Origin of the sequence: Georgenia wangjunii (assembly GCF_036421975.1) — a bacterium.
Lineage (GTDB): Bacteria > Actinomycetota > Actinomycetes > Actinomycetales > Actinomycetaceae > Georgenia_A > Georgenia_A wangjunii.
In genome coordinates, this window is sequence record NZ_JAZGON010000002.1 from 392394 (window position 1) to 449293 (window position 56900).

Below are 56900 nucleotides of genomic sequence, written 5' to 3' on the forward strand. Positions count from 1 at the left end.
GCCGCTCCGACGCCACCATCCGCTCGGCCGCACCCATCGACGCCGACTCCGCCCTCGAGGCGGCGGCGTCGATGCTCACCGAGGAGGACGAGGTGCGCTGGGTCGACGGCGCCGTCGTCGCGCGGCGTACCCGGCGCCTCGGCGCGATCGAGCTCGCCTCCGAGCGCCTCGCCGACCCGCCACGTGAGCTCGTCCTCGCCGCCGTCCGCGACGGGTTGGCCCGCGACGGCCTCGCGGCGCTGCCGTGGTCGGCGGCCGCTCTCGCCCTGCGGCGGCGGCTCGCGTTCCTCCACTCCGCGCTCGGTGCGCCATGGCCCGACGTGTCCGACGACGCGCTCCTCGCCGGCCTCGACACGTGGCTCGGCCCCGACCTCCTCCGCGTCCGGCGCGCACGGGACCTCCAGCGGGTCGACGTCGTCGCCGCCCTGCGCCGGCTGCTGCCCTGGCCCGAGGCCGGGCGGCTGGACGCCCTCGCCCCGGAGCGGGTGCAGGTCCCGAGCGGCTCCCACGTGCGCGTCGACTACGACGGCGACCAGCCGGTCCTCGCGGTGCGCCTGCAGGAGACCTTCGGCTGGCGCCGGACGCCGGCACTGGCCGACGGCCGCGTGCCGCTCCTGCTCCACCTCCTCTCGCCCGCGCGCCGGCCGGTCGCCGTGACGGCGGACCTCGAGTCGTTCTGGCGGACCGCCTACCCGCAGGTCCGCGGCGAGCTCCGTGGCCGATACCCCAAGCACTCCTGGCCGGATGACCCGCTCAGCGCCCCGCCCACCCGCGGCGTGCGGCGGTAGGACGGGGAGTGATCCGGACGACCGGGATCCGGGCGCCGACGTCGTCCGGCACGGGGGAGTCCGGCGAGACCGCCTCGATCCCGAGGCTCCGGGCGAGCGCACGCGCGGTGCGCGGGTGCCGGAGGCGGTAGTCCTCGAGCACGGCCCGGCCGGCGTCGGGATCGAGGACCCGCGCGAGTGCGCCGGTGCTGCCCCAGCCGGACCAGAGGCGCACGCGCGGGTCCGCCTCGATGTTGCGCAGCCACTGCGCGGACCAGCCGTACCCGGAGGGCACGTACACCTCGTCGCCGTCGCGCTCGATGACCTCGAGCACCACCTGCCGGACCCGCCCGCTCGTGCGGCCACGGTGCTCGACCATGACGAGGCGCGGGCCGAGCAGACCCCCGAGGCCCAGCCGGTAGAACCAGATCGGTGCGCGGGCGAGGCGGCGCGGGATCCGCCGGACGGGGCGACCGCCGGCAGGCGAGCCCGTCTGGCGAGGTCCGGGCTTGACCGCCCCGCGGCCACCCTCCGGCCGATCCCCGCCCGGCTCCGCCGCCTTCCAGCCCGCCGCCGTCATGTGCGCGTCAGCCCCGGTCACATCGCCCGGGCGACGCTGCGCCGCAGCGCCCAGGAGCCGAGCCCGAGCAGGACGGCTGCCATGGCGGCGAGCACGCCGAGCTGGGGCAGGATGTCGACGAGCGAGGCGTCGTGGCGCTGAATCTCTCCGAATGCCTCGTACGCCCACGCGTGAGGCGTCACGTGCGCGACGGCCCGCATCGTGTCCCCGAAGAACTCGAGCGGCATCATGCACCCGCCGAGGGCCGCGAGGGTGAGGCCAAGGCCGACGCCGACGCCGTTCGCGGCGCCGTCGTTGTCGAGCACCGAGCCGATGAGCATCGCGGCGCCCGCGGCGACGACGCTGAACGTCAGGAGGACGAGCCCGGAGAGCCAGATGTTGCCCCAGCTCACACCGAAGAACAGCGCGGTCGCGCCCATGATGTAGACGCCCTGGAACGCGGCGATGACGAACCGTCCGAGCGCCTGGCCGCCGAGAGCATGGGTGGACGAGACCGGCGCGGCGAGCGTCCGGCTGAGGACCCCGAGCCGGCGGCCCTGGATGAGGGTCGCGGACCCCGCGGCCGAGGCGAGGAAGACGAAGAGGAGCGTCTGGCCGGACGCCCCGAGGTCGAACTGCCCGAGCCCGGAGAACTCCTGCGCGATCTCGCTCGTGTTGACCACCTCGAGACGTGGGGGCTCGAGCTCCTCCCGGACAGCGGCGAGGGCGGCGGTTGCCTCGTCCTCGCCCGCGCCGGCCGCGGTGAGCGCCGCGAGCTGACCCTGCTCCGCCGAGACCGAGGCGGCGGCCGCCCGCACCCGCTGGAGCGTGAGCTGCGCGCCCTGCTGCGCCCCGGCGATGACCTCGATCTCGACGTCGCGCCCGTCTGCGAAGGCCTCGGCGGCGGCCGGTGGGATGACGATGCCGACGCCGGTCCGGCCACGGGCGACCTGCGTGCGCATGGCGTCGGCGTCCGCGAGGCTCACGGCCACGTCGTCGTCCTCGAGCGCGGAGACGACGGCGGTGCGCAGCTCGCTCTGCCCGCCGGTGATCGTCACCGTGCCCTGCGTGCCGGAGGAGCCGAACTGCGCGCCGAGGACGAGGACGAGCAGGAGCGGGAAGATGAAGACGAAGAAGATGTTCGACCGGTCGCGCAGGAAGCGCCGCAGCTCGACGGCGGCGATCGCCAGGACGGCCCTCACAGCTCGGCCCCCCGGTCCGGCAGGAGCCGCGAGAGGCCGAGGCAGACGACGGCGAAGCCGAGCATGATGGCGACCGGGACGCCGATCTCGCCCACCCCCGCACCCCCCGACGTCATGCCCAGGCCGCGGGTGAACGCCGCGATGGGGTTGAGGTCGAGCAGCGTCCCGAGCGCGCCGGTCGCGGAGATCTGGAAGAACGCACCGCCCGCCATGCCGAGGACGACGGCGATGATCGACTGGAGGATCCCCGCCTGCTCGGCCGTCCGGGTGAGGCTGGCGATGATGAACATGAGCGACGTCGCTGCGGCCACCGCGCAGAGGACGAGCACCCCGACCGCGAGGGGCGAGCCGAACGAGACGTCGAAGAACTGTGATCCCACCGTGAGGAGCACGGCCGTGGCGACGACCCCGAGGATGTAGCTGACGAGCCCCTTCGCCGCGACGATGAGCCACGGGCTCATCGGCATCGACCGGAGCCGGGCGAGCGTGCCCTGCTCGCGCTCGGCGACGAGGCCGAGCACCCCGAACCCGACGGTGAAGAGGAGGAAGAGGCCGGCCTGCCCCGCCACGAGTGAACCCTGCATGCTCAGCTGCTCGCTCGCCGTCTCGCCCTCGACGAGGGTCATCGCCGGGCCCGCCGTCGCCGCCTGCTCGGCGAGCGCGCCGAGGGCCTCGGGGGAGAGGCCGAGCTCGGCCCCGGCGCCCGCCGCCTCGGCGCCGGCGGCGTACTGGTCGAGGACCGCCGTCATGACGGAGAGGACGATGCCGGCCTCGAGTCCGCCGTCGTCGTTCTCCCGCACGTCGACGACTGGCCCCTCGCCGGCCATGACGGCGCGGGTGAACCCGTCGGGGACGACGACGGCGAGCGCGGCACCGCCGTCGTCGACGCGGGCGACCGCCTCCTCGGGGCTGACCTCCTCGACGGTGACGTCGAGCCCGTCGATCTCGCCGAGCACCCCGACGAGGGTGGCGCCGAGGGCGTCGTCCGCCGGCGCCGCAGCGGCGACGGTGATCGGCTCGAGCTCGACGTCGCTCGAGGCCCCGATCGTGAGGTTGAAGACGTACATGAGCGCGAGCGGGACGACGAGCGCGAAGATGATGACCGACTTGTCCCGCACCCGCTGGCGCAGGTCGGAGAGCACCATGGTCCACAGGGGTCTCATCGTCAGTCCCGCAGGGCCTTGCCGGTGAGGTGGAGGAACACCGACTCGAGGTCGGGGCGGGTGATCTCGACGTCGTCGAGCACCATGCCGCTCGTCGTGGCGGCGCTGACGACCGTCGCGACCGCGGCGGGGGCGTCACGGACGGTGAGGGTGAGCGTGCGACGCTCGGCGACGACCTGCTCGACCGCCCGGATCTCGCGCAGCGCCGCGGCCGCGGCCGCCGTGTCGCCGGAGCCCGCGAGGCGGATCGTGTCGACACCGCCGGTGAGGGTGATGAGCTCGCCGCGGGTCCCTTCCGCCTGGATCACGCCGGAGTCGATGATGGCGATCCGGTCGCAGAGGCGCTCGGCCTCCTCCATGTAGTGGGTCGTGTAGAGCACCGCCATGCCCTCGACCGAGAGCGCCTCGACGGACTCGAGGATCGCGTTGCGGGACTGCGGGTCCACACCGACGGTCGGCTCGTCGAGGATGAGGAGCGTCGGTTGGTGGAGCAGGCCGATGCCGATGTTGAGCCGGCGCTTCATACCGCCGGAGTACTCCTTCGTCGCGTCCTTGGCCCGGTCGGTCAGCGCGATGAGCTCGAGCACCTCGTCGATGCGCCGCGCGAGCTCCTTGCCCCGCATGCCCTGGAGGCGCCCGAAGAACGTGAGGTTCTCCCGCGCCGTCAGCTCGGGGTAGAGCGCGAGGTCCTGCGGGACGAGGCCGATCTCCCGCTTGACGCCCACGTGGCTCGGGCCGACCGGCTGACCGGCCACGGTGATGGACCCGGCGTCGGCCTTGATGAGCCCCGCGACCATGGAGATCGTCGTCGTCTTGCCCGCCCCGTTCGGCCCGAGCAGCCCGTAAGTCTCGCCGTGGGCGATGCGGAAGGACACGCCGTCGACGGCGGTGAGGTCGCCGTAGCGGCGGGCGAGGCCCTCGACGACGAGGACGTCACTGGCGCGTGGCTCGCTGCGGGGTGGGCTCGAAGCGGTGGTGGTCATCGTCCGTTCCTCGTCGCCGGTTGCATTGATCATGTTTCCACACGGTTGCAGCGGTGGGAAGGGACATGGAGGTCGCGGCCTGCTCAGGCGTCCACCGGCATCTCCATGTAGAGGATCTCCCACACGTGGCCGTCGGGATCGGTGACGCTGCGGCCGTACATCGGCCCCTCCTCTTGGAGCTCGCGGTACTCAGCGCCGCCATGGGCGAGCGCGGCGGTGACGAACCCGTCGACCTCGGCCCGCGTCTCGGCCGAGAGGCAGTTGATGACCTGGGCGCCGGCGCGGGCGTCGGCGATGGGCACGGTGACGAAGTCGGCGAAGCGCTCGTGGTCGAGCAGCATGACGAAGATCGTCTCGGAGACGACGACGCACGCGCAGTGGTCGTCGGAGAACATGTCGTTGATCCCGAAGCCGAGGCCGGTGTAGAAGCGCCGCGACGCGGCGAGGTCGTGCACCGGGAGGTTGATGAAGATCATGCGGTCCATGGCGGTTCCTCTCGCGGACGCGGCCGCCATGGTGACGCGCGACGCGACCACGACGACGGGGCCGGCACGGCCCCACACTCCTGCCGACCCACGTCGGGCCCGGAACTCATCGCCGGTGGGCCGATGAGTTCCCAGAGCGAGGCCGGTCCAGTCACACAGGCCGTCCTTCGTGGCGGCCAGGACGCCGCCCGGCGCCCGACGGGCCGCCCGGCCCGTGCCTCGCGAGTGCACCGCACCGGTGCGCCGACAACGACAGGAGACTGCCATGCCCACCATCCAGCCCTGGCTCTGGTTCGACACCGAGGCCGAGGAGGCGGTCGCGTTCTACGTGTCCGTCTTCCCGCGCTCCTGCGTGCTGCGCACCGACCGCTACGGCCCTGACGTCCCGGGGCGCGGTGGCCAGGTCATGTCGATCCTCTTCAGCCTCGACGGCCAGACGTTCGGCGCCATCAACGGCAGCGCGGACTTCCCGTTCACGCAGGCGGTCTCGTTCCTCATCGACTGCGGCGACCAGGACGAGGTCGACCACTACTGGTCCCGCCTGACCGAGGGTGGCAAGGAGGTCCAGTGCGGGTGGCTCATCGACAGGTACGGACTGTCCTGGCAGGTGGTCCCGCGCCGCCTCGACGAGCTCCTCGCCGACCCGGACCCCGCACGCGCGGCGCGGGCTATGGCGGCGATGATGTCGATGGTCAAGCTCGACATCGCAGCGCTCGAGGCGGCGGCGGACGGTGCGACCGACCCGGCGGGGGTCTAGTCACGGGGTCGGTCGCGTTCTACCGTCGGCGCATGACCACCCTTGGTGAGCACCGCGCCCCCACGTCGGCGGCCCCGCACGCGACGGTCACCGGTGGCGGGTCGGCCGCTGCGCCGCCCGTCGACCGCGCGGCGGGCGTCACGCTGCCGGCCGTCGACGGCGCGGGCGTCGGGGCCGACGCGCTCCGGACCGGCCGCGAGGACGTGGCGGCCCTCCTCGAGCCCCTGCGCCGCGAGATCCTTGCCCACTGCTACCGGATGACCGGCTCCGTGCACGACGCCGAGGACCTCGTCCAGGAGACGTACCTGCGCGCCTGGCGCTCGTTCCACGGCTTCGAGAACCGCTCGTCCCTGCGCACGTGGGTGTTCCGCATCGCGACGAACGCGTGCCTCACCCACCTCGAGGGCCGCCGTCGTCGTCCGCTCCCGACGGGCCTCGGCGCCCCGGCGGACGACCCCGCCCACCAGCCGCTGCCGGACCACTCGGTCACGTGGGTCGAGCCCCTGCCCGACTCCCTCGTCTGGGGCGGCGCCCCGGCCGACCCGGCGGCCCAGACCATCACGCGCGACAGCGTGCGCCTCGCGTTCATCGCCGCGCTGCAGCACCTCACCGCGCAGCAGCGGGCGGTCCTGCTCCTGCGTGACGTGCTCGCGTGGCGGGCCAGCGAGGTGGCCGAGGCGCTCGACCTCACCGTCGCCGGCGTCAACTCCACCCTGCAGCGCGCTCGTGCCCATGTCGCGACGATCGACGCCGACGCGCCGCCCGAGCTGCCCGACGGCGACCGGCGCCGGCGGCTCCTCGACGCCTACGTGGCCGCCTTCCAGGCGTACGACGTCTCGGCGATCGTCGAGCTCGTCGCCGCGGACGTCACGTGGGAGATGCCCCCGTTCCCGGGCTGGTACCAGGGCGCCGACGACGTCGGCCGGCTCATCTCCACGTGGTGCCCGGCGACCGCCGCGGGGGACATGCGGATGGTCCCGACGTCGGCCAACGGGCTCACGTGCTTCGCTCTCTACATGCGCGAGGCCGACGGCGTCCACCGCGCCTTCCAGGTCCAGCAGGTCACCGTCACCCGCGACGGCGTCTCGCACGTGACGGCGTGGTTCTCCCCGGAGCTCTTCGCGACGTTCGGCCTGCCGCCGGAGCTGCCCGCGTGACGTCGGACGCCGGGCGGTCCCGCGGCTGACGGCCAATGGTGAGCGCGCCCTCGTCTGCGGGCGCTCGTCGCCGGTCCGCTGCGCCGACGGTCCCGGACCGCCGGTTCCCAGGGAACGCCCAGCCAGCCGTGCCACCGTTCCCTGTCCGGTTAATAGAATGCGCCAAGAATAACAATGCAATGCACGTGATATCATCTATTGTTTGCACGACACACAAAAGGGGACGCTTGATGAGGAACAAGATCGTGGCCAGCGCCGCGCTCGCCATGGCACTGTTCGGCGTCACCGCGTGCAGCGGCGGCTCGGACGACGACAGCACCGCGGAGCCGACCGCGACGAGCGCGTCCACCGCGACCGAGAGTGCGAGCCCCGGTGCCGCGCCCGAGGCGCTCGAGCCGGACCTCGAGAGCATCCCGGACGTCGTCGCCGTCGTGAACGGCGAGGAGATCACCAGGGACGAGTTCATCGAGGTCTATGAGTCGCAGTTCGGCCAGATGGCGGCGCAGGCGCAGATGGCCGGACAGCCCGTGGACGAGCCCGCGCTCAAGCAGCAGACGGCGGAGCGGCTCGTCGAGACCGAGCTCCTCCTCCAGGAGGCGGCCAACCGTGGTCTGGACACCTCCGACGAGGAGCGCAGCGCGACGCTGGACGAGATCGCGCTCAGCAGCGGCATGGAGGGTGGCGACGCCTTCGTCGCCGCGATGGTTGAGCAGGGCATGACCGAGGAAGAGGTCATGGAGCAGGTCGACATCCAGGTCCGGATCGAGAAGCTCATCGCCGACGAGGCGGGCGACACGACGCCCACCGACGAGGAGGTCCAGGCCGCCTACGACGCCGTGGTCGCCCAGCAGGAGGCGGCCGGCGCCGCGTCCGGCGAGACGGCCCCGGCGGTCCCCCCGCTCGACGAGGTCCGTCCGCAGGTCGAGGACCAGGTGCGTTCGGAGAAGGAGAGCACCGCCGTGGCGGCCCTGCTCGAGGGCCTGCGCGAGAGCGGCGACATCACCATCAACCTCACCTGAGAGACACGCACCCCTGAGGCCCCTCGCTCCTGAGGCCCCCACCGCCTGAGGAACCTGCCCTGGTTCGGCCTGGGCCACGCACGGGCCCCGTCGGCACCAGCCGCCGGGGCCCGCCGGGTCTGCGGACCTCCTCCCGCGTGATCGCCCAGGAGCCGCGCGCGGCGATGCGGCCCACCGCGTAGCCTCACCGACGTGGACCCCGTCTCGGCACTGACGCGCGTCGCGTTCCTCCTCGAACGCACCCTCGCCGAGCCGCACCGCGTCAAGGCTTTCCGCAGGGCGGCCGAGCGGCTCGCGTCGCTGCCCCCGGACGAGCTCGAGGAGCGCATTGCGGCTCGGACGCTCACGCAGCTCCCGGACGTCGGGCCGAAGACGGCCGCCGTGGCCCTCGAGGCGGCGAGCGGCGCGGTCCCCGCGTACCTCGCCGACCTCGAGGCGCGTGCCACCGGCCCGCTCGTCGCGGGCGGGGAGAAGGTCCGGGGCTGGCTGCGCGGGGACCTTCACACCCACTCCGACTGGTCCGACGGCGGCAGCCCGATCGACGAGATGGCGCGGGCGGCCGTCGCCGCCGGGCACGACTACCTCGCCCTCACCGACCACTCGCCGCGGCTCACGGTCGCGCGCGGGCTCAGCCCGGAGCGCCTGCGCGAGCAGCTCGACATCGTCGCCCGCCTCAACTCCGAGCTCGCACCGTTCCGGATCCTCACCGGGATCGAGGTCGACATCCTCGACGCCGGGGGCCTCGACCAGGAGCCGGAGCTGCTCGCCGAGCTCGACGTCGTCGTCGCCAGCGTCCACTCGAAGCTGCGGATGGACGCCGCCTCGATGACCCGGCGCATGGTCAACGCCATCGCCAACCCGCACGTCGACGTGCTCGGGCACTGCACGGGCCGGCTCATCACCGGTGGGCGCGGGACGCGACCGGAGTCGCAGTTCGACGCCGAGATCGTCTTCGAGGCGTGCCGGCGGTTCGACGTCGCCGTCGAGATCAACTCCCGGCCCGAGCGCCGGGACCCGCCGACGCGCCTGCTCCAGCTCGCCGACGAGACCGGGTGCCGCTTCGCCATCGACACCGACGCGCACGCACCCGGCCAGCTCGACTTCCTCGACTACGGGTGCGCCCGCGCCGAGGAGCAGGGGCTGACGCAGGACCGGATCGTCAACGCGATGGAGGTCGACGAGCTCCTGGCCTGGACCAGGCGCTGACCGCGCGGCGACCGGGCTCCTCGCCGGGGCTTGGCGCCGTCGGGGGCGGTCCGACGGTCCCGGTGGACGCCCGCCCCTGTCCCGCGGGCCGGTCAGACGGCCGTTTCGTACCAGCGCAGGACGCGCAGCGCGCGCAGCGTGTTCCACCGGCTCGGCTCGCCCTCGGGGGCGTCGACGGCGAAGTGGACGTCGCCGGGCCACGTGACGCCGGCGGGCCAGCGGCCGTCGTCGCCGCGCTTGGCGAGGACGAGCCCGACCGCGTCAGCCGTGCGCGGGTCCGGCGTCCCGCCGGCCTCGCGGAAGTACTCGAGCGCGCGGAGCACGTCGTAGAACCAGTACGGGGGGAAGGAGATGTTCCGGTGCCGGGGGAGTGCTGCCTCACCCGTCGTCAGGCGCCGGTAGAGGTGACGTGCGAGGAGGTACTCCTCGCCGCGCCGGCGCGCCTGTGCCAGCGCCGGCGTCACGTCGCCGCCCGCCCGCTCGTGCTCGAGCAGGCCCTCGAGGACGCACAGCGTCGTGTCGAACGAGGACCGGTCCGACTCCGGCGCCGCGCAGTTCCAGCCGCCGTCGGTGAGCTGCTCGGCGAGGAGGCGTTCGACGATCTCGTCGCTGCCCGCGCCGAGCTGGCCGAAGTAGGCGCCCAGCGCGAGGACGCCGCCGTTGATGCACGGCTCGACCTCGCCGTGGAAGAAGGGCCGGTCGTCCCAGTAGTGCCACGTCACTCCGTCTCGCACCCGCTCGACCGCCGACACGGCCTGCGGCGAGCGGGGGTCGAGGCCGAGCCGGCGCAGGAGGTGCAGGGTCCACGTGACGCTCCTGCGGTCGTGGTCCTCGCCGTACTCGTCGCCGCCCCAGTAGCCGCGGTCGTCCTGGAGGGCGAGCAACCGCGCTCCCCAGCCCTCGGTCGCGACGCGGGCACGCTCTGCCGCGACCTCCTCGGCCGGCGCGTCGAGCAGGTCACGCATGACCTGCCAGCGGATCGACGGGTCGGCGTCCAGCAGCCACGCGGTGACGTCCATCGCCGCATCATGGCGCGGTCCGGCCGAGCGGTAAAGGGGCGACGGCGGCGGCTCGCGTGCCGCCGTCCCGCCACGGACCTGCCGCCGGCGCGTCGGACGCGGCATGCTGGGCACGTGACCACCGACGGCCCGCTCCTCCTCCTCGACTCCGCCTCGTTGTACTTCCGGGCGTTTCATGCGCTGCCCGAGAGCATGACCGCGCCCGACGGCACCCCCGTCAACGCCGTGCGCGGGTTCCTCGACGCCATCGCCCGGCTCGTCACCCGGTGGAGCCCGTCCCGCGTCGTCGCGTGCTGGGACGAGGACTGGCGCCCTGCGTTCCGGGTGGCAGCGCTGCCCTCGTACAAGGAGCACCGCGTGGCCGCGGACGGCGGCGAGGAGGTCCCGCCGGCCCTCACGGCCCAGGTCCCGGTCATCATCGAGGCGCTCGAGGCGATGGGGATCGCGCGCGTCGGCGCCGCCGGCTACGAGGCCGACGACGTCATCGGCACCCTCGTCGCGCGCGAGCTGGCCGCCCCGGCGGAGCAGCGGGCCGCGGAGGTCCTCGTCGTCACCGGGGACCGTGACCTCTTCCAGCTCGTCGACGACGAGGGCGGGATCTCGGTCCTCTACCCCGTGCGCGGGGCGAAGGACCTCCAGCGCATCGACCAGGCGTGGCTGCACGAGAAGTATGGCGTCGCTACCGGCGCGGCGTACGCGGACATGGCCACCCTGCGCGGCGACCCGAGCGACGGCCTGCCCGGCGTCGCCGGCATCGGGGAGAAGACCGCCGCCGCCCTCCTCGCCAAGCACGGCGACCTCGCGGGCGTCATCGCCGCGGCGCAGTCCGTGAGCGGCGGCCTCACCCCCGCCCAGCGCACCCGCATCCGCGAGGCGCACGCCTACCTCGCCGTCGCGCCCGACGTCGTGCGCGTCGCGCCGGACGCACCCGTCGCCGACGTCACCGGCGAGCTCCCGGCCACGCCCGCCGACCCCGACGCCGTCGCCCGCCTCGCGGAGCGGTGGAACCTCTCGTCCTCCTTCGCGCGGCTCGTGACGGCCTGCGCGGACGCGGCGGGATGACCGACCTCGCCGACGTCGCGGGCGACCTGTACGCCCTCGACCTCGGGGAGTTCGTCGCGGAGCGCGACCGGCGCGCGGCGCAGGCGCGGGCCGACGGCGACCGCGCGCTCGCGACGGCGGTCAAGGCCTTGCGCAAGCCCTCGATCGGCGCGTGGGCGGCGAACCTGCTCGTGCGCGAGCGCCCGGGCGTCCTCGACGAGCTGGCCGAGACGGGCGCGGCGCTGCGGGCGGCGCAGCGCGAGCTCGACCGGCCCCGGCTGCGTGAGCTCGACCGGGAGCGCCGGCGGGTGCTGCGGGGCGCGGTCACGGAGGGGGAGGCGCTCGGCGCGGACCGCGGCCAGGCGGTCGGCGCGGCCGCGGCCGGTGACCTCGAGAGCATCCTCCGTGCGGCCATGACCGACCCTCGCGCCGAGGCCGCCCTGCGCACCGGCCTGCTCACCGGCGCCATGGAGGTGACCGGCCTCGGGACCGTCGACCTCGACGGCGTCCTCGCCGTCCCGGGCGTGGTCCCGGACGCACCCGCGGACGACGACGAGGCGGCGCCCCGCCGCCGGGCGAGCGGGGGTGCTGGGGGGCCGCCCACGGGCGGAGGCAGGCGCACCGGGAAGGGCGGCACCGGGAGCGGGCTCGGGGTAGGGCGCGATGGCGATGCGGACGCGTCGGAGGACGACGACGAATCCGCGTCCCGCCGTCGTCCGCACGCCGCGAAGGCGAAAGGACGGGCGGCCGCGGCGAGCCGCACGAACGACAAGGCCGGCGACGGCGCGGCCCCGGCGCCATCCCCGCGCCCGACGGCGACGGAGGAGAAGCGGCACCGGCGCGCCGTCGAGCGGGCAGAGGCGGCGCTCGAGCGCGCCGCGGGACGGGCGGCGAAGGCCGCAGCGGCGTCCGCCTCCGCCGGTGAGCGAGCCCGGGAGGTGCAGGCCCGGATCCTCCAGCTCGAGTCCGAGCTCGACGAGCTGCGGCGCGGCATCGCCGAGCGAGAGCACGCCCTCGAGCGGGCGACGGACGCGCTCGAGACCGAGGAGAAGAGACGCGACCGCGCGGCGCGGAAGGCGTCGGAGGCGCAAGATGCCGTCGACGACGCCCGGGCCCAGCTCGACCGGGCGCGCGGCACAGGCGCCTCGTAGGCCCCGGCGATCGCGGGTGGGCGGTCTCGGAGGGGGAAACCGGCTCGCAACGGCGGTGCCTGAGCCACCATGATGGGCAGGCACGGTCGCGACGGCCGTCGCGGTGCGGGACCAAGGTGCGGGAGAGGTGCATGGACAGGCAGCAGGAGTACGTCCTCAGGGCCATCGAAGAGCGGGACATCCGTTTCATCCGTCTGTGGTTCACCGACGTCCTGGGCGTGCTCAAGTCCGTGGCGATCGCCCCGGCCGAGCTCGAGGGCGCCTTCGCCGAGGGCATCGGCTTCGACGGCAGCTCGATCGGCGGCCTGGCCCGGGTCTATGAGTCGGACATGCTCGCCAAGCCGGACCCTTCGACGTTCCAGGTGCTGCCGTGGCGCGGCGACCAGCACGGCGTCGCCCGCATGTTCTGCGACATCCTCACCCCCGACGGTGAGCCGGCGCGCACCGATCCGCGCAACGTCCTCAAGCGGACCCTCGCGAGGGCCGCCGAGGCGGGCTTCACGTTCTACACCCACCCCGAGATCGAGTTCTACCTCTTCGAGCAGCGCGCCAGCAGCGGCGCCCCGCTCGTCCCGGTCGACACCGCCGGCTACTTCGACCACGTCGCGCGCGGGTCGGCCCACGACTTCCGGCGGGCCACGATCACGACGCTCGAGTCCATGGGCATTTCGGTGGAGTACTCCCACCACGAGGCGGGGCCGGGCCAGAACGAGATCGACCTGCGCTACGCCGACGCGCTGTCCACCGCGGACAACGTCATGACGTTCCGGACGGTGGTCAAGGAGGTGGCGCTCCAGCAGGGCATCATGGCGACGTTCATGCCCAAGCCGATGATCGACGCCCCCGGCTCCGGCATGCACACCCACCTCTCGCTCTTCGAGGGCGATGCCAACGCCTTCCACGACCCGTCGGGCAAGTACCAGCTGTCCGGCACGGCGCGGGCGTTCATGGCCGGTCTGCTGCGGCACTCGGCGGAGATCACCGCGGTGACGAACCAGCACGTCAACTCCTACAAGCGCCTGTGGGGCGGGGGAGAGGCACCCAGCTACGTGTGCTGGGGCCACAACAACCGCTCCGCGCTCGTGCGGGTGCCGATGCACAAGCCGGAGAAGGGCCAGTCCGCACGCGCGGAGTACCGGGGTCTCGACTCCTCGGCGAACCCCTACCTCGCGTACGCCGTCCTCCTCGCCGCCGGCCTCAAGGGCATCGAGGAGGGGTACGAGCTGCCCGAGGAGGCGGAGGACAACGTCTGGGAGCTCTCCGGCGCCGAGCGTCGGGCGCTCGGGATCCAGGCGTTGCCGGGCAGCCTCCAGCACGCCGTCGAGCTCATGGAGGGGTCCGAGCTGGTCGCCGAGACCCTCGGGGAGGACGTCTTCGACTTCTTCGTGCGCAACAAGCACCAGGAGTGGACCGAGTACCGCGCGCAGGTCACGCCCTACGAGCTGCGCCAGCTGTCGCCCGGGTCCTGAGGCACCGGGGCATGCGGCCATCCTCGCGCGGCTCGCAGCTCGTGCGGCTCGGGTTCACCGACGCCGCACGGGCGCAGTCGCTGCTCGACGACGCCGTGCTCGCCGACCACGTCGCGCGCGCGGAGGAGGCAGGCGCGTCCCTGCCCGAGGCCCTCGCCGTGACGGCGGACCCTGACCTCGCGCTGCTAGCGCTCGTCCGGCTCGCGGAGGCGTGCGGCGCCGGCGGGGCGCCGCCGCTCGACCTCGGCGGGATCCTTGCCGAGGACGGCGGGCACCGCCGGCGGCTCCTCGCCGTCCTCGGGGCCTCGAGCGCACTGGGGGACATGCTCGTCTCCCGGCCGGGGGACGTCGCGCTCCTCGCCGACCGCCCGGGCGAGGTGCCCGTCCTCGACCTCCTTCCTGCGGACGAGCGGGAGCGCGCGCTCCGCGCCGTCGGGGCGGATCCCGCGGCCGAACTCCCCGTGGCGACCATCGGCGGCGCCGCCGGGGTCAGTGCCATGCGCCGGCTCTACCGCCAGCGTCTGCTCGAGGTGGCCGCGGCGGACCTCACGAGCCCCGACCCGCTCGGCGACCTGCCGAAGGTCGCCGCCGCCCTGGCGGACCTCGCCGGCGCCGCGCTCGATGCCGCCCTCGCCGTCGCGCGGGCCGACGTCGGCGAGCGCGCCGAGCAGGTCCGCCTCGCCGTCCTCGGGATGGGCAAGACCGGTGGCCGCGAGCTCAACTACGTCTCCGACGTCGACGTCATCTACGTCGTCGCCCCCGCCCGGGAGGGCCTGGACGAGCACGAGGTCACCGCCGTCGGCACGAAGCTGGCGGCCTCGCTCGCCCGAGCGTGCGCGGGCGCGGGCGGAGAGCCGCCCCTGTGGCCGGTCGACGCGAACCTGCGCCCCGAGGGCAAGGACGGCCCGCTCGTGCGCACGCTCGCCTCGCACCTCGCGTACTACGAGCGGTGGGCGAGCACGTGGGAGTTCCAGGCGCTGCTCAAGGCGCGGCCCGTCGCCGGGGACGTCGCGCTCGGCACCGCCTACGTCGAGGCGGTCGCGCCGCTCGTGTGGTCCGCCGCCGAGCGCGAGAACTTCGTCGAGGACTCGCAGGCGATGCGCCGGCGCGTCGAGGACCACATCCCCGCCGCGGAGGCCGAGCGCCAGCTCAAGCTGGGCCGCGGGGGTCTGCGCGACGTCGAGTTCACCGTCCAGCTCATCCAGCTCGTCCACGGGCGCACGGACGAGACCATCCGGTCCGCGACGACCCTCGCCGCCCTCGCGGCGCTCGCTGAGACCGGCTACGTGGGCCGCGGCCCGGCGGTCAAGATGGACGAGAGCTACCGCTTCCTCCGGGTCCTCGAGCACCGGATCCAGCTCTACCGGCTGCGCCGCACCCACCTCGTGCCCACGGACGAGGCGGACCTGCGCCGGCTCGGACGCTCCATCGGCGTCGGGGACGTCCGCGACGGGGAGTCCCTCGAGAAGCGCTGGCGTGCCGTGCGCCGGGAGGTCCGCGCGCTGCACGAGGAGATCTTCTACCGTCCGCTCCTGCCGCAGGCCGCGCGCCTCGCGCCGGAGGACCTCGCGCTCGGGCCGGAGGCGGCCCGGGCGCGCCTCACCGCCAGCGGCTACCGGGACCCCGACGGCGCCGTGCGGCACATCGCGGCGCTGACCGCAGGGATCTCCCGCACTGCCTCGATCCAGCGCCAGCTGCTGCCCGTCATGCTCGGCTGGTTCGCCGAGGGCCCCGATCCCGACGGCGCCCTCCTCGCCTTCCGCAAGCTGTCCGAGGCCATGGGCCGCAACCCCTGGTACCTGGGGCTGCTGCGTGACTCCGGCGCCGCCGCGCCCCGCCTCGCGCGGCTCCTGTCCCGCAGCCGGTTCCTCGCCGAGGGGTTCGAGAGCCTGCCCGACGCCGTCGCCTGGCTGGGCGACGACGGCGACCTCCTCCCGCGCAGCCGCGAGAGCCTCGAGGCGGAGATGCGCGCGGTCCTCGCACGCCGGACGGATCCCGCCGAGTCGGCCGCCGCCGTGCGCTACCTGCGGCGCCGGGAGATGACGCGGGCCGGCATCGGGGACGTCCTCGACGGCATCCGCGGCGGACGGGACGCCTCCGTCCTCACCCCCGTCGCGGAGATCGCCCTCGAGGCGGCGGTGCGGGTGGCGACGGCCGAGTCCCTCGAGACCCACGGGCTGGACGAGCCCCTGTCCCGGTTCCTCGTCGTGGCGATGGGACGGCTCGGCGGCGCGGAGATGAGCTACGCCTCCGATGCCGACGTCCTCTTCGTCCACGAGCCGCGCGAGGGCGTGGACGAGGCACGCGCCCAGCAGGTCGCCCTCGGCGTCGCGGGCCGCGTGCGTGCCCTCCTGGGCGACCCGGGGCGGGAGCCGGCGTTCCCCGTCGACTCCGCGCTACGGCCCGAGGGGCGTAGCGGCCCGATCATCCGGTCCTTCGGCTCCTACGCCGAGTACTACCAGCGCTGGGCCGAGCCGTGGGAGCGCCAGGCACTGCTGCGCGCCCGCCCCGTGGCCGGGGACACCGAGCTCGGGGACCGGTTCGTCGCGCTCATCGACCCGGTGCGCTACGCCGACGGGGGGCTCGCCCCCGGGGAGATGCGCGACCTGCGCCGGATCAAGGCGCGGGTGGAGTCCGAGCGGATGCCGCGCGGCGTGCCGCCGACCCGGCACCTCAAGCTCGGCCGCGGCGGCCTGAGCGACGTCGAGTGGACCGCCCAGTGGCTCCAGCTCCAGCACGGGCACGCCGTGCCGGGCCTGCGCACGCCGTCGACCCTCGCCGCCCTCCACGCGGCGAGCGACGCCGGCCTCGTCGAGCGCGCCGACGCCGAGCTCCTCGCGGACGCCTGGACCCTCGCCTCGCGCATCCGCAGCGCCATCGCGCTCTTCACGGGCCGGCTGACCGGCGCCAAGGTCGACGTCCTGCCGCACGAGCGGCTCGAGCTCGCCGGGGTCTCCCGGGTGCTCGGGTACGGGCCGGGCGAGGGCCCGGAGCTCGAGGAGGACTACCTCCGCGCCGCCCGCCGGGCGCGCGCCGTCGTCGAGCGGGTCTTCTTCGACTGACCTCCGCCCCGCTCGCGTCCCTGCTCTCGTGATCATGCAGAGATGCCGCGCGACTGAGCGCGGTGCCTCCACCGTCGGCCGCCCGCGAATCCACGCCCGCCCGACCCGTCCGCCCGGTTCCTCCTTCCACCGTCGTGATCATGCGGAGTGCCGCCGGCACTTGTGCATGATCACGAGCAAGGGAGAGGTGGGCGTGTGCGCGTGAGGACGGCGACGGGGGCGTGCCGGGGGAGGTGGCCGGGGAAGGGGGCCGGGAATGTGCCGACGGCGGGCCCCGGTGAAGGGACCCGCCGTCGTCGTCGTGCTGTGCGTGCCGGGCTCAGGCCCGGGACGGATCAGATGTCGTAGTAGAGCTCGAACTCGTGGGGGTGCGGGCGCAGGCGCAGCGGGTCGACCTCGTGCGCACGCTTGTAGTCGATCCACGTCTCGATGAGGTCGGGCGTGAAGACGCCGCCCTCGGTGAGGTAGTCGTGGTCCGCCTCGAGCGCGTCGAGCACGCCGGTGAGGGAGTCCGGGACCTGCTGGATCTTCGCGTGCTCCTCCGGCGGGAGCTCGTAGAGGTCCTTGTCGACCGGCTCCGGGGGCTCGATGCGGTTCTTGATGCCGTCGAGGCCGGCCATGAGCATCGCGGAGAACGCGAGGTAGGGGTTCGCCGACGGGTCCGGCACGCGGAACTCGACGCGCTTGGCCTTGGGGGAGGCGCCGGTCACGGGGATGCGGATGCACGCGGAGCGGTTGCGGGCCGAGTAGACGAGGTTGACGGGCGCCTCGTAGCCGGGCACGAGCCGGTGGAACGAGTTGACCGACGGGTTCGTGAAGGCGAGCAGTGAGGGCGCGTGCTTGAGGAGGCCGCCGATGTACCAGCGGGCCATGTCCGACAGGCCGCCGTAGCCGCGCTCGTCGAAGAACAGCGGCTTGCCGTCCTTCCACAGGCTCTGGTGCGAGTGCATGCCCGAGCCGTTGTCACCGAAGATCGGCTTCGGCATGAAGGTGGCGGACTTGTTCGCCTCCCACGCGACGTTCTTGATGACGTACTTGAACTTCATGAGGTCGTCGCCCGAGGCGAGGAGCGTGGAGAACCGGTAGTTGATCTCCTGCTGACCGGCGGTGCCCACCTCGTGGTGCGCGCGCTCGACCTCGAGGCCCACCTCCTGCAGCACCGAGACCATCTCGTCGCGCAGGTCGGCGAACTGGTCGTTGGGGGAGACGGGGAAGTAGCCGCCCTTGTACTGGGTCTTGTACCCGAGGTTCCCGCCCTCCTCCACGCGGCCGGTGTTCCACGCGGCCTCGGCGGAGTCGATGTGGTAGAAGCTCGAGTGCTGGTTCGTCGAGAAGCGCACGTCGTCGAAGAGGTAGAACTCGGCCTCTGCGCCGAAGTAGACCGTGTCCGCGATGCCGGTGCTGCGCAGGTACGCCTCGGCCTTGGCCGCGATGTTGCGCGGGTCGCGGGAGTACGCCTCGTCGGTGAACGGGTCGACGATGGAGAAGTTGACGACGAGCGTCTTCTGCTTGCGGAACGGGTCGACGAACGCGCTCGAGACGTCCGGCACGAGCTTCATGTCCGACTCGTGGATCGCCTGGAAGCCGCGGATGGACGAGCCGTCGAACATCAGCCCGTCGGTGAAGGCGTCCTCGTTGAACGCCTCGACCGGGATGTTGAAGTGCTGCATCTTCCCGGGCAGGTCACAGAACCGGACGTCGACGAACTTGACGCCCTGCTCCTTGGTGAAGGCGATGGCCTCCTCGGCACTGGTGAACATCCGCAGCTCCTCATGGTTATCTGGTCAGCAGGTGGGCGACCGCGCACCCTGCCTGGCACGCCCCGACGTTAGCGACGCGGGGTTTCGCAGGTGTCACTCCAATGTGTCCGGCATGTTACGCAGTGACGGGCCGTCCGTGGCCGGCACGTAAACTCGCCGGGTGAACGAACGAGGGTTGCAGACCGCAGGACTGGGCCGGCGGATCCTCGCCCTCCTCGTCGACTGGGCCATCGCCTCAGCGATCTCGGCCGGCTTCTTCGACTTCCACGAGCTGGCGACCCTCGGCGTGTTCGCCCTCATGACGTGGATCCTCATCTCGCTCACGGGCGCGACGATCGGGCACACAGTGCTCGGGCTCGTCGTCCGTGGGCTCGGCGGGCGCCCGGGACCGGGACGGGCGGCGATCCGCACCGTCGCGCTCTGCCTCGTCATCCCGGCCGTCGTGTGGGGCACCGACGGCCGCGGCCTGCACGACGTCTGGGCCGGCACGGTCATCACCCGCCGCTGACGTCGCAGGTGTCCGACGGCGGTCGGCGCAGGTGTCCGACGGCGGTCGCTGGGCTGCCGCCCTCCGTCAGACCGCACCTTTCTGGGCCGCGACCCCTGCTGGGAGGTGCGGTCTCACCCTCGAAGGTGCGGTCTCACGCGTGCGGCGTCGGCCCAGCGGTCGCGAGCGTGCTCCGGACCCGCTCTGTGCGCGCGTGCCGGCGCCGGCTCAGCCCTGGTCGGCGCAGCCCGTCGCTGGCCGGGCGCCGGCTCAGCGGCCGCGCATGCCCTTGCGGTCGGGACGGGCGCGCATAGGGTCGACGCCCTTGGGAATGGGCATCCGCGTCTGGCTCAGCGCCCGCAGACGCTTGGACACCTCGGCGACCTCGGCCTTCGTCAGCGTGTTCTTGAGCTTCTGGACCTTCTTGGTGATCTTGGCGAGCGGGATCTGACCCTCGTCGTCGCCCACCTGGAGCAGGTGGATCGTCACGTTGGGGACGACGCGCGCGACCTTGCGGCGCTCCGTGTCCAGCAGGCGCTTCGCGCGGTGGCTCGGGCCCTCGCTGATGAGGACGACACCGGGGCGGCCGACGGCGCGGAAGACGAGGTCCTGGGTGCGGGGGTCGATCGCGACAGGCTGCTCCTCGAGGTTCCAGCCGCGCCGGATGGTGCCGAGGGCGGAACCGGTGGCGCCGGGCGTGCCGGCGATCCGCGCGTAGGCGGCCTTCTCCGCGCGACGGGCGAGCAGCAGCATGACGCCGATGACGGCGATCGGGATGCTCAGCAGGACCATGTAGAGCACCTGGTCGAGCAGCAGGCCGACGACGACGCCGAGCGCCACGACGCCGACGAAGACCCCGATGAGCCACCACGTGATGGACGGCTGGGCCGTCCGCGTCATCTTGTAGACGTCCCAGAGCTGGCGGTACCACCGCTGCTTCTTGGGCTTGGGTGCCTTCGCGCCGTCCGCGCGGGTGTCTTCAGACTTCTTCCGGGCCATGATCGGCGATTCTACCGGTCGAGTTACCGGCCAGCGGACGCGCCTACGGGTGCCGCGAGGAACGAGCGGCAGACGGCGGAGGCGGCCCGGTGAGAAACGTGCGTTGCGCCGGGTCGTGGTGGGTCTGGCGGGAGCCGCGAGGAACGAGCGGCGGATGGCGGACGCGACCCAGGGGGAGACGTGCGTTGCGCCGGGTCGTGGTGGGTCTGGCGGGAGCCGCGAGGAACGAGCGGCGGATGGCGGACGCGGCCCAGGGGGAGACGTGCGTTGCGCCGGGTCGTGGTGGGTCTGGCGGGAGCCGCGAGGAACGAGCGGCGGATGGAAGACCCGGCGCAACGCACGTCTCCCCGACCGCGGGCGAGAGCTATCGCGCGAGCGCCACGACCGAGGCTGCCTCCTGGCGCGACGTCGTCTCCTCGGTGAGGTGCGCGAGGTGCGCGGGAACCGGCTGGCCGCGCTTGACCATCGCGCGACCCCAGAGGCGTCCGGCGCGGTAGGACGAGCGCACGAGGGGGCCGGCGAGGACGCCGAGGAACCCGATCTCCTCGGCCTTGTCGGAGAGCTCGACGAACTCCTCCGGGCGCACCCATCGCTCGACGGGGTGATGCCGTACGGAGGGGCGCAGATACTGGTTGATCGTGAGGAGGTCACAGCCCGCCTCGCGCAGCATGACCATGGCCTCGACGACCTCGTCGATCGTCTCGCCCATGCCGAGCATGAGGTTGGACTTCGTCACGAAGCCCTCGTCGCGGGCGGAAGTGAGGACGCCGAGCGAGCGCTCGTACCGGAAGCCCGGCCGGATGCGGCGGAAGATTCGCGGCACCGTCTCGACGTTGTGCGCGAGCACCTCGGGCCGGGAGGAGAAGACCTCGGCGAGCTGCTCCGGGACCGCGTCGAAGTCCGGGATGAGGAGCTCGACGCCGGTGCCGGGGTTCTGGGCGTGGATCTGGCGCACGGTCTCGGCGTAGAGCCAGGCTCCGCCGTCGTCGAGGTCGTCACGCGCGACACCCGTGACCGTGGCGTAGCGCAGGCCCATCGTCTTGACCGAGGCCGCGACCTTCAGCGGCTCGGTGCGGTCGAACGCCGACGGCTTGCCGGTGTCGATCTGGCAGAAGTCGCAGCGCCGCGTGCACTGGGAACCGCCGATGAGGAACGTCGCCTCCCGGTCCTCCCAGCACTCGAAGATGTTGGGGCACCCGGCCTCCTCGCACACCGTGTGCAGGCCGTTGCCGTGGACGAGCTTCTTGAGGTCCGTGTACTCGGGGCCCATCGTCGCGCGGGTCTTGATCCACGGCGGCTTCTTCTCGATGGGGGTCTCGGCGTTGCGTGCTTCGACCCGCAGCATCCTGCGGCCCTCGGGAGCGATCGTCACTGCGGAGTCTCCATCCGTCGTGGGCGTGCGTGGCCAGTCATCGACCGACGTCCTCCGCCAGCCTAAGCGCCCCGGCGGCACGTGCGCCCGCGAGGGCCGGGGCGCGGACGAGCGGGGCGAGCGCACGGCGCAGGTGCGCCTCGGTCGAGTCGGCGATGTCGAGCGGTGTGATGGTCCTGCCCGCCTCGAGGGAGAGGGAGGTCACACCGGCGTCGGTGATCCCGCAGGGGATGATCGCGCCGAACGCGGCGAGGTCGGGGGACGCGTTGATCGCCACGCCGTGCATCGTCACGCCCCGCGCGACGCGTACGCCGATCGCGGAGAGCTTGCGGTCCTGCCCGCCGTCGGCGTCGAGCACCCACACGCCGGACCGGCCGCTCACGCGGGCCGTAGCCACGCCGAGGTCGGCCGCCACGCCCATGACGGCGTCCTCGAGCGCGCGGACGTAGGCGATGACGTCGACCGGCTCCGCGAGGCGCACGAGGGGGTAGGCGATGAGCTGGCCGGGCCCGTGCCACGTGATCCGGCCCCCGCGGTCGACGTCGATGACGGGGGTGCCGTCGATCGGCCTCTCGGCCCGTGCCGTGCGCTTGCCGGCGGTGTAGACGGCGGCGTGCTCGAGGAGGAGGACGGTGTCCTCGCGGTCGCCTGCGGCGATCTCGGCGTGCAGGGCGCGCTGGTGGTCCCAGGCCCGTTGGTAGTCGACCAGCGTCTCTCCCAGGCCAAGCCGCACCACTCGCATGGGGTGAGGATAGTCGCGCCGCCGGCCCCCGGCCCGCGCTCGTCGTGTGGCGCGCGGCACGCGCTCGCAGCGATCGGGCGCGTGGACCGTCACACCGGCCCGCCGTCCTGGCGGTACGGGCTACTCCTTGAGCATGGCGAGCAGGCCGGCGCGCAGGCCTGCCACCTCTTCCGCGGTGAGGCCCTCGACCGACATGTCGCGGACGGTGGGCGACTCCTGGAGCCGGACGAGCACCTCCCGGCCGCTCTCGGCGAGGGAGACGACGTGGCGCCGCCGGTCGCGCGCGTGGGGTGCGCGACGGACGTAACCGTTTCGCTCTAGCCGGACGAGCATGCGGCTGACCGTCTGCTCCGTCACACCCATCGCGTCCGCGAGCTCGCGCTGGGAGAGGTCGCCGCGGGCGAGCATGGCGAGGACGGGGACGCTGGCATGGCTGAGCGAGAACTGGTCGAGGTAGGCGTCCCAGCGCCTTTCCACCCGGCGCGCGGCAGCGGAGAGCAGACGGCCGGTCGGCCACCCGGTCGGGTCATCGTGCACGGGCACGTCCTCTCTCGCGGTCGCCCGAACGCTACAGCTCCGTTTGCTCGGGCCGACATCGTGCCCGACGATTACTCAGCACGCTGAGGATGTGTGCGGAATCGAGGACACCCGTGGCACGCAGATCCGCACGCTCGACCGGCGGGGCAGTGACCCGCGCCATCGTGCTGCTCGCCGTCCTGGCTGGGTGGCTGGCCGTCGCCGCCTTCGGCGGGATGGCCCAGGGCACCCTGTCGGAGGTGCAGGAGAACGACAACGCAGCGTTCCTGCCCGCCAGCGCCGAGTCCACCCGCGCGGACGAGCTCGCCCGCGAGTTCTCCGAGAGCGCGGCCCTGCCCGTCCTCGTCGTCCTCGAGGCCTCCGACGGCGCGGAGCTCACCCCCGAGCAGCTCGAGGCGGGCCAGGCGTTCGCCGAGGCGGTCCCCGCCATCGACCTCCCGGGCGGCGGTGCGCTCGAGGAGTTCCTCACCGCTCCCACGGTCGCGGTGCCGTCCGAGGACGGCGAGGCGATGCTCGTCCCGGTCTCCCTCGACGCGGACCGGGTCAACGACCTCGTCGGCGAGGAGCGGGTCATCAACCTCGCCGTCGAGGAGCTGCGGTCGCTGGCCGACGATGACCTCGTGGACGCGGGCCTCGAGTCGTGGGTGACCGGGCCGGGCGGCCTCATCGCCGACCTCGTGGCCGCCTTCGGCGGTATCGACGGCATCCTCCTCGGAGTCGCGCTCGTCGTCGTGCTCGTCATCCTCGTCATCGTCTACCGTTCGCCGATCCTGCCCTTCACGGTGCTCCTCACGGCGGTCTTCGCCCTGTGCGCCGCGGCGCTCGTCATCAAGCCGCTGGCCGGGGCGGACGTCCTCCTCCTCAACGGGCAGAGCCAGGGCATCCTCTCGATCCTCGTCATCGGTGCCGCCACGGACTACTCGCTCCTCCTCGTCTCGCGCTACCGCGAGGAGCTGGCGCGCCACGAGCACCCGGCCCAGGCGATGCGGGCGGCGTGGCGGGCTTCCGTCGAGCCGGTCCTCGCCAGTGCCGGGACCGTCATCGTCGGGCTCCTGTGCCTCCTGCTGTCCGACCTCGGGTCGAACGCGAGCCTCGGCCCGGTGGCGGCCATCGGCATCGCGGCCTCGGTCCTCGCGGCGCTGACGTTCCTGCCCGCGGTGCTGCTCATCGCCGGGCGCCGCTCGCGCGCCGTGTTCTGGCCGCGCGTACCGCGCTTCGTCCCGGCCGCAGCGACCTCCGCGGACGACGACGCGGCCGGCTCCGGCTCGCCGGTGCGCCACGGGCTGTGGGACCGGGTCGCCGGGTTCGTCGTCCGTCGTGCACGGCCCGTCTGGGTCGTCACCGCGCTCGTCCTGCTCGTCCTCGCCGCCTTCGTCCCGACCTTCCGCGCCGAGGGGACGAGCGAGACCGACATCTACCTCGCCGAGACGGAGTCGGTCGCCGGCGAGGAGGTGCTCGCCGAGCACTTCGCGGTGGGCACCGTCCAGCCGGCGACGATCGTCGTGGCCCAGGAGAGTGCCGAGGGCGTCGTCGCGGCCGCCGAGAGGGTCGAGGGCGTCAGCTCCGCGAGCATCGTCACCGAGGGCGCTACGGGGACGCCGGGCGGCGGGGGCGGCATGCCTCCCGAGGGTGCGGAGGGCGGTACGCCGTCCGAGGGCGCTCCTACAGGCGCCGAGGGCGGTACGCCCCCCGGGGACGCGCAAGGCGGAGCGCCCGCCGCGGGGGGCGAGGGCGGGCCGCCCGCCGACGCGGCCGACGCGGAGCCGGTCGTCGTGGACGGCAACGTGCGGATCGACGTGGCGACGGACAGCGCCGCCGAGACCCAGGAGGCAGCCGAGACCGTGAGCGCCCTGCGCGAGGCGGTCCACGCCGTCGACGCCGATGCCCTCGTCGGTGGAGCCGCGGCCCAGCGCCTCGACACGCAGGAGACGGCGTCGCAGGACCTGCGCACGATCATCCCGGTCGTGCTCCTCGCGATCTTCGTCATGCTCGCGCTGCTCCTGCGCTCCATCGTCGCGCCGCTGCTCCTCCTCGGCGCGAACCTGCTCTCGTTCGGCGCCACCATGGGGCTGGCGGCGATCGTCTTCAACCACGTCTTCAGGTTCCCCGGGGCAGACGCGACCGTGCCGCTGTACGGGTTCGTCTTCCTCGTGGCGCTGGGGATCGACTACTCGATCTTCCTCATGACCCGGGTGCGGGAGGAGTCCCTCCTCCACGGCACCCGCGAGGGTGTGCGGCGCGGGCTCGCCGTCACCGGCGGCGTCATCACCTCCGCGGGTCTCGTGCTCGCGGCGACCTTCAGCGCCCTCGGGATCATCCCTCTGCTCTTCCTCGCCCAGCTCGCGTTCATCGTCGCGGTCGGCGTACTCATCGACACGTTCGTCGTCCGTACGCTGCTCGTGCCGGGGCTCGTCCACGACGTCGGCCGCGCGACGTGGTGGCCGCTCCAGCGGAAGATCCCCGCCGACTGACGGCTCGAGCGGCCGGGCCGGGGCGCGGGATCGGGCAACCGGGCGCCGCCGCCGCCTCGACGTCGCCGGGCGTCGCGGGGTGGCGGCGTCGCCCGGCCGCCGCTGCGTGCCCGCCTCGCCGGGCACAACGCGGTGGACGCTCGGCCGGGCATCGCTTTCCGCGTCACCGCGCCGGGCGGCATGCGGTGGCGGCGTCACCCCGACGTCGCCGCCGTGCCCGCCGCGTCAGCGCAGTGCGTGGGGGTGCTGCACACCCGACGGCCGGCACCGAGCGCACCCAGTCCTGTGGATAACTTCATCGGGCTGAGGGACCGGTGGGGTTTGCTGGTGGCATGGCGATGCGGAGACGGCGCCGGCCCGGCGCGCGCGAGACGGTGGTCACCGTCCCGGGCCACCGGATCGGTGCGCCGCTGGGGTTCGGCGCCAACGGCGCGGTGTGGGCGGCACGGGACGACGCCGGGAGGGACGTCGCGGTCAGCGTCCTGGCGATCGGCGTGGGCGAGGCCGGCACGACGGCGATGCGCCGGTTGGCCGTGCTCCGCGGCACCGCGCACCCGCACCTCGCGCGGGTCGTCGACGTCGTCGAGCTCGAGCAGGGGCGGTGCGCGCTCGTCAGCGAGGTCGTGCCCGGTCCGACGCTCGCGACGGTGCACGCCGCCCGCGGGCCGCTCTCGGGCGGCGAGCTCGCGACCCTGCTCAGCACGCTCGGCAGCGCGCTCGGCCACCTCCACGAGCGCGGCGTCATCCACGGCGACGTCTCGCCCGCGAACGTCGTCCTGGCGCCGGGCGGGGTACCGGTGCTCATCGACCTGGTCGGGGAGGTCGCCCACGAGCTCGGCACGCCGGGATTCGTCGCACCGGAGCGCGCCCGGGGGGAGGTCGCGGGCGCGGCGGGCGACGTGTGGGCTCTCGCCCGCCTGCTCGTGTGGGCCGGCGGGACGGAGACGGCGGGACGCCTCGGTCCGCTGCTCGGCGCGGCGCTCGACGCGGACCCACGGCGGCGCCCGCACGCGCGCGACCTCGCGAGCCTCGCACCGGCGCTCGCCGCACGGGAACCGGTGCGTGTCCCACCGCCGCCAGACCTCGCGCAGGCCCGCCTGCGCTCGGCAGAGGCACCCACCCGCGTGCGACCCGCGTCGAGGCGTGAGGCGGCCGCGGCACGGGTGTCGGGGCCCGGGAGGAGGGGCCGACGAGCCAGGGGAGCGGGCCGCGCGGTCCGGCCACTCGCGCGAGCGGGCAGGCCGTCCGCGAGCACGGGCCGGCGCGGTCGGCCGGTGGACGTCGGGCGCCGGGGCGGGCACGGGACGCGCGGGGCGGCGGTCGCGGGGCTCATCGTCGGCGTGGTGCTGCTCGTGGCGGGCGTCCAGGTCGAGCGGGGGGCGTTCAGGAGCGCGGGCGCGGCTGACATCCCCGTCGCGGACGTGGGCGTGGTTGACGACCCCGTGGCGGACGTGGGTGTGCTTGAGGGCACCGCGGCGGACGTGGGCGCGGGGCCGATCACCGACCCGGGCGTGGCCCGGTCGGTCCTCGCGGCCCTCCTCGAGCGCCGGGACCGCGCGCTCGTCGATGCCGACCGCCCTGCCCTCGCCACCGTCAGTGCGACGGGAAGCCCGAGCGCCGCGGCGGACGCGACCCTCCTCGAGACCATGACGGCGACCGGGACGCAGCTGCACGGCCTGGAGACGGAGGTCGTCGAGGTGCTGGCCGTCGCCGAGAGCGCTGGTGGCGCCGTCGTCGACGCGGTCCTGCTCCAGCGCGGGCACGAACGGGTCGTCGACGGCGAACGGGTCGCCGTGCCGGCGCAGCCTGAGCGGTGCGTGCGCCTCGAGCTCACCGGACCTGCTCCCTGGCTCCTCGTGGCGGGTGGGCCGTGCGAGTGAGTGGGCTGCGGTGGGCGCGTCAGGCCCGCTCGGCGACCCAGTCCGCCGCAGCCCGGGCGGTGGGCTGGGTGAAGACGAATCCGTCGGCGAGCAGTCGTGCGGGGACGACGAGCTGGGAGGAGAGGACGTCGTCGGCGAAGTCACCGAGGGCGAGGCGCATCGCCAGACCCGGCACCGGCAGGAGCGCGGGCCGCCGCAGCGCGCGGGCGATCGCGCGGATGACGTCGCCCTGCTGCGCGGCCTGGGGACCCGCGACGTTGACGGGGCCGGTGAGCGCGGAGTCCATGAGGTGGAGCTGGACGCGGACGGTGTCGGCGAGAGTGATCCAGGGCCACCACTGCTCGCCGCCGCCGAGGGGTCCGCCGAGCCCCGCCTTGATGAGCGGGAGCAGCGGTCCGAGGGCCCCACCGCCCGGCGCGAGGACGATCCCGGTGCGCAGGTGGACGACGCCGACCCCTGCCGACTCGGCGGGTGCGGTGGCCGCCTCCCACTGGAGGCACACCTCCGGGAGGAAGCCCTCGCCCGCGGGTGACTCCTCGGTGAGCACCTCGGCACCCCGGTCGCCGTAGTAGCCCACGGCCGACGCCTGGAGCAGCCGCGGTGCGGACGCGCCGACCGTGGACCGACGGTCGGCCTCGCGCGCGAGCGCCTCGGCGAGGACCGACGTGCCGGCGGTTCGCGACCTGATGACCTCGGCCTTGTACTCCGCGGTCCAGCGCTTGTCGCCGATGCCGACCCCGCCGAGGTTGACGACGACGTCGACGTCACGCAGGACGTGCTCCGGCAGCTCGCCGTCGCCCGGGTCCCACGTGACCTCCTCGGACTCCTGCGCGGGCCGGCGCACGAGCCGGCGCACCGTGTCGCCGCGGTGGCGCAGGTGCCGCGCGAGGTGCGAGCCGAGGAATCCCGAGGCGCCGGCCATGAGCACCGTGCGAGGACGTCGAGCAGGGGTAGGAGCCATGCTTCACGGTATCTACGCGGGCCGGGCCGCGCCCGACGGGCGGGAGGGGATGGGCCGCGCCTGACTGGCCGGAGGGCACGGGCCGCGCGTGACGGCCGGGGACGGGCGGCACGGGGACGGGCCGCACCGGATCTGCTGGCCGCGCGCGTGCCCGCCCCACGACCGCACCGGACCCGCGGGTCGCGAGCGTGCCCGGATCCGCCCCCCGCTCGCACAGGGACGTGCCGCAGGCCCGGACGCGTGCCCGCCCCGCGGAACGTGCGCCGGGCACGCCGCGCGAGGGTGTTGGATGGCGGCGTGCCTGCGCCCCCCGCCCCGTCCCTGGCCGTGCGTCCCCGAGTGGCGGGTGCCGGCCTCGCCCTGGCCGCCGTCGTCGCCGTCGCGCTCAACCTCCGCGCCGCGATCAGCAGCGTCGGTCCCGTCCTCGAGGAGATCCAGGCAGGCGTCGAGCTGTCGGCGGGTGCGGCGGGCGTCCTCACGTCGTTGCCGGTCCTGTGCTTCGCCGTCGTCGGGCTGGCCAGTCCGTGGCTCGGCCGGCGGTTCGGCATCGAGCGCGCCATCGCCGCCGCCGTCGTCGTGCTCGGCGTGTCGTTGCTCGTCCGCGTCGCCGGCGGACCGGTGCCGCTCTTTCTCGGCACGTTGACGGCGTGCGGGTCGATCGCGGCCGTCAACGTGCTCATGACCGTCGTCGTCAAGACGCGGTTCCCCCACCGCGTCGGGCTCGTCACCGGGGTCTACACCTCGGCCATGGCAGGGGGGTCGGCCGCAGCCGCGGCGCTCAGCGCACCGGTCGCCGCGGCGGTCGGCCTCGCGGACAGCGGGTGGCGGGTTGCGCTGGCCGTGTGGGCGGTGCCGTGCCTCGTGGCGGTCGCGCTGTGGTTCGCCGCCCTGCGACGCTGGCGGACCCAGGACGGCGGGGCTGGAGCGGCGGGAGCGACCGGAGGCGAGCCAACGACCGGACGGGCCGGCGACCCGGCGGCCGGTGTACGGGTCGCCGCCCAGACGGCCGGAGGTGCGGTCTCGGACGCACCGGTGGCCGCAGCCCGGCTGGGCACCGAACCGGTGAGCGCCAGCGCGACGGCGAGCGTCCCGGCGGCCCCGCGCGCCGTGGACGCCCGTGCGCTGCTCCGCTACCCGCGTGTCTGGGCGTTGACGATCTTCTTCGGCACGCAGTCGCTGCTCTTCTACGTCGCCCTCGGGTGGCTGCCCGCCATCTACCGCGACGCGGGGCTCGACGCGGCGACGGCGGGCACCCTTCTGTCAGTCAGCGTGCTCGTCGGGGTGCCGGCGTTCCTCGTCGTGCCGGTCCTCGCCGCCCGCCGGCCGGGGCAGCGGCGCTGGACGGTCGGGCTCACGGCGGCCGCCGCCGGCGGGCTCGTCGGTCTGCTTGTCGCCCCCGCAGAGGGCGCCTGGCTGTGGGCGGTGCTCCTCGGGCTCGGCAACGCCTGCTTCCCGCTCGCGCTCAGCCTCTTCGCGCTGCGGACCTCCGTGCCGGCGCAGACGGCGACGGTCTCCGCCGTCGGGCAGAGCCTCGGTTATCTCATCGCCGCCGCGGGACCCCTCGCCGTCGGGCTCCTGCACGAGTGGACGGGCTCGTGGACGACGCCGCTCCTCGTCCTGCTCGGTCTCATGGTCGTGCAGGCCGGGACGGGAATGGTGGCGGGCCGCAGCGGCCACATCGACGACTGACGGGCCAGCGCACACGGTGCGCGACCTACGCGTGCCCTGCCGCGAGACACAGAAGCGCCCCGCACCGAGAACGGTGCGGGGCGCTCGTGCGGAGCAGGAGTCTCAGAGGCCGAGCTCGGCCTCGAAGGCGCCCTCCTCCAGACGCTTCTTGACGGTCTGCAGGAACCGGCCCGCGTCCGCACCGTCGACGAGGCGGTGGTCGTAGGTGAGGGGCAGGTAGACCATCGAGCGGATGCCGATCGTCTCGTTGCCGTCCGCGTCCTTGACGACCATCGGCCGCTTGACGATCGCACCCAGGCCGAGGATCGCGACCTCGGGCTGGTTGATGATCGGGGTGTCGAACAGCGCGCCGTTGGACCCGAGGTTCGTGATCGTGAAGGTCGAGCCCGAGAGCTCGTCCGGCTTCGCCTTGTTGTCCCGCGTACGGGCGGCGAGGTCGTTGATCCGCTTCGAGATCCCACCGATCGTCAGGTCACCGGCCTGCTTGATGACCGGGACGAGGAGGCCGCGCGGCGTGTCGACCGCGATGCCGATGTTCTCCTCGCCGTGGTAGACGACCTGCTCGCCGTCGATCGTGGCGTTGAGCTTCGGGTGGGCCTTGAGGGCCTCGGTCGCGGCCTTGACGAAGAACGGCAGGTAGGTGAGCTTCGTGCCCTCCTGCTCCTGGAACCGGTTCTTCGCGCGGGCCCGGAGCTGGGCGATCCGGGTGACGTCGACCTCGACGACGGTCGTCAGCTGGGCGGACGTCTCGAGGGACTCGAGCATGCGCTTGGCGATGACCTTGCGCAGACGGGACATCTTCTCGGTCGTCCCACGCAGCGGGGAGACGTCCGGGACCGTCGTCGGCTTCGCGGCCGGTGCGGCGGGCGCCTGGGCGGACTGCTCCGCGGCGGCCTTCTCGGCTGCCGCCTTCTCCGCCGCCTCGAGGACGTCCTGCTTGCGGATGCGCCCACCGACGCCTGTCCCGGTGAGGGAGCCGAGGTCGACGCCCTTCTCACCCGCAAGCTTGCGCACGAGCGGGGTGACGTAGGCCGTGCTCGTGGCATCCTTCGCCGACGGGCCGGCCGGGGCGCTGTCGGTCTGCGCGGACGCGGGGGAGGTCCACCCGAACTTCGCCTCCGACGCCGCGGGCTCGGAAGCCAGCTGCTCGGCCGAGGCCTGCTCCTGGGCGGTGGCGCCGTCCGTGGCGGAGGCATCCTCCTGCTCGGGAGCCTCCTCCTGCTTCGGAGCCTCCTCCTGCTTCGGAGCCTCCTCCTGCTTCGGTGCCTCCTCCTGCTTGGGGGCCTCCTGCTGGGCCGGGGCCTCGGCCTCGGCGGGCGCCTCCTGGGCGGAATCGCCCTCGCCGCCGACGTAGCAGAGCTCGGCGCCGACCTCGACGGTCTCGTCCTCGCCCACGAGGATCTTCGTCACGACACCGGCGACGGGGGAGGGGACCTCCGTGTCGACCTTGTCGGTCGAGACCTCGAGCAGCGGCTCGTCGACCTCGACGCTGTCGCCCTCCGCCTTGAGCCAGCGGGTGACGGTGCCCTCCGTGACGGACTCGCCGAGCGCCGGCATCGTGACGGCCTGGCCGCCACCGCCGCCGCCACCGCCGCTGGAGCCGGACGGCGCGGAGCTCGTCGACTCCTCGTGCGCCTGCTCGGGCTCGGCGCTGCTCTCGGACTCGGGCTGGGCCTGCTCGACCTCCTCGGAGGCGGGCGCCTCGGACGCCGCGGGCGACGTCTCCTCCTGCGGGGCGGAGTCGTCCCCGCCGCCGCCGGAACCGTCGCCGATGATGGCGAGCTCGGCGCCGACGTCGACCGTCTCGTCCTCCTCGACCAGGATCTTCTCCACGACGCCGGCGACCGGCGACGGGACCTCGGTGTCCACCTTGTCGGTGGACACCTCGAGCAGCGGCTCGTCGACCTCGACCGACTCTCCGACCGCCTTGAGCCAACGGGTGACGGTGCCCTCGGTGACGGACTCGCCCAGCGCGGGCATCTTCACGGACTCAGACATGACCAGGTGTCTCCTTCGATCCGGCGGTCAGTTGTGGGAGTGCAACGGCTTGCCTGCAAGGGCAAGCGCCGCCTCGCCCAGGGCTTCGTCCTGGGTCGGGTGGGCGTGGATGAGGGAGGCGACGTCCTCGGGGTAGGCCTCCCAGTTGACGATGAGCTGCCCCTCGCCGATGAGCTCACCGACGCGGGACCCGATCATGTGCACGCCCACGATCGGACCGTTCTTCTCGCGGACGAGCTTGACGAAGCCCTGGGTCTTGAGGATCTGGCTCTTGCCGTTGCCCGCGAGGTTGAACTCGACCGTCTCGACGCCGTCCGCCCCGTAGAGCTCCTTGGCGGCTGCCTCGGTCACGCCCACGGACGCGACCTCCGGCTCGCAGTACGTCACGCGCGGGATGCCGGACTCGACGATGGGGGCCGGGCTGAGCCCGGCGATCTCCTCGGCGACGAAGATCCCCTGCTGGAAGCCGCGGTGCGCGAGCTGCAGGCCCGGGACGATGTCACCGACGGCGTAGATGTTGCCCGTACCGGTGTGGAGTCGCTCGTTCGTGATGACGAAGCCGCGCTCCATCGTCACGCCGTTCTCCTCGTAGCCGAGGTTCGCCGTCGCCGGTCCCCGCCCAACCGCGACGAGGAGGAGGTCCGCCTCGTAGGACTTGCCGTCCTCCGTGGTGACCTTGACGCCGTCCTCGTCCTGCTCGACCCCGGAGAAGCGGGCGTTCGTCGCGAAATTGATCTTGCGCTTGCGGAAGGCGCGCTCGAGGCTCTTAGAGAGCGACTCCTCCTCGTTCGGGATGAGGTGGGGCAGGCCCTCGATGATGGTGACGTCGGTCCCGAAGGACTTCCACGCGGAGGCGAACTCGACACCGATGACGCCGCCACCGAGCACGACCGCGCGCTCGGGGACGAAGTCGAGCTGGAGCGCCTGCTCGCTCGTGATGACCCGGCCGCCGATCTCGAGACCGGGGATGGACTTGGAGTACGAGCCCGAGGCGAGGATGACGTTCTTGCCCTTGTACGGCGTGCCGTCGACCTCGACGGTGTCCTGCGCGACGAGCTTGCCCCAGCCGTTGACGTACTCGATCTTGCCGGCGGAGACGAGGCCCTGGAGGCCCTTGTAGAGACGGGAGACGACACCGTCCTTGTAGGAGTTGACGCCGTCCATGTCGATGCCCTCGAGGGTGCTCTTCACCCCGATGGCGGAGCTGTCGCGGATCTCGTCCGCGACGGCAGCGCTGTGGAGCAGCGCCTTCGTCGGGATGCACCCGCGGTGCAGGCAGGTCCCGCCGAGCTTGTCAGCCTCGATGAGAGCGACGCTGAGGCCGAGCTGCGCGCCGCGCAGCGCTGCGGCGTAGCCCCCGCTCCCCGCTCCAAGAATGACCATGTCGTACACGGTGTCCATTGGGGTGTTGGTCACGTACCTCTCCTCGAGCGAAGGCTTGCCCGGGGACCGGGCTTTGGCCCCATCTTGTCACCGTCCGGTGACGGGGCACCACCAAAGCCAATGTTCGGCTTGTCACAAGCGGGCCCGGCGGCGTTTTACGCTGGTGCCATGCGGCTCTTCCAGCGACGAGGCAAGAAGGCCGACGGTGCGCCGTCGCCCGCGCGGACCCGGTCCGAGACCACCGAGCACTTCCGGGCGTTCGTCGAGACCCGCGTGGGGGTGGAGGCCTACCTCGAGCCGCCCACGAACATCGACCCGCCCACGCTCGTGCTCATCGCCAAGACGGGGGAGTGGACGCGCCGCCGGGTGCCCGACGAGAAGGCGGCGCGCGCGGTCGCGAGCGACCTCGCCATCCCCGTCTACGACGTCAACCTCACCGGCTACCCCTCGCGCATGCGCGAGTGGAGCGCCCAGCAGCGCCGCGCGCGCTGAGACGGTCCGCGCCGCGCGAGCCACTGCGGGCTGCGGGCGGTGGAGCACGCCGCGACGCCGCGCGCCGACGTCGATGTCGACGCCGGCACGCGGGCGGGTCAGCGGGCGCGGCTGCGGCGTCTCAGCGGGCGGCTGCGGCCTCGAGGAGCGCGACGAGGGTGCGCAGCCCGGTGCCGGTCCCGCCCTTGGGCGTGTAGCCGCGGGGCTGGCCCTCGTTGAACGCGGGACCGGCGATGTCGAGGTGCGCCCACGGGGTCTCGCCGACGAACTCGGAGAGGAAGATCCCGGCGACGAGCATGCCGCCGAAGCGGTCGCCCATGTTCGCCAGGTCCGCGACCGGCGAGCGGAGCGACTCGCGCAGCTCGGCGGGCAGCGGCATGGGCCAGAACTGCTCGCCGGAGCGGTCGGCCGCCGCGACGACGTCGGAGCGCACGTCCTCCGTGCCCATGACGGCGGAGACCTGGTTGCCGAGCGCGACCATCTGGGCGCCCGTCAGCGTCGCGATGTCGACGACGACGTCGGGGTTCTCCTCGCAGGCGGCGACGAGCGCGTCCGCCATGACGAGCCGGCCCTCGGCGTCGGTGTTGAGGACCTCGACGGTCTTCCCGCCGCGCATCGTCACGACGTCGGAGGGGCGCTGGGCCGTGCCGGAGGGCATGTTCTCCGCGAGGGCGAGCCAGCCGGTCACCCGGACCGGGAGGTCGAGGGCGGCGGCGGCGAGGACGGCGTGGAGGACGGCGGCCGCACCGGCCATGTCGAGCTTCATCGTCTCCATGCCCTTGGCCGGCTTGATCGACAGGCCGCCCGAGTCGAACGTGATGCCCTTGCCGACGAGCGCGACGTGCGACTTGGCCCGCGCCGGGGAGTAGGTGAGCTTGACGAGGCGCGGCGGGCGCAGCGAGCCCTGGCCGACGCCGACGATGCCGCCGAACCCGCCGGCGACGAGCTCCTTCTCGTCGAGGACGCTCACCTTGACCTTCGTGCCCTTGGCGCTGGCCTGCGCCTCCTCGGCGAACGACTGGGGGAAGAGGTCGCGCGGCGAGGTGTTGACGAGGTCGCGGACACCCGCCACGCCGTCGGCGATGACGCGTGCACGCTCGACGGCGGCCTTGGTGGCGCGGTCCTTGGCGAGGTCGGTCACGAGCTCGAGGCGGGCGACCGGGGCCGGGTCGTTGCGGCGGTAGCGGTCGAAGCGGTAGGCGCCCATGAGTGCGCCCTCGGCGACGGCGCCGACCTCCTCGGCTGTCGCCGCCGGCAGCGCGAGGGCGACGTCCGCCGTCCCGGCGAGCGAGCGCACAGCGGCGCCGGCGGCGCGTCGCAGCGCCTCGGGCCGGGCGGTGCCGCCGGCGAGGGAGCCGAGCCCGGTGAGGACGACGATCCCGGCGCCCACGCCGTCACCGGCGGGGACACGGAGGACCTCGTCCGCCTTCCCGGTGACCCCGAGCGCGGGCAGCAGGCGGGTCAGCCGCTGTGCCGCCTCGGCGGGCAGGTGGTCCCCGAGCAGGCGGGGTCCGCCGTCGGCCTCACCCACCGCCAGGACGAGCGCGTCAGCGCTGATGCGGGCGGGGTCCTTCGTCGTCAGCCTCAGTTCAGTCACGGCTCGATGGTAGTCGTGTCCGCTGGCAGGGGTCCCCGGTCGGTACGCTCGGGCGGTGCTCGTCGCCACCATCGCCGTCGCCGTCCTCGCCGCCGTCCTCGGCGCGTGGGCGGTGGTCTTCGCCGTCCGGGACCGCGCGGTCGTCCTGCGCCAGCTCATCCTCGGCGGCGTGGTCGAGGCCGCGCTCGTCGTCCAGATGGTCGTCATGGCCGTCGGTCAGGCACGCGGGCACGCGGTGGAGGACCCCTGGACGCTGTGGGGCTACGTCGTCGTCGCGCTCATCCTCCTGCCGGTGGCCGCCGCCTGGGCCCTGGCCGAGCGGACACGGTGGAGCTCGGTCGTCCTCCTCGTGGCCGCCTTCTCCATCGCCGTCATGGAGGTGCGCGTGTGGCAGGAGTGGGTCGCGTGAGCGAGGACGCGCTGCGCACCGGCTCGGCCACCGACTCGCGCCGGCCCGCGTACGGGCCGGGACGGGCGCTCATCGCCGTCTACGGGGTCTTCGCCTTCGCCGCCTCGGCGCGGGCCGGCGTCCAGCTCGTCCGGAACGCCTCGGAGGCGCCGCTCGCGTACGGCCTGTCGGCGCTGGCCGCGGTCGTCTACATCGCTGCGACGCTGCTCCTGGCCCACAACGGGCGGCGCGTGCGCCGCGCGGCGTGGGCCGCCGTCGTGCTCGAGCTCGTCGGGGTGCTCGTCGTCGGCGCCCTCAGCCTCTCGCGGCCCGACCTCTTCGGCGACGACACCGTGTGGTCGGGCTTCGGGCGAGGCTACGGGTTCGTCCCCCTCGTCCTGCCGGTGCTCGGCATCGTCTGGCTGTGGCGCTCGAGCCCGGCGCGCATCGCGGCGGCCTCCGAACGCTCCTGACACCCAGGCGCGCGCCCGGCCAGGTCAGCCGGGGGTTTGCCGGCGGGGTCGGCCGGCGGGGTCAGCGGCGCGCGAGCGCGCGGTTGAGGCGTCCGGGCCAGGCCGGGCCCTCGTAGACGAACGCGCTGTAGGCCTGCAGGAGGTCCGCCCCCGCCGCGAGCATCGCCTCGGCCTGAGCGGTCGTCGAGATCCCGCCGACGCCGATGATCGTCGGCACCGGGCCGAGCCGCTCCCGCAGCCGGCGGACGACGGCGAGCGCGCGGGGGTGGAGCGGCTGGCCGGAGAGGCCGCCGGCGCCGTGGTCGTGGGCGATCGTCGTGTTCGTCGCGACGACCCCGGCGAGCCCCAGCTCGGTGACGAGGTCCGCGACGGCGTCGAGATCGGCCCCGGCGAGGTCCGGCGCCACCTTGACGAGCACGGGGACCCGGCGCGCGGCGGCGGCGTCGGCGGCGGCCTGGACGGCGGTGAGGATGGGGCGCAGGGACGACACCGACTGGAGGTCGCGCAGCCCCGGGGTGTTCGGCGAGGAGACGTTGACGACGAGGTAGTCCGCCCAGCGCGCCACCTCGCGCGCGCTCGTGACGTAGTCCGCGACCGCGTCGGCGGCCGGCGTCACCTTCGACTTGCCGATGTTGGCCCCGACGACGACGGAGCGCCCCCGCCCGGTGCGGCGCAGCGCGCGCAGGGTCCGCCCGGCGGCCGCGGCGCCCTCGTTGTTGAAGCCCATGCGGTTGACGAGGGCGCGCTCGGCCGGGCGACGCCACAGGCGGGGTCGCTCGTTGCCCGGCTGCGGGTGCGCGGTGACGGTGCCGACCTCGACGAACCCGAACCCGAGCATGTCCATGCCGAGCACCGTCGTCGCGTCCTTGTCCATCCCGGCGGCGAGGCCGAGGACTCCCGGGACGGCCCGCCCCAGCGCCGTGCCGACGGGGCGGGCGGGGCGGCGGCCGAGCGTCGCGCGGACGGCGTGGGAGGCGACCGGGACGCGGGCGACCGCGCGGATGAGGCGCAGGGCGGCGTGGTGGGCGTCCTCCGGGTCGGCGCGGACGAGGACGGCGTCGAAGAACGCCCGGTAGAGGTGCACGCGCCTCAGGGTAGTGCGGGCGCCGCGCGCGCCGGTGCCGTCCTCCGGCGTCAGTCGATCGGCTGGCCGCGCTTGACCTGAGGCTTCGGCGCGCGCAGGAACCGGGGCTGGAACACGCGCGTGAACGCGTAGAGGCCGGTCATCCGCGGTATCTCGTCCGGCGTGAAGCGCTGCTTGAGCTTGCGCATCGCGGAGAAGGTGAAGCTGAGCGCGAAGATGATGGCGATCGCGAAGGCGACGTACATGGCGAGCATGCCGACGACCGCGACCTCCGGGATGAGGCTCGCGAAGAGGAGCAGGACGATCGACCCCATGGCGAGGGGGAGGAAGTACTCGCTCGGGCTCCACCGGGAGTCGATGTAGTTGCGCACCCAGCGCCGGGCGGGACCCTTGTCCCGCGTGGGCAGGTACTTCTCGTCGCCGGTCCTCATCGCCTCCTGCTGGCGCGCGTAGGCGATGTTGCGCTGCTCGCGCTGCGCCTTCCGAGCGGCCTTGCGGTCCGAGGGGACGAGCGGACGCTGGTTCTTCGCCTGCGCGACGTTGCGCTTGGGAGTGGGACGGCCCTTGCCCCCGGCCGTGCCCTCCGACGGGACGGGTCGCGCGGAGGTGGGGGCGTCCTTCTTCTGGCGTTCGCTCACGCTGCCAGGGTAGTCGAGCGGGCGCGGGCCCCCGCCCGGCGCCGGGCGGGGCAAAGCCCGACCCGCCCCCCTGCCCCAACCCCACCACGGAGGTGACCAGCGTCGACGAGCTTGCCCGGCGCACCCGTGAGGCATTCGCCCAGGTGCGCACCGACCTCGAGGCCCTCGTGCGGATCCCCAGCGTGTCTGCGCCGGCCTTCGACCCCGACGCGCTCGAGCGCAGCGCCGAGGCGGTCGCCGACCTCCTGCGCGGGGCCGGGATGGAGCAGGTCGACATCCTCCGCGTCGACGACGCCGGCGGGCGCCCCGGAGCGCCCGCCGTCGTCGCGCACCGCCCCGGGCCGCAGGGCGCCCCGACGGTCCTCCTCTACGCCCACCACGACGTCCAGCCCCCCGGCCTCGCCGGCGCGTGGACGAGCGACCCGTTCACCCCCACCCAGCGCGGCACCCGCCTGTACGGGCGCGGCGCGGCGGACGACAAGGCGGGCGTCATGGCGCACGTCGGCGCGCTCCGGGTCCTCGGCGACGACCTCGGCGTGGGGGTGACGGTCTTCGTCGAGGGCGAGGAGGAGATCGGCTCCCCGACCTTCACCCGCTTCCTCCACGCGCACCGCGACCGGCTCGCGGCGGACGTCATCGTCGTCGCCGACTCGACGAACTGGAAGGTCGGCGTCCCCGCCCTGACGACGTCGCTGCGTGGTCTCGTCGACTGCGTCGTCGAGCTGCGGGTCCTCGACCACGCCGTCCACTCCGGCATCTACGGCGGTCCCGTCCTCGACTCCCTCACGCTCCTGTCGCGCCTCGTCGCCACGCTCCACGACGACGCCGGGGACGTCGCCGTCGCGGGCCTCGTCGCCACGGACGCGGCCGACGTCGACTACCCGGAGGCGGACCTGCGCGCGGACGCGGCCGTGCTCGACGGCGTCCGGCTCGCCGGCACCGGCTCCCTCGCCTCCCGGCTGTGGACGAAGCCGGCCATCTCCGTCATCGGCATCGACGCGACGAGCGTCGAGCACGCCTCGAACACGATCGTCCCCAGCGCGCGGGCGAAGCTGTCGATGCGCATCGCGCCCGGGCAGGACCCCGCCGCCGCCCAGGCCGCCCTCCACGACCACCTCCTCACCCACGCGCCGTTCGGTGCCGACGTCACCGTGGAGCCGGGCGAGACGGGCCAGGCGTTCCAGGCTCCCGCCGACTCCGCGGCCATGCAGGCGGCGCGGTGGGCGTTCGCGACGGCGTGGGGGACGGACCCGGTCGACATCGGCATCGGCGGGTCCATCCCGTTCATCGCCGACCTCCTCGACGCCTTCCCCGAGGCCGCGATCCTCGTGACGGGGGTCGAGGACCCCGACTCGCGCGCGCACTCCGAGAACGAGTCGGTCGACCTCGGCGAGCTCGAGAAGGTCGTCCTCGCCGAGTCGCTCCTCCTCGCGCGCCTCGCCGGCCAGGCCTGACCCGCGCGCCGCCCGACCGGGCCTGGCTCACCCGCTCGGCCCGCGACGGACGGGGCGGCGGGGCCGGGCCTGCACCGGCCCGCGGGCGAGCGGGGAGACAATGGCCGCGTGCGTATCCTCCTTGCCCCTGACCGCTTCGCGGGCCCGCTGACCGCGGTCGAGGCCGCCGCCGCGCTGCGCCGCGGGTGGCTGCGCCGCTGCCCGGGCGACGAGGTCGACGTGCGGGCGATGTCCGACGGGGCCGCCGGCCTCATCGACGTCGTCCACGCCGCCGCCGGCGGGCACCTCGTGCCGCTCACCGCGACCGGTCCGCTCGGCGAGCCCGTCCTCGCGACCCTCCTCCACGTGCCGGGCAGCGCGGGCGGGACGACCTACGTCGAGGCCGGTCAGGCGCTCGGTCGGCACCTCGTGCCCGACGGTGAGGACCGCCGCTACGCCGAGGAGGGCACGAGCGTGGGGCTCGGTGAGCTCCTCCTCGCGGCGCTCGCCACCGGGGCGAGCCGCGTCGTCGTCGGCCTCGGGGCCGCGTCGACGCACGACGCCGGTGCCGGCATGCTCGCGGCCCTCGCCGGGGGTTGCGACGCACCCGGCGTGCTGCGTGGGGGCGGGCTCGGGCTCGGCGCGGCCAGCCGCGACGACGTCGCGCACCTCGGCGTGGTCCGGGACCTGTTCGCCGGACGCGACGTCGTCCTCGCCGTCGCGAGCACGGCGCCGCTCCAGGGCCTCCACGGCGCCGGGGCCCAGCTCGCCGCGCGCCCCGGGATCGGTCCCGCCGAGGCGCAGGAGGTCGACCGGGCGGTCGGGCACCTCGCCGACGCCCTCGAACGAGCGACCGCGCTGCTGCCGCCGCTGCGCCCGGTGCTCGCCACCGGCTCGGCGGCCGGGTCGGCCGGGGCCCCGGCCGCGGCGACGGCGCCCGGGTCGACCACCACCGCCCGGGCGCTCGGCGTGGGGCGCGCCGCCCGGGCCGACGGCTCCGGCGCCGGCGGGGGAGCGGCCCTCGCCCTCCAGCTCCTCGGCGCGCGGGTCCTGCCCGGCGCGCAGGTCGTCAGCCGCGCGATCGACCTGCCGGGCGCGGTCGGTCGCGCGGACGTCGTCGTCACGGGCACCACGCTGCTCGACTCCGAGGCGCTCGTCAGCTCCGCCGTGGCCACGGTCGCCGAGGCGGCGCTCGGGGAGGGGCTGCCCGTCGTCGTCCTCGCCGAGGAGGTCCAGGTGAGCCGCCGGGAGGCCGCGCGGGCGGGGATCAGCGGGACGTACGAGGTGGCGGGGACTGGTCCGGACCCTGGCGCGGCTGGCCTGCACGCGCTCGAGGGGTGGGGAGAGCGCCTGGCTCGCACGTGGTCGACCGCGTCGTAGGCTGGGTCGCGGGAACAACATCGCCCCCGCGGGGTGTTCACCCCACGAAGACCCCCATGACGATGCGGAGATCACGATGAGCGAGACCACAGCACCGGTCGAGACCGAGACCCCCACCCACGAGATCGAGCTGACCGACGTCGCCGCGACGAAGGTCCGCGCCCTGCTCGAGCAGGAGGGCCGTGACGACCTGCGCCTGCGCGTCGCCGTCCAGCCCGGTGGCTGCTCCGGCCTCATCTACCAGCTCTACTTCGACGAGCGGATGCTCGACGGCGACGCCGTGCGCGACTTCGCCGGCGTCGAGGTCATCGTCGACCGCATGAGCGTCCCCTACCTCGCGGGCGCGACGATCGACTTCGCGGACACCATCGAGAAGCAGGGCTTCACGATCGACAACCCGAACGCCGGTGGCTCGTGCGCATGCGGCGACTCGTTCCACTGAGCAGCTGACCTACCGCAGTCCCCGGCGCGCAGCGGGTGCGGGTGCCACGGCACCCCACCCGCTGCGCGTTCGCCGTCCCCGGGACGGCTCGCCGGCCACCGCGCCTCGTGGGCGGCGCCAGGCCGCCTGGACGGGCCGCGGGACCGCCTGACGCGACCGCCTGGCACCAGGCCTGCCTGACAGGCCGGCGGCGCGACCAGACGGGGCCGCGAGGCCACCTCGAGGACCGCGAGAGCGGGGTGTCGGGTCACGCATGGGTAACGGAACCGACGCGCCCGCGACGCGCGTAGGCCGCCCGTCGCGCGGGACGGTAAGGTGACGGACCGGGACGGGAGTCCCGGAATGGCGGGCGTCCGGAATGCCCGGGTCACCACAGCAAGTGTCGCGTCGGAAGGTTCCTCAACGTGCGATCTCCGTCCTCGAGCACCAGGCGAACGCCGCGTCTGCTGCTTCTCACCGCCGGCGTGGCGTTCCTCCTTGCCGGGTGCTCGGCCGAGACGGTGCAGAACGGTTTCCTGCCGAGCGAGCCGGGCGTCACCAACATGACCGGGACGATCATCGACCACTGGAACGGGGCGTGGGTCGCCGCGCTCATCGTCGGTGTCCTCGTGTGGGGCCTGACGATCTGGTGCGTCGTCGCCTACCGCAAGCGCAAGGACGACAACACGCTGCCGGTGCAGCTGCGCTACCACGTGCCGCTCGAGCTCATGTACACGGTCATCCCGATCCTCATGGTCGGCGTGCTCTTCTTCTACAGCAGCCGCGTGACCGGCGAGATCGTCGACACCAACGACGAGGCCGACGTCCACATCCAGGTCTACGGCAAGCAGTGGAGCTGGGACTTCAACTACCTCGACGACGGCGTCTACTTCGCCGGCGACCGGGTCAGGCTCACCGGCGAGACGGGTGTCGAGGAGACGCTGCCCACCCTGTACCTGCCGGTCGGCGAGAGCGTCGAGATCACGGTCGACACCCGCGACGTCATCCACTCCTTCTGGATCCCGGCGTTCCTCTTCAAGATCGACGCGATGGCCGGCTACTCCAACACCTTCCAGGTGACGCCCGAGCGCGAGGGCACCTTCCAGGGCAAGTGCGCCGAGCTGTGCGGTGAGTTCCACGCCGAGATGCTCTTCAACGTCGAGGTCGTGGACCGCGAGACCTACGACGCCCACATGGACGACCTGCGCGACGCGGGCAACGTGGGTGTCCTCGGCGAGGAGCTCGACCGGGTCTACCACATCAACGAGCGCGAGGGGGGCAACGTCTGATGGCGACCACGGACGAGAGCCGCGTCGAGACGGTCCCCGGGCTGCGGCCCAAGCGGCAGGGACTCGGCCAGACGGTCATCAACTGGGTGACGTCGACCGACCACAAGACGATCGGGTACATGTACCTCATCGCCTCCTTCGGCTTCTTCCTCTTCGGCGGGCTGCTCGCCATGGCGATCCGGATCGAGCTCTTCGCACCGGGCATGCTCATGCAGTCGAAGGAGCAGTACAACCAGTTCTTCACCATGCACGGCACGATCATGATGCTGCTGTTCGCGACGCCGCTGTTCGTCGGGTTCGGCAACATCCTCGTGCCGCTCCAGATCGGTGCGCCGGACGTCGCGTTCCCGCGGATGAACATGTTCAGCTTCTGGCTGTTCCTCTTCGGCGGCCTCATCACGATCTCCGGCTTCCTCACCCCCAAGGGTGCGGCGAGCTTCGGCTGGACCGCCTACACGCCGTTGTCCGACATCGCGTTCTCGCCCGGCTTGGGCGGCAACCTGTGGGTGGTCGGGCTCGCGATGACCGGCTTCGGGACGATCTTCGGCTCCGTCAACTTCATCGCGACCATCGTGACGATGCGCGCGCCCGGCATGACGATGTTCCGGATGCCGATCTTCACGTGGAACATCCTCATCACGTCGATCCTCGCGCTCATGGCGTTCCCGGTGCTCGCCGCCGCGCTCTTCGGCCTCGCCGCGGACCGCATCCTCAACGCGCAGATCTACAACCCCGAGAGCGGCGGAGCGCTGCTCTGGCAGCACCTGTTCTGGTTCTTCGGGCACCCCGAGGTCTACATCATCGCGCTGCCGTTCTTCGGGATCATCTCCGAGATCATCCCGGTCTTCTCGCGCAAGCCGCTCTTCGGCTACAAGGGCATCGTCTTCGCCACCATCGCCATCGCGGCGCTCTCGGTCACCGTGTGGGCCCACCACATGTACACGACCGGCGGGGTCATGCTCAGCTTCTTCGCGCTCATGACGATGCTCATCGCCGTGCCGACGGGCGTGAAGTTCTTCAACTGGATCGGCACGATGTGGCGCGGGAAGATCACGTTCGACACACCCATGCTCTGGTCTGTCGGGTTCATCGTCACGTTCCTCTTCGGCGGCCTGACGGGCATCATCCTGTCCAGCCCCGCGATGGACTTCCACGTGCACGACTCGTACTTCGTCGTCGCGCACTTCCACTACGTCGTCTTCGGCACCGTCGTGTTCGCGATGTTCGCCGGTTTCTACTTCTGGTGGCCGAAGTTCACCGGGCGGATGCTCGACGAGCGCCTCGGCAAGGTCCACTTCTGGATGCTCTTCGTCGGGTTCCACACGACGTTCCTCATCCAGCACTGGCTGGGCGCCGCGGGCATGCCGCGCCGCTACGCCGACTACATGGTCGAGGACGGCTTCACGACCATGCACCAGGTCTCGACGGCGGGCGCGACGCTCCTCACGCTCTCGACGCTGCCCTTCCTCTGGAACGTCTACAAGACCGCGCGCACCCCGCGCACGGTGTTCGTCGACGACCCGTGGGGCTTCTCGAACTCGCTCGAGTGGGCGACGAGCTGCCCGCCGCCGCGTCACAACTTCACCTCGCTGCCCCGGATCCGCTCGGAGCGGCCGGCATTCGACCTCCACCACCCGGAGGTCGCCGCGATGGACCACGCCGAGCCGGACCAGGGCATCCTCGAGGCCGTCTACGGCGACGCGGAGCGCACCGGACGCCAAGCGGACGTCGAGCAGGGCGCCGCTGAGCAGCGGGGCGGCAGGACAGCCGTCCTCGAGCGCGAGGACGACGCCAAGGGACGGCGCCGCAAGGCGCGCGATGACGAGGAGGGCGGTCGCCGATGAGGTCGAACGAGCGGAGCCAGGACAGCTCGAAGACGACGCCGGGCGAGCAGCCCGTCTCGGCGGCGCCCATGCGCGTGGAGCTCTGGCTCTTCGCCGCCGGACCGATCTTCTTCCTCCCCATCGCGCTCGTCTACGGCTTCGTCGCCGACTGGGAGCCGGTCGGGACGACGGCGCTGCTCCTGCTCACGGGGCTGTACCTGCTCGTTGCCGCGTACTTCTGGATCGTCAGCCGGCGCATCGACCCCCGCCCGGAGGACGACCCGCTGGCCGAGGTCGAGGACCACGCCGGCGAGGTGGGCGTCTACTCCCCGCACAGCTGGTGGCCGCTCGTCCTCGGCATCTCGGCCTCCCTGGCCTTCCTCGGCCCCGCCGTCGACGCGTGGTGGATGCTCGGGCTCGCCCTCGTCATCGGCGTCGTCGGCATCGCCGGTCAGCTGACCGAGTTCTCCCGCGGGCAGCACGCGCACTGACGCTCCCCCGCGCGGGACGCACCAGCCAGGGCCCGGTCACCGCACGGTGACCGGGCCCTGCGGCGTCCGGGAGGCATCCCTGGTCCGCGCCGCCGACGAGTGAGCCCCTCCGCGTTCTCGGGCGAGCTCCCGCCCTCGAGCGCCCGGGCCACCCCTCACCACTCGAGCTCCCGCCCTCGAGCGCCCGGGCCACCCCTCACCACTCGAGCTCCCGCCCTCGAGCCCCGGGCCACCCCTCACCACTCAGGGACGACGAAGCCCGCCGCACCGAGAGGTGCGGCGGGCCCTGTCAGCGGCGCGTGGGGGGCGTCAGAGCGTTCCGGCGACGATGAGGCCGGAGGTCTGCGTGCGCGCACGCGTGAAGCGCGCGGAGACGTCCTGCCAGTTGACGATGTTCCAGAACGCCGTGACGTAGTCCGCCTTGACGTTGAGGTAGTCGAGGTAGAAGGCGTGCTCCCACATGTCGAGCATGAGGATCGGCGTCAGGCCGAGCGGGACGTTGCCCTGCTGGTCGAACAGCTGGAAGATGGCGAGCTTCTGGCCGATGCTGTCCCACGCGAGGACGGACCAGCCGGAGCCCTGGATGCCGGTGGCGTTCGCCGAGAAGTGCTTCTTGAAGCCCTCGAACGAGCCGAGCTGGTCGGCGATCGCCGCGGCCAGCTCGCCGTCGGGCTCGCCGCCGCCGTCGGGGGAGAGGTTCTCCCAGAAGACGGTGTGGTTGACGTGGCCACCGAGGTTGAACGCGAGGTTCTTCTCGTAGAGGTTGACCGCGTCGAGGTTGCCGGTCTCCCGCGCCTCAGCCATCTTCGCGAGCGCGGTGTTCGCGCCGTCGACGTAGGTCTTGTGGTGGCGGTCGTGGTGCAGCTCCATGATCTTGCCCGAGATGTGGGGCTCAAGGGCGCTGTAGTCGTAAGGCAGATCCGGAAGCGTGTACTCAGCCATGTGTCCTCCTCGTGGTGTCGACGCGCGGTGGCGTCTCATTGCGTCGGTCCGCTCGCGCAGCGGGGTGGTCGTGCTCTGGCCCCGGCGCGCGGACCGCCATGACCAACCTACGGGGTCTCACGCGGGTTCGGCGCGCCGACCGCCGCAGCGGTCTTCTCGGAACCGGCGTGCGGGTCACCCGCGTCGAGCTCAGGCCGCTCGTCCCGGGCCGGCAGCTCGTGGTCTGCGTGGGCGGCCGCGAGCTCGCTCGGTGTGACGGGCTCGACGCGGTCCTCGTAGAAGAACCGCGAGGCACGCTGGCGCAGCTTGTCGAGCGCGTGGCCCGGTCGACGCACGCCGTTGGTGTCCTCGGCCGGCCCGATCTCGAGCGGGCGGTTCGCGTGGTGCTGGACGAGCACCCAGCGCTCCTCGTCGGTGAGCGGCTTGTGGACCTCGAGGTACTGGCCCGAGTCCATCCGCACGATGCGTCCCGTCTCGTGCCCGTGGAGCGCGAGCTCGCGGTCCCGGCGCTGGAGACCGAGGCAGATGCGCTTCGTCGCCCAGAAGGCGAAGAACGGGCCGAGGAGGAAGGCGAACCGCAGCGCCCATGTGATCCCGTTGATCGACAGCTCGAAGTGGGTCGCGAGGATGTCGTTGGAGCCGGCGATCGCCAGCACGATGAACGCGGTGAGGAAGGCGACGCCGAGCGCCGTGCGCGTCGGGACGTTGCGCGGCCGGTCGAGCAGGTGGTGCTCGCCGCGGTCCTTCGTCACCGCCGCCTCGACGAACGGGTAGAGCGCGAGGAAGCCGAAGAGCATCCCCGGGATGATGACGCCTGGGACGAGGATGTTGAGCGAGAGCGTGTACCCGAGGATCTCGAACTCGGGCCAGCCCGGCATGAGCCGGAGGCCGCCCTCGAGGAAGAGCATGTACCAGTCCGGCTGCGCGCCCGCGCCGACCGGCGTCGGGTCGTACGGGCCGTGGATCCACACCGGGTTGATGGACATCGTCGCGCCCATGAGGGCGAGGACCCCGAAGACGACGAAGAAGAAGCCGCCGGCCTTGGCCGCGTAGACCGGCAGGACGGGGTAGCCGACGACGTTCTTCTCGGTCCGCCCGGGGCCGGGGAACTGCGTGTGCTTGTGCACGACGACGAGGACGAGGTGGATCGCCACGAGCGCAAGGATGGCACCCGGCACGAGGAGGATGTGGACGGTGAAGAGCCTCGGGATGATCTCGGTCCCCGGGAACTCGCCGCCGAAGAGGCCGTAGGAGACGTACGAGCCGACGATCGGGATCGACCGGGCGACGCCGTCGGCGATGCGCAGGCCGTTGCCGGAGAGGACGTCGTCGGGGAGGGAGTAGCCCGAGAAGCCGGCCGCGAGGCCGAGGATGAGGAGCGTGAAGCCCACCACCCAGTTGAGCTCGCGCGGTTTGCGGAAGGCGCCCGTGAAGAACACGCGCATCATGTGCGTGACGATCGACGCCATGAAGAGCAGCGCGGCCCAGTGGTGGATCTGGCGCATGAGGAGGCCGCCGCGCACCTCGAAGGACATGTGCAGCGTCGAGGCGAAGGCCTCCGACATGCCCACGCCCTGCATCGTCACCGGCAACGCGTCCTCCGGGTACGTCACGTGCCCCATGCTCGGGACGAAGAACATCGTGAGGAACGTGCCGGAGAGCAGGAGGACGACGAAGCTGTAGAGCGCGATCTCGCCGAGCATGAAGGACCAGTGGTCCGGGAAGACCTTCCGGGCGAACTCCTTGACGAGCTTGCCGGCGCCTACCCGGGTGTCGAGGTAGTCCGCCGCCGCGCCGATGGGCGCCTTGGTCGTGGTACTCACTTCAGGCGCTCCCAGTAGCTCGGGCCGACAGGTTCGTGGAAGTCGCTGCGAGCAACGAGGTAGCCCTCGTCGTCGACCGTGATCGGCAGCTGCGGCAGCGGGCGGTTGGCGGGGCCGAAGACGACCTTGGCGCCGTCGGCGATGTCGAACGTGGACTGGTGGCAGGGGCAGAGCAGGTGGTGCGTCTGCTGCTCGTACAGCGCCACCGGGCAGCCGACGTGGGTGCAGACCTTGGAGTAGGCGACGATCCCGTCATAGGACCAGTCGAGACGGTCCTCCGCCTCGGTGAGTTCCCGCGGGTCGAGGCGCGTCATGATGACGATGGCCTTGGCCTTCTCCTCGAGGTAGTGCTCCTCCTCGGGAAGTCCGTGGGGGATGACCTGGAAGACCGAGCCGATGGTGACGTCGGCGGCGCGGATGGGCGTGTCGTCCGGATCGGTCGCCAGGCGGCGGCCCTCGCGCCACGCGGTGTGGCGGAAGGCGCCGACGTTCCAGTCGCCACCGAGGTTGCCGATGAGCGGGACGAGGAAAGGCAGCGGCGCGAGGGCGACCGCACCGGCGAGGGCGCCGAGGAGGAGCGGCCGGCGGCCGACGTTCGCGTCCTTGATGCCGACGTCGAGCGCGGCGAGGGCGGTCTCCCGGATCTCGGGGTTCGAGCCGATGTGCTTGCGCTTCTCGACGTGCTCGACGTTCGACATGAGGGACTTGGCCCAGTGGACCGCCCCGACGCCGATCCCGAGCATGCCGATGCCGAGACCGAGGCCGAGCACGAGCGTGGAGAGCTGGACGCTGCCGAGCGTCGAGTCGAGCGGGATGGCGAAGTAGCCCCACAGCGCGACGATCGTCGCGACGATGGAGATGCCGAAGATCGCCACGACCTGGAGCTCGGCGCGCTTGGCGGCCTTGGGGTCGCGGTCGGACATCCGGTGCTCGTGCTCGGGCAGGCCCGGGTCCTCGAAGCGCTCGGGGAGGTTGCCGTGGCCGCGCGCGACCTGCGTCGTGCCCTCCGCCTCCCGGGCGGCGGGCGTCACGGCGTCCGACGGACGGTTCTCACTGCTCACGAGGACTTCGCTCCGATCCAGACTGCCGCTGCGATGAGGAGGCCCATGCCGACGATCCACACCCACAGGCCCTCGGACACCGGTCCGAGGCTGCCGAGCTGGATGCCGCCGGGAGCCGTCTCCCGCTGCTCCATGACGTAGGCGATGATGTCGCGCGCACCCTGGTCGTCGACCGCCGCCTCGTTGATGACGGGCATCGACTGCGGGCCGATGCGCATGGCCTCCCAGATCTGCGTCGGGGTGGCGTCGTACAGGTGGGGCGCGACCTTGCCCTCGCTCAGCGCGCCGCCGGCGCCCACGGGGTTGTGGCACATCGAGCAGTTCGTGCGGAAGAGCTCCATGCCGCGCGCGGCGCTGCCGTCCTCCGGGTCGACCTGCGCCTCGGAGGGGATCGCCGGGCCGGGGCCGAGGCTCGCGACGTAGGCGGCGAGCTGACGGGTCTGCTCGGCGTCCATCGTCGGGGGCTTGCGCTCGGCCTGGGGCGAGGACATCGCCATCGGCATGCGTCCGGTGCTGACCTGGAAGTCGACCGAGGCGGCGCCGACACCGATGAGGGACGGGCCGATGTCGGTGCCCTGGGCGTCGAGGCCGTGGCACGTCGAGCAGTTCGACGTGAACAGCGCCTCGCCCGTCGCGACGTCGTCCGCCGTCGCCGTCGAGGCGTTCGCCGAGCCCGGCGCAAGCGCGGCGTAGCCCGCTCCGGTGAGCAGGAGGGCGAGCAGCATGAGGACGACCGGCGCGAACCGGTGCCTCCTGCCGGCGGCGAGTGCCTTCACAGTGATGTTCCTCGTTTCGGGCGGTGCGGTGCGTGCGGTGCGGGGAGCGCTGGGGTCAACGCAGGAAGTAGATGATGAAGAAGAGGGCCAGCCACACGACGTCGACGAAGTGCCAGTAGTAGGAGACGACGACGGCGCTCGTGGCCTCGAGGTGCCCGAACCGCTTCGCGGTGAAGGAGCGCCCGAGGACGAACAGGAAGGCGAGGAGTCCGCCGATGACGTGCAGTGCGTGGAAGCCGGTCGTGATGTAGAAGACCGAGCCGTACGGGCTGGAGCCGATCGTCAGCCCGTGCTCGACGAGCTCGGCGTACTCGTAGACCTGACCGGCCACGAAGACGGCGCCCATGATGTACGTGAGGGTGAACCACTCGTGCAGGCCCCAGCCGCGGACGTTGAGCAGCGACCCGGTCCGGCGCGCCTGGAAACGCTCCGCGGCGAAGACGCCCATCTGGCACGTCACCGAGCTGAGGACGAGGACCGTCGTGTTCGCCAGCGCGAACGGCAGGTTGAGCAGCCCGCTCTCCGACGGCCAGATGTCCGCGGAGACAGAACGATGGGTGAAGTACATCGCGAAGAGCCCGGCGAAGAACATGAGCTCGCTGGACAGCCAGACGATGGTGCCTACCGACACCGCGTTGGGTCGGGTGACACTGACGTGAGGGGCGCTGGGGGCAGCCGTTGTGGACGACACGAGCGCCATTATTGCCTGAAAGGTGGCCGGGGGTGCCACTCCGCCCGGGGGCGTGGCGCGCCCCCCGTGGTCCCCGGCGTCACACTTCGGCGGGATGGTGCGCCTGAGGCCTGCGTCCCGTCACCGAGCTGTGACCTACGGCCCTGCGCCCGTGCCCGGCCGAACCCGGCATACCGGGCGACCACGCCGCGGCCGGGGGCATCCGCCGCGCCCGTGGCCACTACGATGCGGAGGGATCAGCGCGCGGCTCCGCCGTCGCGCGAGCACCGACCGGCCAGACTCTTGGAGGACGACGATGACGCCCGTGGAGACCGACGCCTCGACCCAGGCGCCGACGGAGGTCGTGGACGTCCTCCTGTACAGCGACGACGTGGCGACGCGCGAGGAGGTGCGCCGCGCCGTGGGGCGCCGCGCGGCCAAGGACCTGCCGCTCATCCGCTGGACCGAGGCCGCCACCCACGCGGGTGTCGTGGACAAGGCCGGGCAGGGTGGGTTCGCCCTCCTCGTCCTCGACGGCGAGGCGGCCAAGGCGGGCGGCATGGCCATCAGCCGCCAGCTGAAGAACGAGCTGTACGCCTGCCCGCCGGTCCTCATCCTCACCGCGCGCCCGCAGGACGCGTGGCTCGCGGCGTGGTCGCAGGCCGACGGCGTGGTCGCGGCCCCGCTCGACCCGCTCGAGCTCCAGGAAGCGGTCGCGCGGCTGCTGCGCGGTCAGGGGCGCTGAGTTGAGCGGTGACGTGAGCGGCGCCGACGCCGGGCCCACGTGGCCGGACCTCATCTCCTCCCTCATGGCGGGGCAGGACCTCGGCTCCGCGGACACCGAGTGGGCCATGGACCAGGTCATGTCCGGCCTCACGAGCCCGGTCGTCCTCGCGGGGTTCCTCGTGGCGCTGCGGACCAAGGGCGAGACGGTGGAGGAGCTGACCGGCCTCGCCGACGCGATGCTGGCCCACGCCGTGCCGATCGACGTGCCCGCCGGCGCCGTCGACATCGTCGGCACGGGCGGCGACCGTGCGCGGACCGTCAACATCTCGACGATGGCCTCCCTCGTCATCGCCGGCACGGGCGTGCCCGTCGTCAAGCACGGCAACCGCGCCTCGAGCTCGGCGTCCGGCTCGGCCGACGTCATCGAGGCGCTCGGTGTCCGCCTCGACCTCAGCGTGCCCGAGGTCGAGGAGTCCTTCCGACAGGTCGGCATCACGTTCTGCTACGCCCAGACCTTCCACCCCTCGATGCGCCATGCGGCCATCGCGCGCCGCGAGCTCGGGGTCGGGACGGCGTTCAACGTCCTCGGACCGCTGACCAACCCCGGCCGCCCGCACGCAGCGGCGATCGGCGTCGCGGACCGCCGGATCGCTCCGCTCGTCGCGGGCGTGCTCGCGGCGCGGGGCACCGAGGCCCTCGTCTTCCGGGGCGACGACGGTCTCGACGAGCTGACGACGACGGCGCCCGCGCACGTGTGGCACGTGAGCGGCGGCGAGGTGGTCGAGCACCGGGTCGACGCCCGAGAGGCGTTCGGCATGCCGACCGCGACGATCGACGACCTGCGTGGTGCCGACGCGACCTTCAACGCCCAGGTCGCTCGCGACATCCTCGCCGGCGCGACCGGTCCCGTCCGCGACGCCGTCATGCTCAACGCGGCCGCCGCGCTCGTCGCCGACGGCACCCTGCCCGGCACGGGGCCCGACGGCGGTGACCTCGTCGCACGCCTGGGTGCCGGTCTCGGCCACGCCGCCCGCTCGCTCGACGAGGGCCTCGCGGCCGCGGTCCTCGCGCGCTGGGCCGCCTTCAGCGCCTCCCGGGCCTGACGGTCGACCGGGCCTGACGGTCGGCCGGCGGCGGCCGGGCCAGGCGGTCTGCCGGCCCTGGTCGGGTCCGACGGTGAACCGACCGGGCCGCCGCGGCCGGCGCGCCTGGGCAGACCGTGCCCGCGCCCGGATCGAGCGGTGGCGGGCTCTCAGTCCTCGAGGCCGATGGCGAACGCCGCCTCGAGGTCGTGCTTGGAGTAGGCCTGGAACGCGATGTACGTCCGCATCCCGCGTACGCCCTCGACCTTGCCGATCTGGTCGGCGACGACGCCGGCCAGGTCCTCGTGACGGCTCACCCGGGCGATGGCGATGAGGTCGACGTCCCCGGTGACCGAGTACACCTCGCTGATCCCGTCGAGCTCGGCGACCTCCTGGGCCACCTCGGGGATGCGGGCGACGTCGGCGTCGATCAGGACGATTGCGGTGAGCATGGTCTCTCCTTCGTCGGCGGCGGTGCCGGCAGGCACCGGCCCCCATGATCTACCACGCGCACGCCCTCGCTCAGCCGCGGGGCGGGAGCGGGTGACGGGCCGCGCCCTGGACCGGGCAGGCTAACGGGGCGTCGGCGGGCGCGAGGCGCACGAGCCGTGTGGCCGGGTCCTCGATCCAGTCCGCGAGGAGCTCGGTCTCCTCCGCGCTGGCCGCGCCCATAGCCGTCGTCGGTGCGGCGACGACCTCCCCGGTCGCGACGAGCGCCTCGATGGCGGGCATGGGGTCGTACCCGCGAGGGACGAGGCACGTCCCGGCGAGGCGGCCGTAGCGCATGAGGACGACCTCCCACCCGCCGTCGGTCCCGCGTCGAGCGGCGACGAGCTCGGCGCAGCGCCACAGGGGCCGCAGCCGCTGGGACCGGCGCGCACCCACGAGGAACGCGCGCAGGCGGTCCCGCTGCACCGCGGCCTCCTCGTAGCGCTCCTGCGTCGCGAGGGCCGCGATCCGCGCCTGGATCGTCTCGACGACGGGGCTGGCGTCCGCGGTCAGGCACGCCTGGACGGCGGCCGCGATGCCGGCGTAGTCCGTGACGCCCTGCGCGCCCGTGCACGGCGCGCCGCACCGTCCCATCTCGGCGAGGACGCACGCGTTCGCACCAGGCCGCGGGACGCGCGGGAGGCGCCCGGTGCACGTGCGCAGCGTGAAGGCCTCCTGGAGGGCCTCGAGGCAGGCCTGGGCGGCGTGGCGGGAGCTGAAGGGACCGATGGCACGGTCCGCCTCCTCCGCCGCGAGGGTGCGCACGATGCTGAGGCGGGGGAACGCCTCGTCCGTGAGGCGCACCCACGGGCGCCGTTCCGGGCGGCGGGAGCGGCGGTTGTACGGAGGGTCCTCCGCGGCGATGAGCCGGAGCTCGCGGACCGCGGCCTCGAGCGGGGTGGCGCAGGGCACGGCGCGGACCTCGAGCGCGATGTCGAGCATCTCGCCGATCCGGCTGCGCTTCTCGGCCGCCGTGAAGTAGGAGCGCACGCGGCGGCGCAGGTTGACGGCGGTGCCGACGTAGAGCACCTCGCGGCGCGGGCCGAGGAACTGGTACACGCCGGGACCGGACGGCAGGTGGTCGGCGAGGTGGGCCTTGCGCCGTCGCTTGTGCGGGACGGGGTCGCTCGCCGTGCGGAGGTCCTCGAGGTGGGTGACCCCGAGCGGACCGAGGCGGCCGAGGAGGGCGTGGAGGACGTCGACCGTGGCCCGGGCGTCGTGGAGGGCGCGGTGGTCGGGGCTGGTGGTGGCGCCGAAGAGCGCGGCGAGGGTCCCGAGCTTGTTGTTGGGCGCCTCGTCGCGGGTGACGACCCGGCGCGCGAGCTTGACCGTGTCGACGACCGGCGGGCCGGGCCACAACAGGTCCATGCGGGCGGCGGCGGCCTTGAGGAAGCCGACGTCGAACGCGGCGTTGTGCGCGACGAGGACGGTGCCGCCGCTGAGCCCGGCGAACTCGAGGAAGGCGGGCAGGACCTCCTCGATCCGGGGGGCACCGACGAGCATGGCGTCGGTGATGCCCGTCAGCACGGTGATCATGGGCGGGACCGAGGTGCCCGGGTCCACGAGCGTCTGGAACTCCCCGAGGACCTCCCCGCCGCGCACCTTGACCGCCCCGATCTCCGTGATCTCCGCGCTCGCGGGCGAGCCGCCCGTCGTCTCGAGGTCGACGACGACGAACGTCGTCTCCGCGAGCGAGCTGCCCAGCTCGTCCATCCCGAGCTGGAGCGGGACGCCGTCCGCCGCCCGGGTGGCGTCCTCGAGAGGGAGCCGAGCGCCCGGCGGGGGTGCGAGGAAGGTCTGTGCTGCCACGCCTGGAACCTACGTCCCGGCACCGACATCGGCGTCGAGCCTCGCCGGTGAGGGACCGACGTGGACCGGGACGGGCGGCGATGTCAGAGGGTCGGCCTAGCGTCAGCGCCATGATGATCGACTGCGACAGCTGCACGATGAAGGACATCGCGTGCGACGACTGTGTCGTGACGTTCCTGACGATCCCGCTGGGGCCACCGGCTGCGGCCCCGGGCCGCCCCCGGGCGCTCGCCCCGCCGGGCGCGGCCGGCACCGCCGCCGGAGGGGGAGCGGCCACCGCGGGCGCGCCGCACGCACCGGCCGGCACCGGGGACCGGTCGCAGGACGCAGGCCGGGCGGGGGCGCACCCGCCGCACGGTGGCTGGGCCGGCTCCGGCGACCTGCCGGGGTGCGGCGGCCCGCCGTCGCCGTGGGAGGCAGGGGCGGACCTCGGGGAGGACGAGCGGACGGCGATCGCGGTCCTCGCCGGCTCGGGGCTCGTCCCGCCGCTGCGGATGGTGCCGGCGGGGGCGGGCGCTCAGCCGGCCGAGGACCGGGTGGGCAGGCCGGGCGGCCCGCCCACCCGGGCTCAGGAGCCGGTGGTCCGCTCGGCGGCGGCGTCGGCGTAGAGCTTCTCGATCGTCGCCTCCTGGTCGGCGAGGACGAGGTTCCGCTTCACCTTGAGCGAGGGGGTGAGGTAGCCGTTCTCGATCGTGAAGTCGTCGTCGAGGATGGCGAACTTACGGATCGACTCGGCGCGCGAGACCTTGGCGTTGGTCCGGTCGATGGCCTGCTGGATGGACTGCAGGACGTCCGGGTCGGACTTGGCCTGGCTCACGGGCATGTCCTCCTTGCCACGCGACTTGAGCCAGCCGGGCAGCATCTCGGTGTCGAGCGTGACGAGCATGCTGACGAACGGCCGGCGGTCGCCGATGGCGACGCACTGCGAGACGAGGGCGTGGGCCCGCAGCGGGTCCTCGAGCGAGGAGGGAGCGACGTTCTTGCCGCCCGCGGTCACGATGATCTCCTTCTTGCGGCCGGTGATCGTCAGGTGGCCCTCGGAGTCCATCGAGCCGAGGTCGCCCGTGCGGAACCACTCCCCGACGAAGGCCTCCGCCGTCGCCTCGGGGTTGTTGTGGTAGCCGCGGAAGACGGGGATGCCGGAGGCGAGGATCTCCCCGTCCTCGGCGATCTTGATCGCCGTACCGGGCAGCGGCGTACCGACGGTGCCGATCTTCACGGTGTCCGGCCGGCCCACGTTGAGCGGAGCGGTGGTCTCGGTGAGCCCGTACCCCTCGAGGACGACGAGCCCGACGCCACGGAAGAAGTGGCCGAGGCGCTCGCCGAGCGGGGCGCCGCCGGAGATGGCGTACGTGGCGTTGCCGCCGAGCGCCGCGCGGAGCTTCTTGAGCACGAGCGCGTCCGCGACCTTGTGCAGGGCCTTGAGGCGCACCCCTGGCCCGCCGGGGGCGTCGAGGCCGCGGGAGTAGGCGATGCTCACGCGCACGGCCCAGCGGAAGATCTTGACCTTGCCACCGGCGGCGGCCTTCTGCTCGGCGGCGTTGTAGACCTTCTCGAAGACACGGGGGACCGAGAGGATGAACGTCGGCTTGAACGTCCCCATGTCCGCCACGAGTGCCTTCGTGTCAGGGGTGTGCCCCAGCGCCACACCGGCGGCGACGGCGAGCACCTCGACGAAGCGCGCGAAGACGTGCGCGAGGGGCATGAAGAGCAGGGTGCGCGCGCCCGGCGAGGAGACGACGACGGCGAGGTCCGCCACGGCGTTGCGGCTCAGCTCGACGAAGTTGCCGTGCGTGAGCTCGGCGCCCTTCGGCCGCCCGGTCGTCCCCGACGTGTAGATGATCGTCGCGAGGTCCGTGAGCCCGACCGAGGCGTGCCGCGCCTCGAGCTCGGCGTCGGTGACGCCGGCGCCCTCCTCGGCGAGCTGCGTCAGAGCGCCGCCGTCGATCTCCCACACACGACGCAGGTTCGGCAGGCCGCCCTCCTCGTTCCGGGCCTCCTCGACGACCGCGGCGTGCCCGGCGTTCTCGACGACCACGGCGCACACGTCCGAGTCCGCGAGGATCCAGCGCGTCTGGTCGGCCGAAGACGTCTCGTACACCGGCACCGGGACGGCTCCCGCGTGCCAGATGGCGAAGTCGAGGACGGTCCACTCGAACCGGGTGCGGGACATGATGCCCACGCGGTCGCCGCGCCCGACACCGGCCGCGATGAGCCCCTTCGCCGTCGCCTCGACGAGCGCGAGGACGGCCGAGGCGCTGTGCCGGCGCCAGGCGCCGTCGACCTGCTCCTCGAGGAGGATCCTCTCGGGCGTCGCGCGGGCGTGCTCGAGGAGCAGGTCGCTGATGCTCGTCGAAGGGTCGGTCGTCACGCGAAGGGGAACGCGGAACTCGTCCATACTGACTCCAGTGGCAGTGATCGGAAAGGTTGCCGATCAACCCACGATATCCGCATGAACGCGGGCAGCGGGACGGATCGTCCCGCGTGGCGACGAAGCACACGAGAGCGGGAGTGTCGATGGAGACGATCGGGGTAGACATCGGGGGGACGAAGATCGCGGCGGGGATCGTCGACGACGAGGGCACGCTGCTCGCGCAGACCCGGCGGGAGACGAACCCTGACGATCCCGCGGCCATCGAGAACGCCGTCATCGCGGCCGTCGCCGAGCTGACCGCGCACGCGCGGGTGGGGGGC

At 73.2% G+C, this 56900-nt stretch carries 51 protein-coding genes (2 of these 51 cut by a window edge); 26 read left to right on the forward strand and 25 right to left on the reverse strand.

The genetic code is table 11. The features are described 5' to 3' along the window. On the forward strand, window positions 1–788 hold the 3' end of the coding sequence (locus V2J63_RS05750; RefSeq protein WP_491062218.1) for an ATP-dependent RNA helicase. It extends 1846 nt beyond the left edge of the window; only the last 788 of its 2634 coding nucleotides appear in the window; its start codon lies off the left edge, out of view; it ends in the stop codon at window positions 786–788. Here V2J63_RS05750 and V2J63_RS05755 read toward each other — a convergent pair. The 5 genes from V2J63_RS05755 to V2J63_RS05775 all read right to left on the reverse strand — a co-directional run bounded on the left by V2J63_RS05755 (window position 754) and on the right by V2J63_RS05775 (window position 5159). Beyond that, on the reverse strand, window positions 754–1368 hold the full coding sequence (locus V2J63_RS05755) for a nitroreductase family deazaflavin-dependent oxidoreductase (RefSeq protein ID WP_331230050.1): 615 nt from the start codon (window positions 1366–1368) through the stop codon (window positions 754–756). The two genes, V2J63_RS05750 and V2J63_RS05755, sit on opposite strands and share 35 nt — an antisense overlap. Further along, window positions 1365–2528: an ABC transporter permease gene (locus tag V2J63_RS05760; RefSeq protein ID WP_331230051.1), complete on the reverse strand. Its 1164-nt coding sequence runs from the start codon at window positions 2526–2528 to the stop codon at window positions 1365–1367. Before V2J63_RS05760 ends, V2J63_RS05755 begins: the two co-directional genes overlap by 4 nt. Beyond that, a complete protein-coding gene (locus tag V2J63_RS05765) occupies window positions 2525–3691 on the reverse strand; it encodes an ABC transporter permease (protein WP_331230052.1) in 1167 nt (388 codons plus the stop codon). Before V2J63_RS05765 ends, V2J63_RS05760 begins: the two co-directional genes overlap by 4 nt. Window positions 3692–3693: 2 nt before the next feature. Then, window positions 3694–4674, reverse strand: coding sequence for an ABC transporter ATP-binding protein (locus V2J63_RS05770; protein WP_331230053.1), 981 nt, complete (start codon window positions 4672–4674; stop codon window positions 3694–3696). Window positions 4675–4757: 83 nt separating this feature from the next. After that, window positions 4758–5159, reverse strand: coding sequence for a VOC family protein (locus V2J63_RS05775; RefSeq protein ID WP_331230054.1), 402 nt, complete (start codon window positions 5157–5159; stop codon window positions 4758–4760). A 265-nt stretch (window positions 5160–5424) separates the two neighbouring features. On the opposite strand from V2J63_RS05775, the gene V2J63_RS05780 reads away from it, so the two are divergent. From V2J63_RS05780 to V2J63_RS05795, 4 genes are all read left to right on the forward strand, one after another. Then, window positions 5425–5916 carry a VOC family protein gene (locus V2J63_RS05780; protein ID WP_331230055.1) on the forward strand — a complete coding sequence of 164 codons (492 nt, stop codon included), beginning with the start codon at window positions 5425–5427 and terminating at the stop codon, window positions 5914–5916. A 32-nt stretch (window positions 5917–5948) separates the two neighbouring features. Continuing rightward, window positions 5949–7073 carry a sigma-70 family RNA polymerase sigma factor gene (locus V2J63_RS05785; protein WP_331230056.1) on the forward strand — a complete coding sequence of 375 codons (1125 nt, stop codon included), beginning with the start codon at window positions 5949–5951 and terminating at the stop codon, window positions 7071–7073. Window positions 7074–7303: 230 nt separating this feature from the next. Beyond that, window positions 7304–8092 (forward strand): SurA N-terminal domain-containing protein, encoded by a 789-nt coding sequence (locus V2J63_RS05790; protein ID WP_331230057.1) that lies wholly within the window; start codon window positions 7304–7306, stop codon window positions 8090–8092. Window positions 8093–8284: 192 nt separating this feature from the next. Next, a complete protein-coding gene (locus V2J63_RS05795; protein ID WP_331230058.1) occupies window positions 8285–9298 on the forward strand; it encodes a PHP domain-containing protein in 1014 nt (337 codons plus the stop codon). Window positions 9299–9390: 92 nt separating this feature from the next. Here the strand turns inward: V2J63_RS05795 and V2J63_RS05800 are convergent, their stop codons facing one another. Continuing rightward, window positions 9391–10317 carry a hypothetical protein gene (locus V2J63_RS05800; protein ID WP_331230059.1) on the reverse strand — a complete coding sequence of 309 codons (927 nt, stop codon included), beginning with the start codon at window positions 10315–10317 and terminating at the stop codon, window positions 9391–9393. Window positions 10318–10431: 114 nt separating this feature from the next. Between V2J63_RS05800 and V2J63_RS05805 the strand changes: the two genes are divergently transcribed. The 4 genes from V2J63_RS05805 to V2J63_RS05820 all read left to right on the forward strand — a co-directional run bounded on the left by V2J63_RS05805 (window position 10432) and on the right by V2J63_RS05820 (window position 17040). Continuing rightward, window positions 10432–11379, forward strand: coding sequence for a 5'-3' exonuclease (locus tag V2J63_RS05805; RefSeq protein WP_331230060.1), 948 nt, complete (start codon window positions 10432–10434; stop codon window positions 11377–11379). Further along, entirely contained in the window at window positions 11376–12509 is a 1134-nt protein-coding gene (locus tag V2J63_RS05810; protein WP_331230061.1) for a hypothetical protein, read from the forward strand. The genes V2J63_RS05805 and V2J63_RS05810 overlap by 4 nt, the downstream gene beginning before the upstream one ends. Before the next feature lie 131 nt (window positions 12510–12640). Continuing rightward, window positions 12641–13978, forward strand: a complete 1338-nt coding sequence (locus V2J63_RS05815; protein WP_331230062.1) for a glutamine synthetase family protein — start codon at window positions 12641–12643, stop codon at window positions 13976–13978. An 11-nt stretch (window positions 13979–13989) separates the two neighbouring features. Continuing rightward, window positions 13990–17040 (forward strand): bifunctional [glutamine synthetase] adenylyltransferase/[glutamine synthetase]-adenylyl-L-tyrosine phosphorylase, encoded by a 3051-nt coding sequence (locus tag V2J63_RS05820; RefSeq protein WP_331230063.1) that lies wholly within the window; start codon window positions 13990–13992, stop codon window positions 17038–17040. A gap of 335 nt (window positions 17041–17375) precedes the next feature. On the opposite strand, the gene glnA is transcribed toward V2J63_RS05820, so the two are convergent. Continuing rightward, window positions 17376–18800, reverse strand: a complete 1425-nt coding sequence (glnA, locus tag V2J63_RS05825; RefSeq protein ID WP_331230064.1) for a type I glutamate--ammonia ligase — start codon at window positions 18798–18800, stop codon at window positions 17376–17378. A gap of 160 nt (window positions 18801–18960) precedes the next feature. Here glnA and V2J63_RS05830 point away from each other — a divergent pair, with 160 nt between their 5' ends. Beyond that, window positions 18961–19308: an RDD family protein gene (locus V2J63_RS05830; protein WP_331230065.1), complete on the forward strand. Its 348-nt coding sequence runs from the start codon at window positions 18961–18963 to the stop codon at window positions 19306–19308. A gap of 249 nt (window positions 19309–19557) precedes the next feature. On the opposite strand, the gene V2J63_RS05835 is transcribed toward V2J63_RS05830, so the two are convergent. The 4 genes from V2J63_RS05835 to V2J63_RS05850 form a co-directional block, all read right to left on the reverse strand. Further along, window positions 19558–20286 carry a DUF4191 domain-containing protein gene (locus tag V2J63_RS05835; protein ID WP_331230066.1) on the reverse strand — a complete coding sequence of 243 codons (729 nt, stop codon included), beginning with the start codon at window positions 20284–20286 and terminating at the stop codon, window positions 19558–19560. Between the two features lie 364 nt (window positions 20287–20650). Further along, window positions 20651–21658, reverse strand: coding sequence for a lipoyl synthase (gene lipA, locus V2J63_RS05840; protein ID WP_331230067.1), 1008 nt, complete (start codon window positions 21656–21658; stop codon window positions 20651–20653). A 37-nt stretch (window positions 21659–21695) separates the two neighbouring features. Beyond that, on the reverse strand, window positions 21696–22400 hold the full coding sequence (gene lipB, locus V2J63_RS05845) for a lipoyl(octanoyl) transferase LipB (protein WP_331230068.1): 705 nt from the start codon (window positions 22398–22400) through the stop codon (window positions 21696–21698). 120 nt (window positions 22401–22520) lie between these two features. Then, entirely contained in the window at window positions 22521–22937 is a 417-nt protein-coding gene (locus tag V2J63_RS05850) for a MarR family winged helix-turn-helix transcriptional regulator (protein WP_331230069.1), read from the reverse strand. An 89-nt stretch (window positions 22938–23026) separates the two neighbouring features. Between V2J63_RS05850 and V2J63_RS05855 the strand changes: the two genes are divergently transcribed. Beyond that, entirely contained in the window at window positions 23027–25408 is a 2382-nt protein-coding gene (locus V2J63_RS05855; RefSeq protein ID WP_434056282.1) for an MMPL family transporter, read from the forward strand. Between the two features lie 332 nt (window positions 25409–25740). Next, entirely contained in the window at window positions 25741–27288 is a 1548-nt protein-coding gene (locus tag V2J63_RS05860) for a serine/threonine-protein kinase (RefSeq protein WP_331230071.1), read from the forward strand. Window positions 27289–27307: 19 nt separating this feature from the next. On the opposite strand, the gene V2J63_RS05865 is transcribed toward V2J63_RS05860, so the two are convergent. Continuing rightward, complete coding sequence (locus V2J63_RS05865; protein WP_331230072.1) at window positions 27308–28249, reverse strand: TIGR01777 family oxidoreductase; 942 nt, start codon at window positions 28247–28249, stop codon at window positions 27308–27310. Between the two features lie 297 nt (window positions 28250–28546). On the opposite strand from V2J63_RS05865, the gene V2J63_RS05870 reads away from it, so the two are divergent. Next, complete coding sequence (locus V2J63_RS05870; RefSeq protein WP_331230073.1) at window positions 28547–29938, forward strand: MFS transporter; 1392 nt, start codon at window positions 28547–28549, stop codon at window positions 29936–29938. Between the two features lie 102 nt (window positions 29939–30040). On the opposite strand, the gene sucB is transcribed toward V2J63_RS05870, so the two are convergent. After that, window positions 30041–31936, reverse strand: a complete 1896-nt coding sequence (sucB, locus tag V2J63_RS05875; RefSeq protein WP_331230074.1) for a 2-oxoglutarate dehydrogenase, E2 component, dihydrolipoamide succinyltransferase — start codon at window positions 31934–31936, stop codon at window positions 30041–30043. 27 nt (window positions 31937–31963) lie between these two features. Beyond that, window positions 31964–33337 (reverse strand): dihydrolipoyl dehydrogenase, encoded by a 1374-nt coding sequence (lpdA, locus tag V2J63_RS05880; RefSeq protein WP_331230140.1) that lies wholly within the window; start codon window positions 33335–33337, stop codon window positions 31964–31966. Window positions 33338–33487: 150 nt separating this feature from the next. Between lpdA and V2J63_RS05885 the strand changes: the two genes are divergently transcribed. Then, window positions 33488–33811: an oxidoreductase gene (locus tag V2J63_RS05885; RefSeq protein ID WP_331230075.1), complete on the forward strand. Its 324-nt coding sequence runs from the start codon at window positions 33488–33490 to the stop codon at window positions 33809–33811. 121 nt (window positions 33812–33932) lie between these two features. Here V2J63_RS05885 and V2J63_RS05890 read toward each other — a convergent pair whose 3' ends face one another. Continuing rightward, complete coding sequence (locus V2J63_RS05890; protein WP_331230076.1) at window positions 33933–35408, reverse strand: leucyl aminopeptidase; 1476 nt, start codon at window positions 35406–35408, stop codon at window positions 33933–33935. A gap of 55 nt (window positions 35409–35463) precedes the next feature. On the opposite strand from V2J63_RS05890, the gene V2J63_RS05895 reads away from it, so the two are divergent. After that, window positions 35464–35817 (forward strand): hypothetical protein, encoded by a 354-nt coding sequence (locus V2J63_RS05895; protein WP_331230077.1) that lies wholly within the window; start codon window positions 35464–35466, stop codon window positions 35815–35817. After that, a complete protein-coding gene (locus tag V2J63_RS05900; protein ID WP_331230078.1) occupies window positions 35814–36269 on the forward strand; it encodes a hypothetical protein in 456 nt (151 codons plus the stop codon). Before V2J63_RS05895 ends, V2J63_RS05900 begins: the two co-directional genes overlap by 4 nt. 61 nt (window positions 36270–36330) lie before the next feature. Here the strand turns inward: V2J63_RS05900 and V2J63_RS05905 are convergent, their stop codons facing one another. Beyond that, a complete protein-coding gene (locus V2J63_RS05905) occupies window positions 36331–37353 on the reverse strand; it encodes a quinone-dependent dihydroorotate dehydrogenase (protein ID WP_331230079.1) in 1023 nt (340 codons plus the stop codon). A 50-nt stretch (window positions 37354–37403) separates the two neighbouring features. Further along, complete coding sequence (locus tag V2J63_RS05910; RefSeq protein ID WP_331230080.1) at window positions 37404–37991, reverse strand: DUF3043 domain-containing protein; 588 nt, start codon at window positions 37989–37991, stop codon at window positions 37404–37406. A gap of 92 nt (window positions 37992–38083) precedes the next feature. Here V2J63_RS05910 and V2J63_RS05915 point away from each other — a divergent pair, with 92 nt between their 5' ends. The 6 genes from V2J63_RS05915 to V2J63_RS05940 all read left to right on the forward strand — a co-directional run bounded on the left by V2J63_RS05915 (window position 38084) and on the right by V2J63_RS05940 (window position 44828). After that, on the forward strand, window positions 38084–39445 hold the full coding sequence (locus tag V2J63_RS05915) for a dipeptidase (RefSeq protein WP_331230081.1): 1362 nt from the start codon (window positions 38084–38086) through the stop codon (window positions 39443–39445). A 108-nt stretch (window positions 39446–39553) separates the two neighbouring features. Beyond that, on the forward strand, window positions 39554–40804 hold the full coding sequence (locus V2J63_RS05920) for a glycerate kinase (RefSeq protein ID WP_331230082.1): 1251 nt from the start codon (window positions 39554–39556) through the stop codon (window positions 40802–40804). A gap of 76 nt (window positions 40805–40880) precedes the next feature. Next, the gene (erpA, locus tag V2J63_RS05925) at window positions 40881–41246 is read left to right on the forward strand and encodes an iron-sulfur cluster insertion protein ErpA (RefSeq protein ID WP_331230083.1); all 366 of its coding nucleotides are present in this window, start codon (window positions 40881–40883) and stop codon (window positions 41244–41246) included. A 464-nt stretch (window positions 41247–41710) separates the two neighbouring features. Then, the gene (gene ctaC / locus V2J63_RS05930) at window positions 41711–42514 is read left to right on the forward strand and encodes an aa3-type cytochrome oxidase subunit II (protein WP_331230084.1); all 804 of its coding nucleotides are present in this window, start codon (window positions 41711–41713) and stop codon (window positions 42512–42514) included. Then, a complete protein-coding gene (ctaD, locus tag V2J63_RS05935; RefSeq protein ID WP_331230085.1) occupies window positions 42514–44358 on the forward strand; it encodes an aa3-type cytochrome oxidase subunit I in 1845 nt (614 codons plus the stop codon). The genes ctaC and ctaD overlap by 1 nt, the downstream gene beginning before the upstream one ends. Further along, complete coding sequence (locus V2J63_RS05940; RefSeq protein WP_331230086.1) at window positions 44355–44828, forward strand: cytochrome c oxidase subunit 4; 474 nt, start codon at window positions 44355–44357, stop codon at window positions 44826–44828. The genes ctaD and V2J63_RS05940 overlap by 4 nt, the downstream gene beginning before the upstream one ends. 309 nt (window positions 44829–45137) lie before the next feature. Here the strand turns inward: V2J63_RS05940 and V2J63_RS05945 are convergent, their stop codons facing one another. The 5 genes from V2J63_RS05945 to ctaE all read right to left on the reverse strand — a co-directional run bounded on the left by V2J63_RS05945 (window position 45138) and on the right by ctaE (window position 50130). Next, window positions 45138–45770, reverse strand: coding sequence for a superoxide dismutase (locus tag V2J63_RS05945; protein ID WP_331230087.1), 633 nt, complete (start codon window positions 45768–45770; stop codon window positions 45138–45140). Window positions 45771–45877: 107 nt separating this feature from the next. Next, window positions 45878–47593, reverse strand: coding sequence for a cytochrome bc1 complex cytochrome b subunit (gene qcrB, locus V2J63_RS05950; RefSeq protein WP_331230088.1), 1716 nt, complete (start codon window positions 47591–47593; stop codon window positions 45878–45880). Continuing rightward, window positions 47590–48654 carry a cytochrome bc1 complex Rieske iron-sulfur subunit gene (qcrA, locus tag V2J63_RS05955; RefSeq protein WP_434056283.1) on the reverse strand — a complete coding sequence of 355 codons (1065 nt, stop codon included), beginning with the start codon at window positions 48652–48654 and terminating at the stop codon, window positions 47590–47592. The genes qcrB and qcrA overlap by 4 nt, the downstream gene beginning before the upstream one ends. After that, window positions 48651–49430 carry a cytochrome bc1 complex diheme cytochrome c subunit gene (qcrC, locus tag V2J63_RS05960; protein WP_331230089.1) on the reverse strand — a complete coding sequence of 260 codons (780 nt, stop codon included), beginning with the start codon at window positions 49428–49430 and terminating at the stop codon, window positions 48651–48653. Before qcrC ends, qcrA begins: the two co-directional genes overlap by 4 nt. A 55-nt stretch (window positions 49431–49485) precedes the next feature. Then, window positions 49486–50130, reverse strand: a complete 645-nt coding sequence (ctaE, locus tag V2J63_RS05965) for an aa3-type cytochrome oxidase subunit III (RefSeq protein WP_434056284.1) — start codon at window positions 50128–50130, stop codon at window positions 49486–49488. 286 nt (window positions 50131–50416) lie between these two features. Between ctaE and V2J63_RS05970 the strand changes: the two genes are divergently transcribed. Next, window positions 50417–50845 (forward strand): response regulator transcription factor, encoded by a 429-nt coding sequence (locus V2J63_RS05970; RefSeq protein WP_331230091.1) that lies wholly within the window; start codon window positions 50417–50419, stop codon window positions 50843–50845. A 1-nt stretch (window position 50846) separates the two neighbouring features. Then, complete coding sequence (gene trpD, locus V2J63_RS05975; RefSeq protein ID WP_331230092.1) at window positions 50847–51929, forward strand: anthranilate phosphoribosyltransferase; 1083 nt, start codon at window positions 50847–50849, stop codon at window positions 51927–51929. Between the two features lie 149 nt (window positions 51930–52078). Here the strand turns inward: trpD and V2J63_RS05980 are convergent, their stop codons facing one another. After that, the gene (locus V2J63_RS05980) at window positions 52079–52360 is read right to left on the reverse strand and encodes an Lrp/AsnC family transcriptional regulator (protein ID WP_331230093.1); all 282 of its coding nucleotides are present in this window, start codon (window positions 52358–52360) and stop codon (window positions 52079–52081) included. 70 nt (window positions 52361–52430) lie between these two features. After that, the gene (locus tag V2J63_RS05985) at window positions 52431–54206 is read right to left on the reverse strand and encodes a DEDD exonuclease domain-containing protein (RefSeq protein WP_331230094.1); all 1776 of its coding nucleotides are present in this window, start codon (window positions 54204–54206) and stop codon (window positions 52431–52433) included. A gap of 110 nt (window positions 54207–54316) precedes the next feature. On the opposite strand from V2J63_RS05985, the gene V2J63_RS05990 reads away from it, so the two are divergent. After that, window positions 54317–54814, forward strand: coding sequence for a hypothetical protein (locus V2J63_RS05990; protein ID WP_331230095.1), 498 nt, complete (start codon window positions 54317–54319; stop codon window positions 54812–54814). On the opposite strand, the gene V2J63_RS05995 is transcribed toward V2J63_RS05990, so the two are convergent. Then, window positions 54775–56604, reverse strand: coding sequence for an AMP-dependent synthetase/ligase (locus V2J63_RS05995; protein ID WP_331230096.1), 1830 nt, complete (start codon window positions 56602–56604; stop codon window positions 54775–54777). The two genes, V2J63_RS05990 and V2J63_RS05995, sit on opposite strands and share 40 nt — an antisense overlap. A gap of 119 nt (window positions 56605–56723) precedes the next feature. Between V2J63_RS05995 and V2J63_RS06000 the strand changes: the two genes are divergently transcribed. Next, window positions 56724–56900 carry the beginning of an ROK family glucokinase gene (locus V2J63_RS06000; protein WP_331230142.1) on the forward strand. 762 nt of this gene lie beyond the right edge of the window, so only the first 177 of its 939 coding nucleotides appear in the window; the start codon lies at window positions 56724–56726; its stop codon lies beyond the right edge, outside the window.

Bases quoted from the DNA above. Each gene is read 5' to 3' on its own strand.
- V2J63_RS05780 (WP_331230055.1), top strand. From the start codon at position 5,425: ATGCCCACCATCCAGCCCTGGCTCTGGTTCGACACCGAGGCCGAGGAG.
- V2J63_RS05990 (WP_331230095.1), top strand. From the start codon at position 54,317: ATGATGATCGACTGCGACAGCTGCACGATGAAGGACATCGCGTGCGAC.
- glnA (WP_331230064.1), bottom strand. From the start codon at position 18,800: ATGTTCACCAGTGCCGAGGAGGCCATCGCCTTCACCAAGGAGCAGGGC.
- V2J63_RS05775 (WP_331230054.1), bottom strand. From the start codon at position 5,159: ATGGACCGCATGATCTTCATCAACCTCCCGGTGCACGACCTCGCCGCG.
- V2J63_RS05785 (WP_331230056.1), top strand. From the start codon at position 5,949: ATGACCACCCTTGGTGAGCACCGCGCCCCCACGTCGGCGGCCCCGCAC.
- sucB (WP_331230074.1), bottom strand. From the start codon at position 31,936: ATGTCTGAGTCCGTGAAGATGCCCGCGCTGGGCGAGTCCGTCACCGAG.
- V2J63_RS05980 (WP_331230093.1), bottom strand. From the start codon at position 52,360: ATGCTCACCGCAATCGTCCTGATCGACGCCGACGTCGCCCGCATCCCC.
- V2J63_RS05970 (WP_331230091.1), top strand. From the start codon at position 50,417: ATGACGCCCGTGGAGACCGACGCCTCGACCCAGGCGCCGACGGAGGTC.
- V2J63_RS05995 (WP_331230096.1), bottom strand. From the start codon at position 56,604: ATGGACGAGTTCCGCGTTCCCCTTCGCGTGACGACCGACCCTTCGACG.
- V2J63_RS05855 (WP_434056282.1), top strand. From the start codon at position 23,027: ATGTGTGCGGAATCGAGGACACCCGTGGCACGCAGATCCGCACGCTCG.
- V2J63_RS05820 (WP_331230063.1), top strand. From the start codon at position 13,990: ATGCGGCCATCCTCGCGCGGCTCGCAGCTCGTGCGGCTCGGGTTCACC.
- V2J63_RS05770 (WP_331230053.1), bottom strand. From the start codon at position 4,674: ATGACCACCACCGCTTCGAGCCCACCCCGCAGCGAGCCACGCGCCAGT.
- V2J63_RS05860 (WP_331230071.1), top strand. From the start codon at position 25,741: ATGGCGATGCGGAGACGGCGCCGGCCCGGCGCGCGCGAGACGGTGGTC.
- V2J63_RS05865 (WP_331230072.1), bottom strand. From the start codon at position 28,249: ATGGCTCCTACCCCTGCTCGACGTCCTCGCACGGTGCTCATGGCCGGC.
- V2J63_RS05940 (WP_331230086.1), top strand. From the start codon at position 44,355: ATGAGGTCGAACGAGCGGAGCCAGGACAGCTCGAAGACGACGCCGGGC.
- ctaE (WP_434056284.1), bottom strand. From the start codon at position 50,130: ATGGCGCTCGTGTCGTCCACAACGGCTGCCCCCAGCGCCCCTCACGTC.
- ctaD (WP_331230085.1), top strand. From the start codon at position 42,514: ATGGCGACCACGGACGAGAGCCGCGTCGAGACGGTCCCCGGGCTGCGG.
- V2J63_RS05765 (WP_331230052.1), bottom strand. From the start codon at position 3,691: ATGAGACCCCTGTGGACCATGGTGCTCTCCGACCTGCGCCAGCGGGTG.
- lipB (WP_331230068.1), bottom strand. From the start codon at position 22,400: ATGCGAGTGGTGCGGCTTGGCCTGGGAGAGACGCTGGTCGACTACCAA.
- V2J63_RS05800 (WP_331230059.1), bottom strand. From the start codon at position 10,317: ATGGACGTCACCGCGTGGCTGCTGGACGCCGACCCGTCGATCCGCTGG.
- erpA (WP_331230083.1), top strand. From the start codon at position 40,881: ATGAGCGAGACCACAGCACCGGTCGAGACCGAGACCCCCACCCACGAG.
- V2J63_RS05835 (WP_331230066.1), bottom strand. From the start codon at position 20,286: ATGGCCCGGAAGAAGTCTGAAGACACCCGCGCGGACGGCGCGAAGGCA.
- V2J63_RS05945 (WP_331230087.1), bottom strand. From the start codon at position 45,770: ATGGCTGAGTACACGCTTCCGGATCTGCCTTACGACTACAGCGCCCTT.
- V2J63_RS05810 (WP_331230061.1), top strand. From the start codon at position 11,376: ATGACCGACCTCGCCGACGTCGCGGGCGACCTGTACGCCCTCGACCTC.
- lpdA (WP_331230140.1), bottom strand. From the start codon at position 33,337: ATGGACACCGTGTACGACATGGTCATTCTTGGAGCGGGGAGCGGGGGC.
- V2J63_RS05885 (WP_331230075.1), top strand. From the start codon at position 33,488: ATGCGGCTCTTCCAGCGACGAGGCAAGAAGGCCGACGGTGCGCCGTCG.
- V2J63_RS05815 (WP_331230062.1), top strand. From the start codon at position 12,641: ATGGACAGGCAGCAGGAGTACGTCCTCAGGGCCATCGAAGAGCGGGAC.
- V2J63_RS05790 (WP_331230057.1), top strand. From the start codon at position 7,304: ATGAGGAACAAGATCGTGGCCAGCGCCGCGCTCGCCATGGCACTGTTC.